General features: G+C 71.6%; 45 protein-coding genes, 1 tRNA gene and 1 riboswitch. Of the genes, 28 read left to right on the top strand and 18 right to left on the bottom strand.

Annotation, left to right across the window (positions count from 1 at the left end; translation table 11 throughout):
• The 3 genes from ACMA1D_RS28075 to ACMA1D_RS28085 form a co-directional block, all read left to right on the top strand.
• The coding region (locus ACMA1D_RS28075; RefSeq protein ID WP_414726793.1) for an RDD family protein at positions 1-686 on the top strand (686 nt) is incomplete at its 5' end.
• 113 nt (positions 687-799) lie between these two features.
• A complete protein-coding gene (locus tag ACMA1D_RS28080; RefSeq protein ID WP_414726794.1) occupies positions 800-1,552 on the top strand; it encodes an RDD family protein in 753 nt (250 codons plus the stop codon).
• A gap of 260 nt (positions 1,553-1,812) precedes the next feature.
• Positions 1,813-2,298, top strand: coding sequence for an RDD family protein (locus tag ACMA1D_RS28085; protein ID WP_414726795.1), 486 nt, complete (start codon positions 1,813-1,815; stop codon positions 2,296-2,298).
• Positions 2,299-2,429: 131 nt separating this feature from the next.
• Here ACMA1D_RS28085 and ACMA1D_RS28090 read toward each other — a convergent pair whose 3' ends face one another.
• Entirely contained in the window at positions 2,430-2,708 is a 279-nt protein-coding gene (locus ACMA1D_RS28090; protein ID WP_414726796.1) for a hypothetical protein, read from the bottom strand.
• Between the two features lie 722 nt (positions 2,709-3,430).
• On the opposite strand from ACMA1D_RS28090, the gene ACMA1D_RS28095 reads away from it, so the two are divergent.
• Positions 3,431-5,818, top strand: coding sequence for an immune inhibitor A domain-containing protein (locus tag ACMA1D_RS28095; protein ID WP_414726797.1), 2,388 nt, complete (start codon positions 3,431-3,433; stop codon positions 5,816-5,818).
• A 328-nt stretch (positions 5,819-6,146) separates the two neighbouring features.
• Positions 6,147-6,434, top strand: coding sequence for a hypothetical protein (locus ACMA1D_RS28100; RefSeq protein ID WP_349990016.1), 288 nt, complete (start codon positions 6,147-6,149; stop codon positions 6,432-6,434).
• Between the two features lie 142 nt (positions 6,435-6,576).
• On the opposite strand, the gene ACMA1D_RS28105 is transcribed toward ACMA1D_RS28100, so the two are convergent.
• Together ACMA1D_RS28105 and ACMA1D_RS28110 are read right to left on the bottom strand one after the other, a co-directional pair.
• Complete coding sequence (locus tag ACMA1D_RS28105) at positions 6,577-7,170, bottom strand: isochorismatase family protein (protein ID WP_414726798.1); 594 nt, start codon at positions 7,168-7,170, stop codon at positions 6,577-6,579.
• A gap of 493 nt (positions 7,171-7,663) precedes the next feature.
• Positions 7,664-9,037 (bottom strand): nicotinate phosphoribosyltransferase, encoded by a 1,374-nt coding sequence (locus tag ACMA1D_RS28110; RefSeq protein WP_414726827.1) that lies wholly within the window; start codon positions 9,035-9,037, stop codon positions 7,664-7,666.
• 217 nt (positions 9,038-9,254) lie between these two features.
• Here ACMA1D_RS28110 and clpS point away from each other — a divergent pair, with 217 nt between their 5' ends.
• The 8 genes from clpS to ACMA1D_RS28150 all read left to right on the top strand — a co-directional run bounded on the left by clpS (position 9,255) and on the right by ACMA1D_RS28150 (position 16,123).
• Complete coding sequence (gene clpS, locus ACMA1D_RS28115; protein WP_414726828.1) at positions 9,255-9,560, top strand: ATP-dependent Clp protease adapter ClpS; 306 nt, start codon at positions 9,255-9,257, stop codon at positions 9,558-9,560.
• On the top strand, positions 9,560-10,150 hold the full coding sequence (locus ACMA1D_RS28120; protein ID WP_414726799.1) for a DUF2017 domain-containing protein: 591 nt from the start codon (positions 9,560-9,562) through the stop codon (positions 10,148-10,150). Before clpS ends, ACMA1D_RS28120 begins: the two co-directional genes overlap by 1 nt.
• A gap of 841 nt (positions 10,151-10,991) precedes the next feature.
• The gene (locus tag ACMA1D_RS28125) at positions 10,992-12,644 is read left to right on the top strand and encodes an amino acid permease (protein WP_414726800.1); all 1,653 of its coding nucleotides are present in this window, start codon (positions 10,992-10,994) and stop codon (positions 12,642-12,644) included.
• Between the two features lie 173 nt (positions 12,645-12,817).
• A complete protein-coding gene (locus tag ACMA1D_RS28130) occupies positions 12,818-13,240 on the top strand; it encodes a Mov34/MPN/PAD-1 family protein (protein ID WP_414726801.1) in 423 nt (140 codons plus the stop codon).
• Positions 13,241-13,363: 123 nt separating this feature from the next.
• The gene (locus ACMA1D_RS28135) at positions 13,364-13,513 is read left to right on the top strand and encodes a putative leader peptide (protein ID WP_414726802.1); all 150 of its coding nucleotides are present in this window, start codon (positions 13,364-13,366) and stop codon (positions 13,511-13,513) included.
• A 104-nt stretch (positions 13,514-13,617) separates the two neighbouring features.
• Complete coding sequence (locus tag ACMA1D_RS28140; RefSeq protein ID WP_414726803.1) at positions 13,618-13,914, top strand: MoaD/ThiS family protein; 297 nt, start codon at positions 13,618-13,620, stop codon at positions 13,912-13,914.
• Entirely contained in the window at positions 13,914-14,864 is a 951-nt protein-coding gene (locus tag ACMA1D_RS28145) for a cysteine synthase (protein ID WP_349997332.1), read from the top strand. The genes ACMA1D_RS28140 and ACMA1D_RS28145 overlap by 1 nt, the downstream gene beginning before the upstream one ends.
• A gap of 506 nt (positions 14,865-15,370) precedes the next feature.
• Positions 15,371-16,123: an MBL fold metallo-hydrolase gene (locus ACMA1D_RS28150; RefSeq protein ID WP_414726804.1), complete on the top strand. Its 753-nt coding sequence runs from the start codon at positions 15,371-15,373 to the stop codon at positions 16,121-16,123.
• Positions 16,124-16,322: 199 nt separating this feature from the next.
• Here ACMA1D_RS28150 and ACMA1D_RS28155 read toward each other — a convergent pair whose 3' ends face one another.
• Together ACMA1D_RS28155 and ACMA1D_RS28160 are read right to left on the bottom strand one after the other, a co-directional pair.
• A complete protein-coding gene (locus ACMA1D_RS28155) occupies positions 16,323-17,684 on the bottom strand; it encodes a PTS transporter subunit EIIC (protein ID WP_414726805.1) in 1,362 nt (453 codons plus the stop codon).
• Positions 17,685-18,428: 744 nt separating this feature from the next.
• On the bottom strand, positions 18,429-19,655 hold the full coding sequence (locus ACMA1D_RS28160; RefSeq protein ID WP_414726806.1) for a PTS transporter subunit EIIC: 1,227 nt from the start codon (positions 19,653-19,655) through the stop codon (positions 18,429-18,431).
• A gap of 160 nt (positions 19,656-19,815) precedes the next feature.
• Between ACMA1D_RS28160 and ACMA1D_RS28165 the strand changes: the two genes are divergently transcribed.
• The 4 genes from ACMA1D_RS28165 (at position 19,816) to rdgB (ending at position 22,820) form a co-directional block, all read left to right on the top strand.
• Positions 19,816-20,100, top strand: coding sequence for a PTS glucose/sucrose transporter subunit IIB (locus tag ACMA1D_RS28165; RefSeq protein ID WP_349994996.1), 285 nt, complete (start codon positions 19,816-19,818; stop codon positions 20,098-20,100).
• Positions 20,101-20,360: 260 nt separating this feature from the next.
• Positions 20,361-21,101: a ribonuclease PH gene (gene rph, locus ACMA1D_RS28170; RefSeq protein WP_414726807.1), complete on the top strand. Its 741-nt coding sequence runs from the start codon at positions 20,361-20,363 to the stop codon at positions 21,099-21,101.
• A gap of 582 nt (positions 21,102-21,683) precedes the next feature.
• The gene (locus tag ACMA1D_RS28175; RefSeq protein WP_414726808.1) at positions 21,684-22,097 is read left to right on the top strand and encodes a hypothetical protein; all 414 of its coding nucleotides are present in this window, start codon (positions 21,684-21,686) and stop codon (positions 22,095-22,097) included.
• A 120-nt stretch (positions 22,098-22,217) separates the two neighbouring features.
• Positions 22,218-22,820, top strand: a complete 603-nt coding sequence (rdgB, locus tag ACMA1D_RS28180) for an RdgB/HAM1 family non-canonical purine NTP pyrophosphatase (protein WP_414726809.1) — start codon at positions 22,218-22,220, stop codon at positions 22,818-22,820.
• A gap of 109 nt (positions 22,821-22,929) precedes the next feature.
• On the opposite strand, the gene ACMA1D_RS28185 is transcribed toward rdgB, so the two are convergent.
• The 3 genes from ACMA1D_RS28185 to bcp form a co-directional block, all read right to left on the bottom strand.
• Positions 22,930-23,013, bottom strand: a tRNA-Leu gene (locus ACMA1D_RS28185).
• A 60-nt stretch (positions 23,014-23,073) separates the two neighbouring features.
• Positions 23,074-24,072, bottom strand: coding sequence for an HNH endonuclease (locus ACMA1D_RS28190; RefSeq protein ID WP_414726810.1), 999 nt, complete (start codon positions 24,070-24,072; stop codon positions 23,074-23,076).
• A 320-nt stretch (positions 24,073-24,392) separates the two neighbouring features.
• Positions 24,393-24,860 carry a thioredoxin-dependent thiol peroxidase gene (gene bcp, locus ACMA1D_RS28195; protein ID WP_414726811.1) on the bottom strand — a complete coding sequence of 156 codons (468 nt, stop codon included), beginning with the start codon at positions 24,858-24,860 and terminating at the stop codon, positions 24,393-24,395.
• 133 nt (positions 24,861-24,993) lie between these two features.
• On the opposite strand from bcp, the gene ACMA1D_RS28200 reads away from it, so the two are divergent.
• From ACMA1D_RS28200 to ACMA1D_RS28210, 3 genes are all read left to right on the top strand, one after another.
• On the top strand, positions 24,994-25,311 hold the full coding sequence (locus ACMA1D_RS28200) for a DUF3618 domain-containing protein (RefSeq protein WP_349996860.1): 318 nt from the start codon (positions 24,994-24,996) through the stop codon (positions 25,309-25,311).
• A gap of 212 nt (positions 25,312-25,523) precedes the next feature.
• Entirely contained in the window at positions 25,524-25,826 is a 303-nt protein-coding gene (locus ACMA1D_RS28205) for a GroES family chaperonin (protein ID WP_055473105.1), read from the top strand.
• 92 nt (positions 25,827-25,918) lie between these two features.
• Positions 25,919-25,989, top strand: a riboswitch (guanidine-III (ykkC-III) riboswitch).
• 34 nt (positions 25,990-26,023) lie between these two features.
• Positions 26,024-26,344 carry a multidrug efflux SMR transporter gene (locus ACMA1D_RS28210; RefSeq protein WP_349996862.1) on the top strand — a complete coding sequence of 107 codons (321 nt, stop codon included), beginning with the start codon at positions 26,024-26,026 and terminating at the stop codon, positions 26,342-26,344.
• 129 nt (positions 26,345-26,473) lie between these two features.
• Here the strand turns inward: ACMA1D_RS28210 and ACMA1D_RS28215 are convergent, their stop codons facing one another.
• Positions 26,474-27,838 carry an MFS transporter gene (locus tag ACMA1D_RS28215; RefSeq protein WP_414726812.1) on the bottom strand — a complete coding sequence of 455 codons (1,365 nt, stop codon included), beginning with the start codon at positions 27,836-27,838 and terminating at the stop codon, positions 26,474-26,476.
• 64 nt (positions 27,839-27,902) lie between these two features.
• Here ACMA1D_RS28215 and ACMA1D_RS28220 point away from each other — a divergent pair, with 64 nt between their 5' ends.
• On the top strand, positions 27,903-28,289 hold the full coding sequence (locus ACMA1D_RS28220) for a MerR family transcriptional regulator (RefSeq protein ID WP_414726813.1): 387 nt from the start codon (positions 27,903-27,905) through the stop codon (positions 28,287-28,289).
• Positions 28,290-28,471: 182 nt separating this feature from the next.
• Here ACMA1D_RS28220 and helR read toward each other — a convergent pair whose 3' ends face one another.
• Both helR and ACMA1D_RS28230 read right to left on the bottom strand, forming a co-directional pair.
• Positions 28,472-30,619 carry an RNA polymerase recycling motor ATPase HelR gene (helR, locus tag ACMA1D_RS28225; protein ID WP_414726814.1) on the bottom strand — a complete coding sequence of 716 codons (2,148 nt, stop codon included), beginning with the start codon at positions 30,617-30,619 and terminating at the stop codon, positions 28,472-28,474.
• An 824-nt stretch (positions 30,620-31,443) separates the two neighbouring features.
• The gene (locus ACMA1D_RS28230; protein WP_414726815.1) at positions 31,444-34,131 is read right to left on the bottom strand and encodes a transglycosylase domain-containing protein; all 2,688 of its coding nucleotides are present in this window, start codon (positions 34,129-34,131) and stop codon (positions 31,444-31,446) included.
• Between the two features lie 1,824 nt (positions 34,132-35,955).
• Between ACMA1D_RS28230 and ACMA1D_RS28235 the strand changes: the two genes are divergently transcribed.
• The 6 genes from ACMA1D_RS28235 (at position 35,956) to ACMA1D_RS28260 (ending at position 42,522) form a co-directional block, all read left to right on the top strand.
• The gene (locus ACMA1D_RS28235; RefSeq protein ID WP_414726816.1) at positions 35,956-36,756 is read left to right on the top strand and encodes an ABC transporter permease; all 801 of its coding nucleotides are present in this window, start codon (positions 35,956-35,958) and stop codon (positions 36,754-36,756) included.
• Between the two features lie 46 nt (positions 36,757-36,802).
• Positions 36,803-37,567: an ABC transporter permease gene (locus ACMA1D_RS28240; protein WP_414726829.1), complete on the top strand. Its 765-nt coding sequence runs from the start codon at positions 36,803-36,805 to the stop codon at positions 37,565-37,567.
• A 267-nt stretch (positions 37,568-37,834) separates the two neighbouring features.
• The gene (locus ACMA1D_RS28245) at positions 37,835-38,809 is read left to right on the top strand and encodes an ABC transporter ATP-binding protein (protein ID WP_414726817.1); all 975 of its coding nucleotides are present in this window, start codon (positions 37,835-37,837) and stop codon (positions 38,807-38,809) included.
• A 609-nt stretch (positions 38,810-39,418) separates the two neighbouring features.
• Positions 39,419-40,084, top strand: a complete 666-nt coding sequence (locus tag ACMA1D_RS28250; protein WP_414726818.1) for a class I SAM-dependent methyltransferase — start codon at positions 39,419-39,421, stop codon at positions 40,082-40,084.
• Between the two features lie 84 nt (positions 40,085-40,168).
• Positions 40,169-41,527: a glycosyltransferase family 4 protein gene (locus ACMA1D_RS28255; RefSeq protein WP_414726819.1), complete on the top strand. Its 1,359-nt coding sequence runs from the start codon at positions 40,169-40,171 to the stop codon at positions 41,525-41,527.
• Positions 41,528-41,670: 143 nt separating this feature from the next.
• On the top strand, positions 41,671-42,522 hold the full coding sequence (locus ACMA1D_RS28260; protein ID WP_414726820.1) for a DUF1707 SHOCT-like domain-containing protein: 852 nt from the start codon (positions 41,671-41,673) through the stop codon (positions 42,520-42,522).
• A gap of 61 nt (positions 42,523-42,583) precedes the next feature.
• Here the strand turns inward: ACMA1D_RS28260 and ACMA1D_RS28265 are convergent, their stop codons facing one another.
• The 5 genes from ACMA1D_RS28265 to ACMA1D_RS28285 form a co-directional block, all read right to left on the bottom strand.
• Positions 42,584-42,895, bottom strand: coding sequence for a hypothetical protein (locus ACMA1D_RS28265; RefSeq protein ID WP_414726821.1), 312 nt, complete (start codon positions 42,893-42,895; stop codon positions 42,584-42,586).
• A gap of 244 nt (positions 42,896-43,139) precedes the next feature.
• On the bottom strand, positions 43,140-43,364 hold the full coding sequence (locus tag ACMA1D_RS28270) for a DUF397 domain-containing protein (RefSeq protein ID WP_414726822.1): 225 nt from the start codon (positions 43,362-43,364) through the stop codon (positions 43,140-43,142).
• Between the two features lie 137 nt (positions 43,365-43,501).
• On the bottom strand, positions 43,502-44,353 hold the full coding sequence (locus tag ACMA1D_RS28275) for a helix-turn-helix domain-containing protein (RefSeq protein WP_414726823.1): 852 nt from the start codon (positions 44,351-44,353) through the stop codon (positions 43,502-43,504).
• Between the two features lie 32 nt (positions 44,354-44,385).
• Positions 44,386-44,919: a DUF6879 family protein gene (locus ACMA1D_RS28280; protein ID WP_414726824.1), complete on the bottom strand. Its 534-nt coding sequence runs from the start codon at positions 44,917-44,919 to the stop codon at positions 44,386-44,388.
• Positions 44,885-45,142 carry a hypothetical protein gene (locus ACMA1D_RS28285; protein WP_414726825.1) on the bottom strand — a complete coding sequence of 86 codons (258 nt, stop codon included), beginning with the start codon at positions 45,140-45,142 and terminating at the stop codon, positions 44,885-44,887. Before ACMA1D_RS28285 ends, ACMA1D_RS28280 begins: the two co-directional genes overlap by 35 nt.
• 209 nt (positions 45,143-45,351) lie before the next feature.
• Here ACMA1D_RS28285 and ACMA1D_RS28290 point away from each other — a divergent pair, with 209 nt between their 5' ends.
• Complete coding sequence (locus tag ACMA1D_RS28290; protein WP_414726826.1) at positions 45,352-47,808, top strand: 5'-nucleotidase C-terminal domain-containing protein; 2,457 nt, start codon at positions 45,352-45,354, stop codon at positions 47,806-47,808.
• A gap of 135 nt (positions 47,809-47,943) precedes the next feature.
• Here ACMA1D_RS28290 and ACMA1D_RS28295 read toward each other — a convergent pair whose 3' ends face one another.
• Together ACMA1D_RS28295 and ACMA1D_RS28300 are read right to left on the bottom strand one after the other, a co-directional pair.
• The gene (locus ACMA1D_RS28295) at positions 47,944-48,930 is read right to left on the bottom strand and encodes a glycoside hydrolase family 6 protein (RefSeq protein WP_414726830.1); all 987 of its coding nucleotides are present in this window, start codon (positions 48,928-48,930) and stop codon (positions 47,944-47,946) included.
• Positions 48,931-49,350: 420 nt separating this feature from the next.
• Positions 49,351-50,082, bottom strand: a complete 732-nt coding sequence (locus ACMA1D_RS28300; protein ID WP_414726831.1) for a class F sortase — start codon at positions 50,080-50,082, stop codon at positions 49,351-49,353.
• Positions 50,083-50,127: the final 45 nt, after the last annotated feature.

The raw sequence follows: 50,127 nt of genomic DNA on the forward strand, positions 1-50,127 counted from the left end.
CCGCGGCCCAGCCCGGCGCGCCCGTCGGGCAGCCGGCGCCCGGGACGCCGGGCGCCGCCGGGCCGGGCGACTGGGCGCAGCGGGTCCACGACCTGGCCCAGCCGTCGGCCGCCGGCCCGCCGCCGGCCGGGATCGACGACCTGATCCCGTGGAAGCCGCCGGTGGACAACCCGTTCCTCAGCGCGGCGCAGGCCGAGGGCCGGCCGGCGGGGCTCGGCAGGCGGCTGGCCGCCCGGCTGATCGACACGGTGGTCCTCGGCGGGCTCGTCGGCGCGGTCGCCTTCCCGCTGTGGACCAAGGCGAAGGACCATGTCGACGAGAAGGTGGAGGCCGCCAAGCAGACCGGCGAGACCGTCACCGTCTACCTCCTGGACGGCACCACCGGCCTCTACCTGGGCCTGGTGGTGGCGGCCCTGCTGCTGCTCGGCGTGGTCTACGAGGCGCTGCCCACCGCCCGGTGGGGCCGCACCCTGGGCAAGCTCCTGTGCGGCGTACGCGTCCTGGACATCGAGGACCACGACCACCCGACCTTCCTCGCCGCGCTGCGCCGCTGGCTGGTGTACGGCCTGCTGGGACTGCTGGTGATCGGCGTGGTCAACGTGGTGTGGTGCCTCTTCGACCGTCCCTGGCGGCAGTGCTGGCACGACAAGGCGGCCCGTACGTTCGTGGCCTCGAAGCCGGGGTGACCGGGCGGTAGCGGCGCCGGCGGCCTCCGGTGGACGCCGGCACGGCTACCGCCAGGTCACCCGAACGGCGCCCGCCGGATGCGGCGGGGCGGGCCGCGGGTTCGACTCGGGCCATGAGCACCGACCAGCCACCGCCCGGCTCCGGCGAGCCCCCGCGCGAAGATCCGCTGCGCAAACCGCCGCAGCAGCCCCCGTCCGAGGGGCACCCCGGCACCGGACCACCGACCGGCGGCGGCCCGTACAACGGCTCGCCGGGCAGCGGCTCCCCGTACGGCGGCCCGCCCGGCGGCGCCCCCGGCGGTCCGTACGGCGACCAGCCCGGCGGCGGCTTCGGCGGGGGAGGCTTCGGTGGGCAGCCGCCGTACGGGGGCGACCCGTACGGCGGTGATCCCTACGGTGGCGCGGCCGATCCGCTCGCCGGGATGCCGCCGCTCGGCGGGCTCGGGCGGCGGCTGGTGGCGCGGATCGTGGACGCGCTCATCGTGGCGATCCCGGTCAGCGTGATCATGCTGCTGTCGTTCGGCGGCTACGACCCGACCGACCCGGACGACACGGCCAAGTCGTCGGCGACCTCGGTCGTCTTCGCCCTCATCTACTTCGTCTACGAGGGGCTGATGCTGACCAGCCGCGGCCAGACGGTCGGCAAGAAGCTGATGAAGCTTCGGGTGGCGATGCTCAGCGACGGCGCGAACCCGGTCGGCCAGCCGGGCTGGTACCGGGCCGGCACCTACGCGCTGCCGCAGATCGTGCCGTGCTGCGGCTTCGTCTTCTGGTTGGTCAACGTGCTGTGGTGCACCTGGGACCGGCCCTACCGGCAGTGCCTGCACGACAAGGCGGGCAAGACCGTGGTCGTCTCGACCGAGTAGCGCCCGCTGCTGCCTGTCCGTCAACAGCCACCCGTCGCCCGGCACCCGCCCGCCCCGCCCCGTCGCGCGCCTGCGTGCCGGTACCGGCACCCGGAGTGATATCGGACGGTTCGTCCGGCGGCGTAGATTTCCGATGGGTAACGACCTCATGGGTATTGCCGGGCCCGATCTGGGCGCCCGCCGCGCGCGCTGATGTAATCGGGGGCATGAGCGCCAACCAGCCGCCGCCCCCGTACGGGGCACCGCACTCTCCGTACCCCATGACGCAGCCCCCCGGCATCCCGGCCGGGATGGCTCCGCTGGCCACCGCAGGCCAGCGGTTCTTGGCCCGGCTGTTGGACACGCTGATCCTCGGCGTCATCTGGACGCTCGCGCTCACGGCCACCGGTGCGCTGAAGTCCGCGATGGACGACCCGAAGGACCCGGACGTCGCCAAGTCGGCCCTCAGCGCGGTCATCACCTTCATCGTCTACTTCGCGTACGAGGGGTTCATGCTCGCCCGCGACGGCCAGACGCTCGGCAAGAAGGCCGCCCGCATCCGGGTGGCGATGCTGGCCGACGGCGACGTCCCGGGCGCCAAGGGCTGGACCAGGGCCGCGGTGTACGCGCTGCCCGGCGTCGCCCAGCCGATCGCGATCGGGCCGCTGTTCTGGCTGCTCAACTCGTTGTGGCTGCTCTGGGACAAGCCCTTCCACCAGTGCCTGCACGACCGGGCGGCCAAGACGGTGGTCGTCGAGGCGCGCTGACCGCCGGGGTGGCCCGGCGACGGCCGAGCCCCAACCCGCACGCGCGGGACCCCGCCCCACACGGCAGAGGCCGGCCCGGGATCGCCCGGGCCGGCCGCTGCCGTGTGGGGATGCGGCAGCGATGGCGTGCGCTAGCTGCGCAGGGTGTGCTCGCCGGACCTGGGCTCGGGGCGGGGCAGCGGGAGCGGGGCGACCGGCGAGGGCCGGCCCGGCTCGTCCTCCGCCGTCGCCGTCGCGGTCCGGTGCATGGGCACGGTCATGGCCACGAGCAGGCCGACCGCGAGGCCGGCCACCGCGATGACCGCCACCCCGGGGCCCGAACGCACCTCGGAGAGCAGCAGCATGGCGAGGGTCGACAGGATGACGGCCACCGAACCGTAGCCGAACTGTGCCGGGGTCGGACGCGGCATGGGAGTAATCCGTCCTCAGGAAGACGACAGGGAAGCGCGGAGAACCGTGGGGGGCTTCGGGGGGTCTCGGAAGGACTGGGGGAGGGCCCGAAGGGCTCGGGCGAGGTCGGCGGAGCCCAGGAGAAACGCAGCGGACGCAGCCGAACGCAGCAGCACCCTACGGATCTCTGGGCAAGGCATCACGGAGTGGTAGCGGCAAAAATCCTACGGTCCTGGATGCCCCGGGGCGGCGCCCGGTAAGCGTGACTTGACGCACGGTGCCGGTGCGCAAGAGGCGCACGGAATCATTCACGCCATCAATACCCGTAGGGCGTGCGCCTGTTGACAGTTCCATAAGGCGCGTGCCGGTCACGCGGTGGGGTGCCGGGGCGCTGGGGTGCCGGCCGCAGCTCGGGGCTGGTCTCGGGGGCACGGCCACGCCCGCATCGCGCGTGCCCCGTGCCCGTACCCCGTACCCCGTGCCGTGCCCCGTACGACTCCCCTCCGTGGCGGCCGTTGTCGGGCTCGCCGGCCTGCCGCCGGTCCGGCGGGTCCCGAACGGGCCGTAACCCACGCAGCTTTCGCTTTCGCTGGCGTTCACCTTGCCGCGTGCGAAAAGCAGAAAAAGTACTCGGCTGGCGTGTTCAAGTCAAGATCTGTCTTTTCTTCATTCACTCCGGTCAAATAGCGACACTCATCTTGACTGGGGAGGCAGTGCACAGGTGAAGAGACAACGGAGGGCGATGAGACCCATCGCCATAGCCACGGTGATCGGCGCGCTCGGTGCGGGCGCGCTGACCGTGGGAGCGGCTCAGGCCAGTGACCGCAACGGCGCTCCTGGTACGGCGGCCGAGACGCAGGTGAACGACCCGGCGGCGCCGGCCAAGCGCGTCGACCACGATCTGGCGGGCCCGTTCAGCAAGCAGCAGGAAGCACAGCGCGAGGACGCGCTGCGGCAGGTCATCTCCGGCGAGGCCAAGGCCGAACGCCGCGGTGGCTCGCAGGTCGTCAAGCTCGGCCGGGGCAAGTACGTGGAGCTCGGCCGCGAGAAGACCGACAAGATCTTTACGATTCTGGTCGAGTTCGGCACCAAGGTGGACAACGAGTCCACCTACGACCCGGACGGCCCGGACGGCCCCAAGCCCCCCGTCAAGAAGTACGGCGGCGACCCGGGCCCCGCGCACAACGAGATAGCCAAGCCGGACCGCAAGAACGACAACAGCACGGCCTGGCAGTCGGATTACAACCGCAAGCACTTCGAGGACCTGTACTTCTCGACGGCGAAGAACAAGGAATCGCTGAAGAAGTACTACGAGAGGCAGTCCTCGGGCCGCTACTCGGTCGAGGGCGAGGTCTCCGACTGGGTCAAGGTCGACTACAACGAGGCCCGCTACGGCTCCAACTACTGCGGCAGCAGCAACTGTTCCAACGCCTGGGACCTGATCCGCGACGGCGTGACCCGGTGGGCCGAGGACCAGAAGGCGGCCGGCCGCACCGACGCCCAGATCAAGGCGGACCTGTCCAAGTACGACCAGTGGGACCGGTACGACTTCGACGGCGACGGCAACTTCAACGAGCCCGACGGCTACATCGACCACTTCCAGATCGTGCACGCCGGTGAGGACGAGTCGGCCGGCGGCGGCGTCCAGGGCACCGACGCGCTGTGGGCGCACCGCTGGTACGCGTACGGCACGGACAACGGCAAGACCGGCCCGGCGGACAACAAGGCCGGTGGCGCGCAGATCGGCAACTCCGGCATCTGGGTCGGCGACTACACGATGCAGCCGGAGAACGGCGGCCTCGGCGTCTTCGCCCACGAGTACGGGCACGACCTCGGCCTGCCGGACGAGTACGACACCACCAACCAGGGCGAATCCTCCGTCGCCTTCTGGTCGTTGATGTCGGCCGGCTCCTGGCTCGGCACCGGCAAGGACTCCATCGGTGACCTGCCCGGCGACATGAACGCCTGGGACAAGCTGAAGCTGGGCTGGCTCAACTACGCCCAGGCCAAGGCCGCCACGCGGTCCACCCACAAGCTGGGCGTCGCCGAGTACAACACCCGCGACAAGCAGGCGCTCGTGGTCGAGCTGCCCTCCAAGACCAGCACCACCAAGGTCGTCACGCCCGCCGCCGGCAGCAAGCAGTGGTGGAGCGGCATGGGCAACGACCTCAAGAACACGCTGTCGCGCCCGGTCGACCTGACGGGCAAGTCCAAGGCGTCCCTCGACCTCCAGGGCTGGTGGGACATCGAGGAGAACTACGACTACCTGTACGCCGAGGTCTCCACGGACGGCACCAACTGGACGCCCGTGGACGGCACCGCCGACGGCAAGCAGATCCCGCGCGACGGCGGCGACAAGCCGGCGCTGACCGGCGTCTCGAAGACGTACAAGAAGCTCTCCTTCTCGCTGGACGCCTACGCGGGCAAGAAGATCGACGTGCGCTTCCGCTACCAGACCGACGGCGGCGCCGCCCAACTCGGCTTCACGGCCGACGAGATCAGCGTCACCGCCGACGGCAAGCCGCTCTTCACGGACGGCGCCGAGGGCGACGACAACGGCTGGACGAGCAAGGGCTTCTCGCGCATCGGTGACTCGCTCACCAAGGAGTACCCGCAGTACTACATCGCGGAGAACCGCCAGTACGTCAGCTACGACAAGACCCTCAAGGTCGGCCCGTACAACTTCGGTTGGGCCACCTCGCGCCCGGGCTGGGTCGAGCACTACCCGTACCAGAACGGCCTGTTGATCTGGCTGTGGGACACCTCGCAGCCCGACAACAACGTGAGCGTGCACCCGGGCAAGGGCCAGATCCTGCCGATCGACGCCCACGCCAAGCCCGAGAAGTGGGCGGACGGCACCCTGATGCGCAACCGCTTCCAGGCGTACGACTCCACCTTCAGTCACTTCCGCACCGACGGCTACACCCTCCACAAGGACGGGAAGGCCGCGAAGGTCAAGTCGAAGCGCGGCGTGCCGGTCTTCGACGACCGCAAGGGCACCTACTGGTACGACACCAACCCGACCGGTGGCGTTCAGGTTCCTGACACCAACACCCGGATCAGCATCCTGCACGAGGCCTGGGACGGCTCGACGATGATCGTCCACGTCGGCCCCTCCGGCAAGAAGTGACATAGTCGCAGGTCAGAGCGGTATCGGCCGTCGCCCCTAGCGGGCGGCGGCCGATTCGCGTTTAGATGCCCCTACGAGTTTTCTTGCTGACACGACGTCTCAGGGGGCGATCGAGAGCATGGCAGGCGGTGGATTCACCAAGCTTCCGGGCGGCGATGTGGTCGTGGCGGTCTCGCTGCCCAGCCCGTTCGGCCAGGCGCCGGGCGCGGGGTCGGGCGGCACGCTGCGTCACGGAGCCGGCACACCGGGCGGCGGGGGTGGCGGCCGTCCCCTCGGGGTCGGTGTGGCCTCTGGGGGGCCTGTGGCGGCTGGGACAGAAAGCGCATTCATGCGCACCGGAGCGCTGAGCGGGGCCGCGGCGATGGGCCCGCGGGTGCGCATCCTGGTGCACGCGGCCAACCGGCAGCGCGCCCTGACCCGGCTCAGGAACCTGGGGCTGCGCGCCGTCTACCTGCGCGGCAACGCCGAACCCCCGACGCCGGACGAGGTCACGGCCGTCCTGCACCACCCCGACGGGCTGGTCTGGCGCGCCGCCCCGGACGACGACACCGAGTCCTGGCACCCCATCCGGGCCCTGCTGCGCACGGCCCTGCGCTCCCCGGCGGCCCCGGCCTGACCCGTACGCCATCGGGGCCGCAGCGGGGCCGGCGTGGGAGCGATCCCATGACGCGCTGGCCCGGGACCGGCACGGGCCGTGGTCGCCGGGGCTGCCGGGCGGGGGCCGGCGGGCGGATGGTGCTGGGCGGATGGTCCCGGCGTCAGGCCGAGCGGAGCACCGGGGTGCCGGTCAGGCGGATCGAGGCCGCCCGCATCTCCTTCAGGGCCCGCTCGGTGGTGTGCTCGGCGACGCCGGCGGTCAGGTCGAGCAGGACGTGCGTCTCCAGGCCGGCGCGCCGGGCGTCGATGGCCGTGGCCCGGACGCAGTGGTCGGTGGCGATGCCCACCAGGTCCACCTCGGTGACCTGGCGCTCGGCCAGCCAGCGGGCCAGCGGCGTGCCGTTCTCGTCGGCGCCCTCGAAGCCGCTGTACGCCGCCGAGTGGGCGCCCTTGTCGAAGACCGTGTCCAGCGAACCGGCCGCGACCGCCGGCGCGAAGTTCGGGTGGAAGCCGCTGCCCTCGGTGCCGGCCAGGCAGTGCACCGGCCAGGAGTGCTCGAAGTCGGGCTGGTCGGAGAAGTGGTCGCCGGGGTCTATGTGGTAGTCGCGGGTGGCGACGATGTGCCGGTAGCCGGGACCTGCCTCGCCGATCAGGTCCGTGATGGCGGCGGCGACGTCGGCGCCGCCCTGGACGGCGAGGCTGCCGCCTTCGCAGAAGTCGTTCTGTACATCGATGACGATCAGTGCCCGGTACATGGCGCGTGCCTTCCGGAGGGGGACGGGGAGGAAACAGTGTGCACGTCGGTCCGGTGTCGGCGAGGGAGGACGCCGGGCGCGTCGCACGGGAGTACGGGTGCCGTGAGGCGGTCGGTGGGCGCGCCCCTGGTCTTCCCGGGTGCACCGCTCGTCACACGTGGGCGCGGCGCCCGTCCTCCGCACGAGCGGTTGTTCGCATAGCGGATACGGGGCCCGGCCAGCGGTATGGCACCTCCGGGGCCTCCGGCGCACAAGCCGGCGCTCGCGCCCCGTACCGCCCCCTGGCCGCCCCGTACGCGTGCCGCCCCAGGCGCACCCCCCGCCGCACCGTGCCAAGGCCCCGCGCGCGCGTCACGCGCGCATGGGGCCCCACGGGGCCTGGTGCGAGCCGTACGCGGGTTCCGCGCGGGGCCGCGCGCGAGGGCCGTGTGCACGACCCAAGCGCGGCCTCGCGCGGACCTCGCGCGGACCTCACGCGCGCCTCGCACGGCCCCTACACGTGCTCCGTCGGCAGCACCGGCTCGCCGCGCGAGAGCTGCGTCGCGGACAGCGGCAGGCCGGCGCGGGCCTCGATGTGCCGGTCGCGCACCGCGTCCAGCGGCTCGCGGCCGACGACCTCGCCGCCGCGGACCAGCTCCACCTGGAGCTGCCGGTCGGCGAGCTCCGGCGGCACCGGGCCCGAGCCGACCACCTCGGCCTCGGCCACGCCGTCGGCGTCCAGCCGGCGCGCGGCCCACTTGCGCCCGCCGATGGACGTCTTGCCGCCCATCGACTTCTTCGCGACCGGCACCAGCGGCGCCGCCGGGTCGTCCGAGCCGGCGCGGGCGACCAGCTTGTACACCATCGAACACGTGGGGTGGCCGCTGCCGGTGACCAACTGGGTGCCCACCCCGTACGCGTCCACCGGCGCCGCGGCCAGCGAGGCGATCGCGTACTCGTCCAGGTCGCTGGTCACCACGATCTTGGTCGCCGTCGCGCCCAGGTCGTCGAGCTGCTGGCGCACCCGGTGCGCGAGCAGCAGCAGGTCCCCGGAGTCGATCCGGACGGCGCCGAGGTCCGGGCCGGCGATCTCCACCGCGGTGCGCACCGCCTCGGCCACGTCGAAGGTGTCCACCAGCAGCGTGGTGCCGCTGCCCAGCGCGGCGACCTGCGCCGTGAACGCGTCCCGCTCGGTGTCGTGCAGCAGCGTGAAGGCGTGCGCGCTGGTGCCCACCGTCGGGATGTTGTAGCGGAACCCGGCGGCCAGGTCCGAGGTGGTCGAGAAGCCGCCGACGTACGCGGCGCGGGCCGCGGCGACCGCCGAGAGCTCGTGGGTGCGCCGGGCGCCCATCTCGATCAGCGGCCGGCCGCCGGCGGCGACGGCCATCCGGGAGGCGGCTGCGGCCACCGCCGAGTCGTGGTTGAGGATCGACAGGATCACCGTCTCCAACAGCACCGCCTCGCCGAAGCTGCCCTCGACGCGCATCACCGGCGAACCGGGGAAGTACACCTCGCCCTCGGGGTAGCCGTGGATGTCGCCGGAGAAGCGGTAGTCGGCCAGCCAGTCCAGCGTGGTGTCGTCCACGATCCGCTGGTCGGCGAGGAAGCCGAGGACGTCGCTGTCGAAGCGGAAGTTCTCCACGGCGTCCAGCACCCGCCCGGTGCCCGCGAGCACCCCGTACCTGCGGCCCTCGGGCAGCCGTCGGGTGAAGACCTCGAAGACCGAGCGGCGGCCCGCGGTGCCGCCGCGCAGCGCCGCCTGCAACATGGTGAACTCGTACCGGTCGGTGAAGAGCGCGGTCGACGGCACGGCGACCGGCAGCCCGAGGTCCGCGGCGTTCGGGGCGGTCGTGGCACGCCCCGCCGCGGGGGCGTCGTCGGTGTTCACGTCTTGGCCGGTGTTTCCGGCGGTCACGGCATTCCCAGCGTTCACGGGGGCGTACCTCGCATCTCGGTGGAGCGGTTGGCAGGGATGCTACCCCCGTTATTCGTCAGAGTGACGATTTCTAGGGCCGTTTGTGCGCCAGGCCACGCCGGGTGGCAGCATGGGGCAGGTGAGCGCCCAACCCCGTCCACCCGTCGCCGTACGCACCGTGCCGCATCCGGTGCTCAGCGTGGCCCCCACCGAGATCGAACGCCCCGAGCTGAGCGACGCACCGGTCGAGGTCCCCGAGCCGGACGTGCCGTGGGTGACCGTGGTCCACAACGACCCGGTGAACCTCATGAGTTACGTGACGTACGTCTTCCAGAGCTATTTCGGTTACCCCAAGGACAAGGCGCATCGGTTGATGTTGGACGTGCACCACAAGGGGCGGGCGATCGTCTCCAGCGGCAGTCGCGAGGAGATGGAGCGCGACGTGCAGGCCATGCACGGGTACGGCCTGTGGGCGACCCTCCAGCAGGACCGCTGATGGCCGGGCACTTCGAGGCGCTGCCCGGCGGCGGCGCGGCCGTGGCGCTGGACGAGGTCGAGGTCTCCATCCTGCGCAGCCTCGCCGTCCAGTTGCTCGAACTGATCGGGCCCGGCGAGGCCGCCGCCGACGAGGACCCGCTGGCCGCGCTCTTCGCCGAGGGGCCCAGCACCCCGCCGACCGATCCGGCGCTCGCCCGGCTCTTCCCCGACGCCTACGGCGGCCCCGGCGCGGTCGCCGACGAGCCGACGCGGGCCGCCGCCGCCGAGTTCCGCCGCTTCACGGAGAACGACCTGCGGGCCCGCAAGCGCGAGGACGCGCTGGCGATGGTGCGGAGCCTGGACGGGCTCGGCGCCGACGCCGCGGAAGGCGCCGTCCTTGAGCTGAATCCGGCCACCTCCCGGCAGTGGCTCGGCGCCCTGAACGACCTGCGGCTCGCGATCGGGGCCCGGCTTGAGGTCTCCGACGACGATGACGGTACGGGCGAGCTCTACCACCTGCCGGACTCCGACCCGCGCAAGCCGATGGTGATGGCGTACCTGTGGCTGGGCGGCATGCAGGAGTCGCTCATCGACACGCTGATGGCCTAGCGCGGCACCGGACGGCCGGCGGGGCGGGGGCCTTGAGCGGTCCCCGCCCCGCCGTGCGCCGCCCCCGCCCGCTGTTCCCCGCTCCCCGTACCCCGTCCGCCGCGCACCGCGCCCCGACGCCCGTACGGCCCCCGGCCCGGCCCGGGTCGCCCGGTCGCCGCACCCGACAGTGGCCCCGGCCCGTACGCGCCCCGCAGGGGCCAGCAGCCGGATTGCGGGGACGAATTCGCCCACTCCCGCGTTGTGCGGTCGAGTGCGCCTTTCGCCCGGTCGTCCCCGGGCCTCCCGTGAATGCGTTCCACGACTCCCGTGGAGCCGCTCCATTTGGCGGAATTATTGCCTCCAGCGCCGGATGTGGAGTGGCCGAAAGCGAGGGCCGGACCAAAGCGGCCGGCACTCCGGCCGATTCCCGGCTTGACCTTCACTGTCGGAAGGAAAGCTTCCGGCGGTGCGACGGCTTAGTCGTGACCGCTGTTCGAATCGGGAAGTTCGGCGTACGGGAGTCAGCCCGGCGAGCTGGGCGGCGGGTATGTCGGGATACGGCGGGATTTGCTGTTCGCTCAACGAAGGCTCAAATCCGCATAACGATCCCATTACCGCGCCGGTGGGTATCGAACACTGTCCTGCTTTTTGTCCTACTTTTCTCGTGACGCGAGTCGCACACGTATCTACTGATCAGGTCGTGGCTCATGGTAAATCTTCACGACCTGCCGTCCGCGACGCCACCCCTGTCGCGGCGGGAGCGCTGTGCCGGCCGACCGTCGGCGTGCAGGACTCCATCCGGGGGGATCGGGACCCGATCCGGACGATCCGGGTCGGTATGGAGAAAGGCGCACCACCTATGACCTCAGCGCAGGTCGACACGCGGAACGATGACGGTAGCGAGACCGCTGGGGTCACGGCCGACGAGGGTTACCAACGTGGTCTAGGGGCCCGGCAGATCCAAATGATCGCCATTGGTGGCGCCATCGGCACGGGGCTCTTCCTCGGCGCCGGAAAGGCCATCACCAAGGCGGGCCCCAGTCTGATACTGGCCTACGCCATCGCCGGCGTGGTCATCTTCTTCATCATGCGCGCACTGGGCGAACTCCTCATGTACCGCCCAGTGTCAGGAAGTTTCTCCGAGTACGCCCGAGAATTCCTCGGCCCGTATTTCGGGTTCGTCACCGGCTGGACCTACTGGATCTTCTGGGTCGTCACCGGCATGACGGAAGTCACCGCCGCAGCCAAGTACGTGCAGTACTGGCAGGAGGACATCCCGCAATGGGTGTCAGCCCTGGCCTTCACCATAGTGCTGTTCGGCGCCAACCTGATCTCCGTCAAGCTCTTCGGCGAGCTGGAGTTCTGGTTCTCCATGATCAAGGTCACCGCCATTCTCGGCATGATCCTGATCGGCTTCGGCGTCATCACCATAGGTTTCTCCGACGCCGGTGACACCGCCTCGTTCAGCCATCTCTGGTCGGACGGCGGCTTCTTCCCCAAGGGCATCGACGGCACGTTGATGACCCTTCAGATCGTGATGTTCGCCTTCTTGGCCGTCGAACTCGTCGGCGTCACGGCGGGCGAATCGGTCAACCCGCGGAAGACCCTGCCACGCGCGATCAACACGGTGCCGTGGCGCATCGCCGTCTTCTACCTCGGCGCCCTCATCATCATTCTCTCGGTGGTGAGCTGGACCGAATTCGTCCCGGACACCAGTCCGTTCGTGGCGGCCTTCGCCAAGATCGGACTGCCCGCCGGCGCGGGCATCGTGAACTTCGTGGTGCTCACCGCCGCGCTCTCCTCCTGTAACTCCGGCATGTACTCCACCGGCCGGATGCTGCGCGACCTGTCCCTGAACGGCCAGGGCCCGAAGTACTTCACCAAGCTCACCAAGAACGGCCTGCCGCTCTACGGCACCAGCGTCTCCGCCGCGCTGATGATGGTCGGCGTCTGGATCAACTACGAATGGCCGTCCAAGGCGTTCGACTACGTGGTCTCCTTCGCCACCATCTCCGGCATGTGGGCCTGGATCATGATCCTGATGTCCCAGCTCAAGTACCGGGCCAAGGCCAACCGGGGCGAACTGCCGCAGTCCGAGTTCCGGGCCCCCGGCGCCCCGTACACCAGCGTCTTCGCGCTCTGCTTCCTCTTCATGGTCATCGTGCTGATGGGCTTCGACGAGGACTCCCGGGTCTCGCTGTACGCGGCGCCGATCTGGGCCATCATCCTCACCGTCGGCTACTACGTGATCAAGCTGCGCAACCCGGAGGCGCTCGCGCGCAAGGACTACTCGATGGCCGCGGCCACGGCCGACTGGGGCGATGACGAGCCGGCCGCGCAGGCCACCGCGACGTCCGCGTCGACCGGGAAGGCCGCGGGCAAGTCGGCCGACGGCGGGACCGACGCCGCCGCGGACCCGGCGGCCACCGAGCCGACCGGCTCCACCGGCGACGGCCCCGCGGCTGACGGCGGCTCCGCGGCTGACGGCGGCGCGTCGAGCAGCAGCGGCTGACCGCACGCACACGCAGGTAGGCGCGTCAGACCGGGCCCGGCCCGTACCCCACAGCGGGTACGGGCCGGGCCCGGCGGCGCGTCCGCACCCGCCCCGCCCCGGTCCGCGCCGGCCCCGCACCCGCCCCGAGCGGGCCCGTACCACCGCCGGGACCGTCTCCTTATGCTGTCGCCATGCTGACCATCACCCAGGCCCTGCACGACCAGATCGTCGCCCACGCCCGCGCCGACCACCCCGACGAGGCATGCGGCGTGCTCGCCGGTCCGGAGGGCAGCGACCGTCCCGAGCGGTTCGTCCCGATGCTCAACGCGGCCCGCTCGCCCACGTTCTACGAGTTCGACTCGGGCGACCTGCTGCGGCTCTACCGCGACCTCGACGACCGCGACGAGGTCCCGGTGGTCATCTACCACTCGCACACCGCGACCGAGGCGTACCCCTCGCGCACCGACATCTCGTACGCGAACGAGCCGAACGCGCACTACGTCCTGGTCTCCACCGCCGACACCGACGACGCCGGGCCCTTCCAGTTCCGTTCGTTCCGCATCGTGGACGGTGTGGTCACAGAGGAAGAAGTACGGGTCGTCGAGGCGTACTGAGCGGGCCCCTGGGGGCTGCGGGGTGGGGCGCGGGACGGATCTCATCTCACATGGCGTGATGCAACGTTTCGCCATGCGAGACGGGCTATCCGATGCCCGAGCGGGAATCGATACGATGAGCGCATGGTTGTCCATGACGTGAACGCCGCGAACCGCCGGGGGGTGACCCGCGCGCAGCCAGTCGCAGCCCCGGGCCCGCTGCTCGTGGCGCGGTTGCACGTCGACCTGTGCCGCCTCGCCAGCGCCATCTGTCAGCCGCGCGCAGCCGCCTGATCCTCGCGGCCCGCTCGTCCGCACCCCCGCGCCGTACGTCCACGCGCAGCCGCGTGCCGTTCAGTCGACATCCCGCCCCCGCACTCCGACAGGAGCACCCCGCCATGGCCATCGAGGTCCGCATCCCGACCATCCTCCGCACCTACACCGAAGACCAGAAGAAGGTCGACGGCAGCGGAGCCACCATCAAGGAACTCTTCGCCGACCTCGAAACCCGGCACCCGGGCATCCTCGACCGCCTGGTGGACGGCGGTGAGCTGCGCCGCTTCGTCAACGTCTACCTCAACGACGAGGACGTGCGCTTCCTCGGCGGCATCGACACCGAGCTGACCGACGGCGACAGCGTCACCATCCTGCCCGCCGTCGCCGGCGGCGCACCGGACCCGACCGACGCCGCCTGATGCGGTACGACAGCCCGCTGGACGCCGTCGGCAACACGCCGCTGGTCCGGCTGCCCCGGCTCTCGCCGTCCGACCAGGTGCGGGTCTGGGCCAAGCTTGAGGACCGCAACCCGACCGGTTCGATCAAGGACCGCCCCGCGCTCCACATGATCGAACAGGCCGAGAAGAACGGCCTGTTGACCCCGGGGTGCACGATCCTGGAGCCCACGTCGGGCAACACCGGCATCGCGCTCGCCATGGCCGCCAAGCTCAAGGGCTACCGCATCGTCTGCGTCATGCCCGAGAACACCAGCGACGAGCGGCGCCAACTGCTGGCCATGTGGGGCGCGGAGATCATCTCCTCGCCGGCCGCCGGCGGCTCCAACACGGCCGTACGGGTCGCCAAGGAGCTCGCCGCCGAACACCCCGACTGGATCATGCTCTACCAGTACGGGAACCCGGACAACGCGGGCGCCCACTACACCACCACGGGCCCCGAGATCCTCGCCGACCTCCCCTCGATCACCCACTTCGTGGCGGGGCTCGGCACCACCGGCACCCTGATGGGCGCCGGCCGCTTCCTGCGCGAGCAGGTCCCCGGCATCCAGATCGTCGCCGCCGAACCGCGCTACGACGACCTGGTCTACGGGCTCCGCAACCTCGACGAGGGCTTCGTACCGGAGCTCTACGACGAGTCCGTGCTCACCACCCGGTTCTCGGTGGGCAGCGCGGACGCGGTGCGCCGCACCAGGGAACTCCTCGCCGAGGAGGGGATCTTCGCGGGCGTCTCCACCGGCGCGGCCCTGCACGCCGCGCTCGGCGTCGCCGCCAAGGCACAGCGCGCGGGCGAGAGCGCGGACGTGGTCTTCGTGGTCGCCGACGGCGGCTGGAAGTACCTGTCCACCGGCGTGTACACGGCGGCCACCACCGAAGAGGCCATCGCCACGCTGCAAGGACAGCTCTGGGCGTAACCGCCCCACCACCACCAGCGACCAACAACCAGCACGGCAGACGACGGCGGCGGCCGGGGGACCCACCCCGGCCGCCGCCGTCGTCTGCCGCGTACCGGGCGGGGCCCGGTGGCGGGGGTGGCGGTGCCGGGGCGGAGTGGTTGCCGGGGCGGCGGGCGGTGCTGGAGTGGGCGGTGGCGGGGGAGCCGGGCACCGGCCGTGCGGGGTGGGCGGGGGATGAGGTGCGCCCTCTTCCCCGAAAGCGGACGGGCCGGGGCGGCACCCGACTCGTTCCCCTCCCTCGAACGCGGCGGGGCGGGGCGGCGCCCGAGTCGTGCCCCCTTCTCGAACGCCCGCGCCCTTACCGGTGACATCGCACACAACGCGTGTGGGTGGAGGAGCGACCGGCCCTTTCGCGCCTTACGCTCGTGGGCACCGCATGACCCCCCGGTCTCCGCCCCCTGGGGTTCCCCATGCCGAGGGCTGGGAACTTCGGCGCGGCGCACCCCCAAGGAGGTTCCTGCTTCATGAAGCTCACCGTCGTCGGATGCTCGGGGTCGTTCCCCTCCGCGGAATCGGCCTGTTCGAGTTATCTCGTCGAGGCCGACGGCTACCGGCTGCTGCTCGACATGGGCAACGGCGCCCTCGGCGAGCTCCAGCGCCACTGCGGTCTTTACGACCTCGACGCCGTCGTGCTCTCCCATCTGCACGCCGACCACTGGGTCGACATGTGCGGCTATTTCGTGGCGCGCTACTACCGGTACGACGGTGGGCGGGCGGGCGCCATCCCCGTGTACGGGCCGGAGGGCACCGAGCGACGACTGATCGCCGCGTACGACGACGTGCCGGACGAGAAGTGCATGCGCGAGGTCTTCGACTTCCACACGCTGGGCACCGGCACCTTCAGGCTCGGGCCGTTCACCGTGCACGCCGCCCGGGTCTGCCACCCGGTGGAGGCGTTCGGCTTCCGCATCGAGTACGGCGGCAGGTCACTGGTCTACTCCGGTGACACCGGCCCCTGCGACGCGCTCCACGAGCTCGCCCTCGGCTGTGACCTCTTCCTGTGCGAGGCCGCGTTCACGCACGGCAAGGAGGACATCCCCAAGCTGCATCTCAACGGCCGCCAGGCCGGGGTGCACGCGGAGCGCGCCGGCGTCGGACGGCTGCTGCTCACGCACATCCCGCCGTGGACCGACCCGCAGGTCAACCTGCGGGACGCGCAGGCCGCGTTCGACGGCCCGGTGGAGCTGGCCAAGGCGGGCGCGACGTACGAGCTGTGAGCACGGCGCACGGGGCGGGGCCACCCGCACTGCCGCGTACGCCGTGCCGACAGGCCCGTCCCGCCCGCGCGGCCGGCCCCGTACCGGCCCGTCTCGTACGGCTCACCGCACAAAGCGAAGGTCCCCGAACCGCGGACGGTTCGGGGACCTTCGGGGTGCTGGACCGGGGGGTGGACCAGCGCCTTGGGGATGGACGTCGTTACGTGGCGCTCTTGCCGTCGCTACCGGTCTTGGTGTCGGTATCGCCGGCCGCGGCCTGCGCTGGCACCTCAGCGGCACGCTCGGCCTTGGCCGCCTTCCGCGCCTGCTTGCGCTCCTCGGCCGCGGCCTCCGCGGCGGCCTCGGCGGCGGCGTCGTCGAGGGAGTCCTCAGGCTCGCGACCCGGGGTCGGGATGTTGAACTTGAGGATCGCGAAGCGGAAGACGGTGTAGTAGATCGCCGCGAACACCAGGCCGATCGGGATGATCAACCAGGCCTTCTCGCTGTGCGAGTAGCCGAGCAGGTAGTCGAAGAGGCCACCGGAGAAGGTGAAGCCGCTGCGGATGCCGAGCGCCCAGGTCAGCGCCATGGAGACACCGGTGAGGACGGCGTGGATGCCGTACAGGACCGGGGCGAGGAACATGAAGGAGAACTCAAGCGGCTCGGTGACGCCGGTGACGAAGGCGGTCAGCGAGATGGAGATCATCATGCCCATCACGGCCTTGCGGCGCTCGGGGCGGGCGCAGTGCGCGATGGCCAGACCGGCGGCCGGCAGGGCGAACATCATGATCGGGAAGAAGCCGGTCATGAACATTCCGGCCGACGGGTCGTCGTGGAAGTAGCGCGCGATGTCGCCGTTGTAGGTGGTGCCGTCCTTCGCGGTGTAGTCACCGAACTGGAACCAGGCGAAGGAGTTCAGCAGCATGTGCATGCCGACCGGGATGAGCAGTCGGTTGACCAGGCCGAATATGCCGGAGCCGATCGAGCCGTTGCCCGAGAGCCACTCGGCGAAGTTGTTCAGGCCGTCGCCGATCGGGGCCCACGCGTAGCCGAACGCCACACCGTAGATCAGGCCCGCGAAGGACATCAGGATCGGGATGAAGCGGCGACCGCTGAAGAAGCCGAGCCAGTCGGGCAGCCGGGTGCGGTGGTACTTCTCCCACAGCACGGCCGCGGTGATGCCGACCACGATGCCGCCGAGCACGCCCGGGTCCTGCGGCTTGCCGGTGACGTCGCTGACGAAGCCGGTCAGCACGTTCTTGTAGACGAGGAAACCGACGAGGGCGGCGAACGCCGTGGTGCCGTCGGCCTTCTTCGCGAAACCGATCGCGACACCCACACAGAACAGCAGCGCGAGGTTGTCGAAGAGCGAGTTGCCGGCGTGGGCGAAGATCTCGGCGAGCTTGTTCCAGCCGAGCCCGTCCTTGCCGAAGACGTCGTCCTGGCCGAGCCGGTTCAGGATGCCGGCGGCGGGCAAGGCGGCCACCGGAAGCTGAAGGCTTCGGCCGATCTTCTGCATGCCCTGGATGGCGCCTGCGCCCCGCTTCTTTGCGGGGCCCGCCGTGGCGGTGGCCGTACTCATGGGATTCCTCCTGGTGAGGCGGGCTCTCAGGGGGAATGCCCGCTTCCTGGCTTATCCACCTAAGTGGTTTAGACCATTTTTAGCACGGGCCTACCAGGGAAAGGAATCACCAATTTTCAGTGGACTGGACCACCCAGAGTGACTAGGAGCGATCACTGGTCCGGCCGTGTGGGCATGCCCGTGAGACCCCTTGTCGGGGCCGTGTGCGAAGGCCCGCGAAGGGCGGGTCCAAGGGGCGCACGGACACCCGGAAAGGTGTCGTCTTCGCTGCGATGTACGGGTCGAGCAAGGCATCCGGCCGCCCTACGCGAGCGCGCGGCGCCATGGCGTACGGGCGTGGGGCCCGACCGTCGCGGTGAGCGTACGGTATGCGCGGCATAAGGTCGACGGGCGGCGCAGCGGCCCCCGGTCACCCGACGGGGCCCGCCCCGGGCGGCCGACGGGGTATCGACACCGCCCGCACCCCGGAGGAACCGGCTCCGGTGGGCACAGGCCCACCAAATCGGGCACGTATCCGGCCCCCGCGCACCGGTTGAGCGGCCACATAACGACCGGGTGTCAGTGTGGTATCGGAACGCGCGGGCCGCCTCCGGCGGGGATTCTTCGGGTCTCGCGGGGCGGAATTCGCCGCCCATGCCCCTCCGGTCTGCGCGTGCCGCTCGCGGTCGCCCGTGCCGCTCCCGTCCGCGCGCTGCGCGCCCCGCCCGACGCGCAGCCGCGCACCCCTTCCCGCGCGTTCTCCCCTTACTTCACGTTCTCCTTCTCCAACTCCTCCGCATCCGGCTCCCGGCCCGGCGTCTGGAGGTCGAAGCGGATGATCAGGAAGCGGAAGAGGACGTAGTAGACGACCGCGAAGCACAGCCCGATCGGGATGATCAGCCACGGTTTCGTGGCCAGCCCCCAGTTGATGAGGTAGTCGATCAGGCCGGCCGAGAAGCTGAACCCGTCGTGCACGCCGAGCGCCCACGTCACCGCCATCGACACGCCCGTCAGCACCGCGTGCACCGCGTACAGCGCCGGCGCCACAAAGAGGAAGGAGTACTCGATGGGCTCCGTGATGCCGGTGACCAGCGACGTCAGGCCGACCGACAGCATCATGCCGCTGACCTCCTTGCGCCGCTCGGGCCGCGCGCAGTGCGCGATCGCCAGGGCCGCCGCCGGCAGCGCGAACATCATGATCGGGAAGAACCCGGAGGTGAAGATGCCGGCGCTGGGGTCGCCGTTGAGGAAGCGGTTGATGTCGCCCTGGTAGGTCTTGCCGTCCGGCGCCGTGTACTCCCCGTACTGGAACCACACGAAGGTATTGAGGAACTGGTGCAGGCCCACCGTCAGCAACGCCCGGTTGGCCACCCCGAACAGCCCCGAGCCCCACGAGCCGAGCCCGGTCAGCCAGTCGCTGAAGTTCACCAGCGCATCGCCGACCGGCGGCCAGATCCACAGGCACAGCACCGCGAAGAGCAGCCCGCCGAACGACATTAGGATCGGCACCAGCCGTCGGCCGTTGAAGAAGCCCAGCCAGTCCACCAGCTTGGTGCGGTGGTAGCGCTGCCACACGTACGCGCTCACGATGCCGAGCACGATGCCGCCGAAGACCCCCGGGTTCTGCGGCTCGCCGTCGTCCGGGAACTGCGCCAGTACGTTGTGGTAGACGAGGAAGCCGGCGACCGCGGCGAGCGCGGTGGAGCCGTCCGACTTCTTCGCCATGCCGATCGCCACGCCCACGCAGAACAGCAGCGGCAGCCCGATCGACGGGTCGAGCAGCGCGCCGCCCGCGCCCGCGAAGACCTTGGCCACGTTCTCCCAGCCCAGGCCGTCCGAGCCGAAGACGTCTTTCTGGCCGAGCCGATTGAGGATGCCCGCCGCGGGCAGTACCGCAATGGGGAGTTGGAGACTGCGGCCGAGCTTCTGCAAGCTCTGGAAGAAGGACGAGGTCCAGCTCTTCCGCGGGGCCGCCGCGCTACTGACGCTCATGACCGTCCTCCCGGCGGCAGTTGGCACCGGCCGTTGCCGCATACTGGTGTAGACCACATGTCGTCGCGGCATGGGTACGCCCGCACCGCGCCGATGATCGCCATCCTTCGCTAAGTAACGGACATATGCCCGCGAAGTTGGTCTGAACGTGCGTTACGGTATGAAAAACGCTCGGCGGGACCGCCGAAGGGCCGAGAAATCAGGAGTGGACATGGCCAGCAAGGCTGAGAAGATCGTCGCCGGGCTCGGTGGCCTCGACAACATCGAAGAGGTGGAGGGCTGCATCACCCGCCTCCGCACCGAGGTCAGCGACGCTTCCCTGGTCGACGAGGCCGCCCTCAAGGCCGCCGGCGCGCACGGCGTCGTCAAGATGGGCACCGCCATCCAGGTCGTCATCGGCACCGACGCGGACCCCATCGCCGCCGAGATCGAAGACATGATGTGAGCCACGCCCCCACCGGCGTACGCTCCCCGGCCCACCCCGGCCACTGACCGACGACCCCACCCCGGCGCACCCCACCGGCACCCGTCCGACCGACCCCAGGTCCGACCGGCAGCCGGCGCGACCGGCAGCACCGGCCCCCGCGACCGGCACGGGCGGCGGACACCACCCGGCGGGCCCACGGCGGGCCTCGTACCAGCGGCACCCAGCACGGGAACGCCGCACGGAACGAGGCCCGCCGCATTGCCGATAGGGTCGGCCCCATGTCTCGCATCGACGGCCGCACGCCCGAACAGCTCCGCCCCGTAACCATCGAACGCTCCTGGAGCAAGCACGCCGAAGGCTCCGTCCTCGTCTCCTTCGGCGACACCCGCGTGCTGTGCACCGCGAGCTTCACCGAAGGCGTGCCGCGCTGGCGCAAGGGCAGCGGCGAAGGCTGGGTCACCGCCGAGTACGCGATGCTGCCGCGCGCCACCAACACCCGCGGCGACCGCGAATCCGTCCGCGGCAAGATCGGCGGCCGGACCCACGAGATCTCCCGCCTCATCGGCCGCTCGCTGCGCGCCGTCATCGACTACAAGGCGCTCGGCGAGAACACCATCGTCCTGGACTGCGACGTCCTCCAGGCCGACGGCGGCACCCGCACCGCCGCCATCACCGGCGCCTACGTCGCCCTCGCCGACGCCATCGCCTGGGCCCATGGCAAGAAGCTCATCCGCCCCAGCCGCCAGCCGCTGACCGGCACCGTCGCCGCCGTCAGCGTCGGCATCGTGGACGGCGTCCCGCTGCTCGACCTCGCGTACGAGGAGGACGTACGGGCCGAGACCGACATGAACGTGGTCTGCACCGGCGACGGCCGCTTCGTCGAGGTCCAGGGCACCGCCGAGGGCGAGCCCTTCGCCCGCACCGAACTCAACGGCCTCCTCGACCTGGCCGCAGCCGGCTGCGCCGAACTCGACACCATCCAGCGCGCGGCGCTCGCCGAAACGGGCGAGGGGGCGTAGGGCTCGTAGGGGGGGCGGCGGGGCGGGCTGCGCCGCCCGTGCCGCCCGCGCCGTTCGGGTTGCTTGGGTTGGCCCGGCGGTTGGGTTGGCCCGGCGGTTGGGTTGGTCCCGGCGTTGGGGTTGGCTGGCTTGACTGGGTTGGTCCCGGTGGTCGGGCTGGTTGGGTTGACTGGGGCCGCCCCCGTCGGCCGAGCTGTTTGTGGTGCTTGTGGTGTTTGTGCCGCCCGGGCGGCAGGCCGCCCGCCGTCCGCACCGCCCGGCACGCGGATCGGGTGGCGGAACGGGTGGCGGATCCCGGCCCGCCGTCCCCGGCCCCCCGTCCTGGGGGCGTCCCGGTCTGCGGCCCTCGGTCGGGCCCGTCGTCCCCGGCCCCTCGTCCCGGGGCCGGCCCGGTGCGGGACCCGAGGCGGACGCTCGGCACGGGCCCGGGGGTGGGCCCCGACGCAGGCCCCGGATCGCGCCGTTGGCCGGTCCTCGCCCATCGAGCAACCCTCGCCGTACGCAGTGGCGTTTAGTGGGGTGTCAGGTACGGGAACCCGCAGCGTCGGCCCCGTGCACACCCGCTGGGGAGGGGCCCGTCCCATGGCCATGCGCCGCCGCATCACCACCGCCATCACCGCCGTAGCCGCCGTCTCGCTGGCCGTGCCGCTGATGGTGGGCTGCGACAAGGACGACGTCGAGAAGGCCGTCGACTGCGCGGAGCTCGCGGTCGACATATCCGACAACATCGACGACCTCCAGCAGGCGCTGCTCAAGCGCGCCGTCATGGAGGGCACGGGCAACGAGAAGAAGTCCGACGAGGCCCTGGACGAGATCAACAAGAACATCGACGAACTCGACAAGAAGACCGACAACCCCGACATCGACAAGGCCCTGGACCACCTCGACCAGGCCGTCGACAACGTCGCCAAGGCCGCCAAGAACGGCGAGAAGCCCGACTTCTCCCCCGTCGCCGACGCCGGCAGAGAACTCACCGGCGCCTGCAAGCCGGGCTGACCCGGGGGAGGGGCCTGGGGCCCGGCTGACGGGGCGGGGATCGGCACGGGCGGGCGGGCCGGGTGCGCCGTACGCACCGCGCGCGTCGGGCGGTGCGTGGTGGGCCCGATAATCGGAGGCATGACACGCCTGATCATCGCCACCCGCAACGCCCACAAGGTCGCCGAACTGCACGCGATCCTGAACGCCGCCGGCCTCGACGTCGAACTCGTCGGGGCCGACGCCTATCCGGAGATCCCGGACGTCAAGGAGACCGGCGTCACCTTCGCCGAGAACGCCCTGCTCAAGGCGCACACGCTGGCCCGGGCCACCGGGCTGCCCGCGGTCGCCGACGACTCGGGGCTGTGCGTGGACGTCCTCGGCGGCGCACCGGGCATCTTCTCCGCCCGATGGGCCGGCCGGCACGGCGACGACCAGGCCAACCTCGACCTCCTGCTGGCCCAACTCGGCGACATCGACGCCCCGCACCGCGCCGCCCACTTCGCCTGCGCGGCGGCCCTCGCCCTGCCCGACGGCACCGAACGCGTGGTCGAAGGCCGCCTGGAGGGCACCCTGCGCCACGAGCCCGCCGGCACCGGCGGCTTCGGCTACGACCCGATCCTCCAGCCCCTCGGCGAGACCCGCACCTGCGCCGAACTCACCCCCGCCGAAAAGAACGCGATCAGCCACCGCGGCAAGGCGTTCCGCGAGCTGGTGCCGGTGGTGCGGGAGCTGCTGGGCTGAGGTGAGGGTGATGCGGTCAGTCGGCGGCGGGGGAGCCCGGTGGCGCGCGGCTCGGCCGGGAACGCCGTGAGGGGCTGCCCTGATCGGGGCAGCCCCTCACGGGAAGCTGTGCGGCCGGAGGGACTCGAACCCTCAAGGGATTTCTCCCACAGCATCCTAAGTGCTGCGCGTAGGCCAATTCCGCCACGGCCGCTAGCCGCCAGCCATGGTAGCGGGCGGGGCGGGTGCTGGGCAGTCTGACCTCCTCGGGAGGTCACCGCGGCCCGTCGGGGCCGGCCCCGTAGCTCCCCTTGCGGCACCAGGTGTCGGTGGTCGCATGGCAATTGGGGCAGAGGTAGCGCAGGTTCTGGGGGCGGTTGTCGCACCAGTCGCCGTTGACGTGGTCGATCTGCAAGGTGATCCGCCGCCCGCGCCACTCGCCGGTGTTGCCGCAGAAGGCGCACCGGGCGGGCACGCCGATGTCGGTCAGCGCCCGGTGCAACCGCTCCCGCCGCACGCGGGGCGAGCCGGCCGGCCGCACCGTGAGGACGTCGCGGGCCCGAGCGCCCCGGCCGGGACGGCGGGGCTGGGTGTGGGTGCGTCTAGAGGTGCGGGTGAAGTGTGCGGTGTCCAGGCCGAGTTCCGCCACCCAGCGCTGCACGCGGCGGGTGCTCGTGTCGTGGGGCGGTAGGCCGAGCGCCCTGACGACCGCGGCGTAACTCGTCGCCCCGGCCACCGCCGCGGTGAGCTCCCGGTCCGGCCGGGACCTGCGGGCGTGCCGGAAGTGGCTGACGTCGACGGCCTGGCGTGCCAGCAGTCTGCGCAGGGCGGACCGGGAACGCGTGTCCTGCGGTATGCCGAGCGCCTGCGCCACCTCGCGCAGGCTGCCCGCCGCCGCGGCGGCCCGTACGAGCTCGGCACGGTCGTACGACAGCTCGGGGGCGCGGCGGTGCAGGGCCCGGAAGTGGCGGGTGTCGAGGGACGCTGCGGCGATGCGTCTGCCGAGGTGCGAGAGGGTGCCGGGGGCCGGCTTCGCACCGAGGTGGTGGGCCACCTCGCGCAGGGTCGTGGACATGGCGACGGCCCGGCGCAGGTCCGCGTCCGAGTAGGTCTGCCGGGCCCCTCGGGAGGTCAGGTGGGCGGCGTCGATGCCGTGCTCCGCGACGAACCGTTGCAGGGAACGGCGGCGGCCACTGCTGGGCCGCACGCCGAGCTGCCGCAGCACCGCCGCCCATGACGTGCAACGAGCCACGGCGCTGGCGACGTCCGCCACCCCCGGCGAGCTCCCGCCCGGCCCCGCGGCGCCCGCCCCATCCCAAGCCCCCACCCCGGCCCCCTCCTCGACCGCCCCACCTCACCCCGCCGGTGCGTGATCACGCCCGGAAGGGATGGGCGACCTCTGTCCGTCGCGTCCCCCATCGAACTGGTAAACGATTCCCGGCCGGCAGCGTCACGCCCAGATCGCAAGGAAATGCTGACTGGCTGGAATTCGGCCGTGGGTCGGGGCAGTGGAGGCGAGGCCCGGATGGGATGGGCCCCCGGGGTGAGGGCGGGGTGGCGGGTGGGGTGGGGCCCCGAGGGCACGGGGTCGGGTTAGAGGCCCAGGTCCTTGATGATCTTTGCTACGTGGCCGGTCGCCTTGACGTTGTAGAGGGCGCGTTCGACCTTGCCCTGTTCGTCCACGATGATCGTGGAGCGGATGACGCCGGTCACGGTCTTGCCGTAGAGCTTCTTCTCGCCGTAGGCGCCGTACGCCTCCAGGACGGCCTTCTCCGGGTCGCCGAGGAGGGTGACCTTCAGCTCTTCCTTCTCGCGGAACTTGGCCAGCTTCTCCGGCTTGTCGGGCGAGATGCCGATCACGTCGTAGCCGTGGCCGGCCAGGAAGTCGAGATTGTCGGTGAAGTCACACGCCTGCTTGGTGCAGCCGGGGGTGAGGGCCGCCGGGTAGAAGTAGACGATGACCTTGCGGCCGGCATGGTCGGCGAGGGACACCTGCTTCCCGTCCGCGTCGGGGAGGGTGAAGGGCGGCGCGGTGTCGCCGGGCTGAAGTCGCTCGCTCATGGCTCTCCTTAGAGGGGTGTTTCCGCTGCCCTGACAGTAGCCAGGTCCACGATGGGGGATTCCGTGGGGCATGAATCCGGCCGACCTGACAGACTGTCCACTACGACCATCGAGAATTGACGGAGGCAGCGAGGTGTCGGAAGCCAGGACCCCTGCGCAGATCGAGGCTGATATCGCCCGCAGGCGGCAAGCGCTCGCTGTGACGCTCGATGAGATCGGCATCCGGGTGCACCCGAAGACGATCATCGGTGACGCCAAGGCGAAGGTGGCCGGGGCGGTGGACCGTACGGCCGGGCAGGCGTACGTGGCCGCGAACCGGGCGGTGACCGATCTGCGCTCGCAGTTCGTGACCGAGGACGGCGCGCCGCGCATCGAGCGCATCGTGCCGGTCGCGCTCATCGCGGTGGCGGTGGTCGGGCTGCTGACGGCCTCGCGGCGCAGCAAGGACTGACCTGCGGCGGCCCGGCGCCCCGCTGGGCCAGGGCCCACCGGGCGGCGTCCGCGCCCGCCCCGCGCCCGCCCCGCGCCCGGGCCGTGTCGCGCCCGGGTGCCCGCGGCGGGCCGGGTGGCCAGTGGGCGGACCCGTCGGCGTGCGGGGGCGGCCGGGGCAGGTACCTTCATGGCGTGAGTGCCAAGACGTCCCACGACAAGTTGCCCATCCGGATGTTGCATGACCGGGTGCTGGTTCGTACCGACATTCCGGAGGGCGAGCGCCGTTCCAGCGGCGGCATCGTGATTCCGGCCACCGCCGCGGTCGGTCGGCGGCTCGCCTGGGCCGAGGTGGTCGCGGTCGGGCAGAACGTACGGACCGTGGAGCCGGGGGACCGGGTGTTGTACGACCCCGAGGACCGGGCCGAGGTGGAGGTGCGGGGCGTCGCGTACGTGCTGATGCGCGAGCGGGACCTGCACGCGGTGGCGGCGGAGCGCCTGGAGGGGTCGGAGGACTCCACGGGGCTCTACCTGTAGTCGTCGGCCGCAGCCCCGCAGCCCCGCAGCCCCGCAGCCCCGCAGGACCCGTACGGCCTGGCTGGCGGGTGGTCTCCGTCACCACCCGGCGCGGCGTGACTTGCTAGGGTCGAAGACATCCCGACGAGACGCGCCGTACCGGGTCAAGCAAAGACGACGCACCCCTGTTGAAGTTCGTGATTCACGGAGGTGCCGTCATGGCCTGGGTCCTGTTGATCGTCGCCGGTCTGTTGGAGGTCGGCTGGTCGATCGGGATGAAGTACACCGAGGGGTTCACGCGGCTGTGGCCGAGCGTGTTCACCGGTGCGGGGATCGTCGCGAGCATGATGCTGTTGGCGCAGGCCGCGAAGACGCTGCCGATCGGGACCGCGTACGGCGTGTGGGTCGGCATCGGCGCCGCCGGGGCCGCGGTGCTCGGCATGGTGGTGCTGAACGAGCCCGCCACCGCCGCCCGGATCTTCTTCGTGGTGTTGCTGCTGGTCGCGGTCGTGGGCCTGAAGGCCACTTCGGGGCACTGAGCGGGCCGCTGGACGAGCCGCGCACCAAGCCACTGAACGAGCCACTGAACGAGCCGCTGATCGGGCGGGGTACGGGCCGGCGCCCGTGCCCCGCCCGTCGCGTTCTGCTCCTTCTCCGTACCCCGTGGATCAGGTGGTGCGGGCCTGGCGGCGGCTCGGGAAGCCGTGCGTGCGGGCCGCGACGACCACGGCGAGGACCGGGGCGAGCAGGGCGAGCACGGTCCACGGGAAGGCCGTGGTGCCGACCAGGCCGAGCAGGACGCCGCCGAGGACGCCGCCGCCGGCCATGGCCGCGTTCCACAGCGTCACGAGCATGGCCTGGGCGGCGTCCGCGGCCTCGCCGCCCGCCTCGCCGACGGCGGTCTGGAGCAGCGTGGGGGCGCCGCCCCAGCCGAGCCCCCAGAGCGTGACGGCCGCGTAGACCGGGACGGTGTGGTCGGAGAGCGCCGCGAGTACGGTGGCCGCCGCCGCGAAGAGCAGGGTGCTGGCGATGGTCAGGGCCCGTAGGTGGCGGGAGATGAGGCTGCCCACGATCCAGATGCTGAGCAGCGAGGCGCCGCCGAAGACCAGCAGCACCACGTCGGTGGAGCCGCCGAGGCCGAGGTGGTCGAGGTAGCTGGCGATGTAGGTGTAGAGCACGGTGTGGGCCAGGACGAAGACCAGGGTGACGAAGAGGACCGGGGCGACGCCGGGTACGGCCAGCGCCCGCAGCATGGGGGCGCGGGCCCCGGGGCGTTGGCCTTCCTGGTCGGGTACGGCGGTGGCGATCCAGCCGAGCAGCGCGAGCGTGAGCGCGGTCATCAGCCCGAACGTGGCCCGCCAGCCGATCGTGGAGCCGAGGAACGCGCCGGCGGGCACGCCGAGCGAGAGGGCCAGCGGGATGCCGGTCATGACCAGGGCGATGGCCTTGCCGCCGAGGTGGGCCGGGACCAGTCGCCTGGCGTAGCCGGCGAGCAGCGCCCAGGCGAGGCCGGCGGCCACCCCGGCGAGGAACCTGGCGGCCATGGTGAGCAGGTAGTCCGTGGACAGTGCGGTGACGGTGTTGGCGGCGGCGAACCCGGCCATCGCGGTCAGCAGCAGCCGCTTGCGGCGCCAGCCCGCGGTGGCGGCGGAGAGCGGGAGCGCGGTGAGGGCGGTGCCGATGGCGTAGATGGTGATCGACTGGCCCATCGCGGATTCGCTGACGCCGAGGCTGCCGCTCATGGCGGGCAGCACGCCGGCCGGCAGGGTCTCGGTGAGGCTGGTGATGAAGACGGCCGTGGCCAGCGCGAGCAGGGCGGCGTACGGGAGTCTGGTGGTGGGGGTGGTTGGGGGCTGGTCGTTCGGCGGCCGGTGGTTCTGTGTGTGGTCGTCCCGGGCCTGGTCGTGTTGCGTCTTGCCGTTCAGGGCCTGGTCGTCCCGTGCCCGGTCGGTCGGCTGCGGGGCCGTGTGGGCGGTGGCGGGGGTCTGGTCGGGGGTGGGGTCGGGTGTGCTGTGCGGGGTGTGGGTGCGCATGCTCGGTATGCTCAAACCATCACATTGATGTGAAGGTCAAGTCGGGTCGTGCGGGGGTGGGCGGATGCGCATCGGAGAGTTGGCGGAACGTACCGGTACGCCGCGGCGGCTGCTGCGCTACTACGAGGAACAGGGCCTGATCGTCCCGTACCGCTGCGCGAACGGCTACCGGGCGTACGACGAGCGCTTCGTGGACCGGGTGTTGCAGATCAGGGGGCTGCTCGACGCGGGGCTGCCGACGCGGATCATCAAGCAGATCCTGCCCTGCCTGGACAAGCCGCGCACGATCCACTTCCCGGACGCCACGCCGGAGATGCTGGCCACGTTGGAGGGCGAACTCGCCCGGATGACCTCCCGCATCGACTGTCTGACCCGCAACCGGGACGCCATCGCGGAGTACTTGGCCGTGGTGCGGACCACGGCCGCGGAGGCCGGGAGCGCGGCGGGGTGACGGCGGGGCGGCAGCGGTTGCCCCGCGGTGGGGTGCCCCTGCCGCGTCCCGCGCCGCCCGCGGCGTGGCCGTCGCGCACCCTGCCGGCGTACCTGCCGCCGCGTACCCGCGCGTCCGCTGCCGGGCCCACTGCCTCCCGTCCCGCCCCTCCCGTACGCGCGCCCGCGCGGGGGCGCGCGGGGTCACGTGCTCGTGAGGACGACCAGTTGGCGGGTGGCCCGGGTCATCGCGACGTAGCGGTCGACGGCGCCTTCGACGCCCTCGCCGTACGCCTGTGGGTCGACCACCACGACCAGGTCGAACTCCAGGCCCTTGGTCAACTCCGGGGGCAGTGAGCGGACGCGGGGGGTGGCCGGGAAGGTGGGGGCGCCGATGACGCAGCCGGTGCCGTCGGGGTGGGTGGCGAGCCAGTCGGCGACGATCGCGTCGAGTTCGGCGGTCGAACCGTGGTGGACGGGGGCGCCGTCGGTGCGGATGGAGGTCGGCACGTTGGCGTCCGGCAGGGCGCTGCGGATGACGCGTTCGGCCTCGGCCATCACCGGTTCGGGAGTGCGGTAGTTGATGCTGAGCGAGGCGACCGTGACCCGGTCGAGCCCGACCCGTTCCAGGCGCTGTTGCCACGACTCGGTGAAGCCGTGCCTGGCCTGGGCGCGGTCGCCGACGATGGTGAAGCTGCGAGAGGGGCAGCGCAGCAGCAGCATCTGCCATTCGGCGTCGGTGAGCTCCTGCGCCTCGTCCACGACGATGTGCGCGAACGGGCCGGCCAGCGGCTCCCGTTCGAGCCCGGCCAGCGCGTCGTGGTCGATCAGGCCGTCTTGGAGGTCGCGGCCGTGCAGCATGGTCACGGCGCCCTCGCCGTCGTCGTCGGCGGCCAGCAGCCCGTCGATGACGTCGGCCCGGCGGGCCCGTTCGGCGGCGACGGCCGCTTCCTGGCGGCGCTTGCGTACGGAAGCTTGCGGGTCGCCGAGGCGTTGCCGGGCCGCGTCGAGTAGCGGCAGGTCGGCGACGGTCCAGCCGTGGTCGGCCGGTCGGTGGAGCGCGCGGACGTCCGCCGGGCTCAGCCAGGGGGCGCATCTGCGCAGGTAGGCGGGGACGGACCAGAGGTCGGAGAGCAGGTCGCCGGGTTCGATGAGCGGCCAGGCGCGGTGCAGGGCCCGGGTCAGTTCGGGGTGGTTGAGCAGTGCGCGGCGCAGGAGTTCGGGGGTGGCGTCGCTGTCGTCCTGCTCGATGAGCGCGGCGATGAGTGCTTCGCGGATCTGGTCGTGCGCCTCGTTGTGCGGGGTGCCGGGTTCGACGGCGGCGAACGCGGCGGCCCAGTCGTCGGGCCCGATCCACAGGTCGGCCCAGTGGGTGCTGATCTCGGTGGCTTCGGTGGGTGGCTCCTCGTAGAGTGCGACGGCCGGTTCGACGGCCCGTACGAGGTCGGCGGTGGACTTGAGCGCGGCCACCTGCGGGTCGCGTTCCTCGGTGGCCGCCGCGCCCTCGGGGAGCAGGTCGCGCAGGGTGCAGGTGCGGACGCCCTCTTCGCCGAGGCTGGGCAGGACGTCGGCGACGTACGACAGGTAGGGCTGGTGCGGGCCGACGAACAGCACGCCGCCGCGGCGGTGGCGAAGGCGCGGGTCGGCGTAGAGCAGGTGGGCGGCGCGGTGCAGGGCGACGACGGTCTTGCCGGTGCCGGGGCCGCCGTCGACGACGAGCGCGCCGCGCGAGCCGGCCCTGATGATGGCGTCCTGGTCGGCCTGGATGGTGGCGAGCACGTCGCGCATCCGGTCCGACCGGTCGCCGCCCAGGCTGGCGATGAACGCGGACTGGTCGTCGAGCGCGGCGTGCCCGGCCAGGCCGTCGGTGGTGAACACCTCGTCCCAGTAGTCGCTGACCCGGCCGGCGGTCCAGCGGTAGCGGCGGCGGCTCGCCAGGCCCATCGGGTGGGCGTGGGTGGCGGCGAAGAAGGGTTCGGCCGCCGGCGAGCGCCAGTCGAGCAGCAGCCGGTTGCCGGTGTCGTCGGTGAGGCCGAGGCGACCGACGTACACCGGCGCCCCGCCGTCGGCGGGGACCATGTGTCCCAGGCACAGGTCGAGCCCGAAGCGGCGCAACGTGCGGAGCCTGGCGGTGAGTTGGTGGATCTCGACGTCCCGGTCCAGGGCCGCGCGGCCGATGCCGCCCGGTGCCTTGCGGGTCGCGTCGAGCCGCCCTTCGAGTTCGGCGATCGAGGTTTCGAGGCAGTGGGCGATGGCGGCGAACTGCTGCTCGTCGCCGCCGATCAGCGCCGGGGTGGCCTTGCCCGCGAGCCGGTCGGGGAGCTGGAAGGCGCTGGTGGTCAGGGGGTTCATGGCATCAGCTCCGGTGCGGGGTCGGCGCCGCGACGGTCCGTGGTGCGGCTGTGGGCTCGGCGCCGGTGTGCGCCCGTACGGGGTGGGGAGCCGGGGTCTGGCAGCCGGCATACGGCTCGATGACGGACAACAGCCAATGCACTTCGCGTATCTCGCAATTCTGTGGGTTCCGCTCTCGGTCCGCGGATTCTGCCCCACCGGAGGGGCCTTGCCGCAAGGCCCCCCGTGCGCTATACGTTGAGAGTGGCGAGAGGTGGGAACTCCCTCTCGCGGGCGGCGTCGACGCCGCGACCTTTCTCTCTGTGGCGGTGCGCTAGCCGCTCTGGGTGTGTTCCGGGTGTGCCCTGGGTGTGTCGGGCCTGCTGCTCCCACGTGTGACTCCGCGGCCCCGCGATGTGGCAGCCCCGGCAGCCTTGCGGTTCGGTGGCCCGGTGGATTTCCTGTGCCCGGTGAGTCGTACGAATCGGGTTGTGCGGTGACCTGTCCTGGCGGTAACTCCCTTGGTCCGCAAGGGTGTTGGCGTTCGCTGTCTGGGTGGCCAGGTGGCTGACTGGCTGTGGGGTTGGTGTCTTGGTTGTCTCGGGTGTCTTGGGTGTCTTCGGTGTCTCGGGTTGGTCAGGCGGGCGGGCCACCTTCGTGGGCGGGGGTGGGAGATGGGTGGGTGGGTGCGGGATGGCTGTGGGAAGCGGCGACAGCCCCCGTACGGGAAGCGGCGACAGCCACCCGTGGTGATCGGCGGCAGCCACCCACCCGCGGGGCGAACGCCGACAGCCGCCCCCCGGGTAGGGAGCGGCTGTCGCATGGGTGGGTGGTGGCTGGCTGGGTCAGCCGGTGCCGGTGGTGGCGTTCGTGCCGGGGTCCGTGCCCGCGGCGTCGCCGCCGCCGGGGCTGCCCTCGCCGCCCGGGCCCGCGGGCCCGCCCGCACCGCCGGGGGCGCCACCCGCGCCGCCCGGAGTGCCCGTTTCGCCGCCTGGGTCCCCGCCGGGGCCACCACCCGCCCCGCCGGGGGTGCCTATCGGGCCGCCCGGGTCACCGGAGACGCCGCCGCCGGGGAGGCCGCCGGTGGGTGGGGTGAAGGTGGGCGTGGTCGGCACCTCGGGGGTGGACGTCGTGGGGTCGTCGGACGGGGTGTCCGTCGGGGCGCTGGGCTCGTCGCTCTCGGGGGCCGAGGGCTCGTCCGTCGGCTCCGTCTCGCTGTCGGTCGGGGTGTCGGCCGGGGCCGACGGGGGCAGCGACGTGTCGTCGGCGCCCTCCTCCAGCTTGAGGTCGAACTCGACCGGCTCCTTCCCGGCCAGCGCCTTCTTGGTGTACGCGGCCCAGATCTCGGCCGGGTAGCCGCCGCCGTTGATGCGCCGGAGCCCGGTCGCCCCGTACAGCGGCTTCTGCGCGCCGGTGTTGGAGTCCTGGCCCATCACCGCGACCACGGTGGCCAGGTCGGGCGTGTAGCCGGCGAACCAGGCCGCCTTGTCCTCCTCGGCGGTGCCGGTCTTGCCGGCGGCCGGGCGGTCGGCGGCGAGCGCCGCGGTGCCGGTGCCGCCCTGCACCACGCTCTGGAGGATCGCGGTGGTGGTGTCGGCCGCGTCGCGGGCCACGCCCTGCTCGGGGGTGCGGTCCGGCAGTTCGACCTTGCCGCCGTCCTTGGTGATCTCCACGACCAGGCCGTACGGGGCGTGCTTGCCGTGGTTGGCGAGCGTGGCGTACGCGCCGGTCATGTCGAGGACGCTGGCGTTGGCGGGGCCGAGTGCGATGGACGGGCTGGCGGTGAGGTCCGGGGTCTGCTCGGGGATGCCGAGGTTGACCGCGGTCTTCTTGACCTTGTCCGGGCCGACGTCCACGGCCATCTGGGCGTAGACGGAGTTGACGGACTTGTCGGTGGCGCCGGTGACGTTGATCTGCCCGTACGAGTAGTCGTCCTCGTTGGCCGGCGCGTAGCTGGTGCCGTCGCCGGCGCCGACGACGGGGCGCTTGTTGGTGCCGTCGTAGACCGTGTTCGGGGTGATCCGCTGGCCGCTCTGGGTCACCGAGTCGTTCTCCACGGCCGAGGTGAAGACGAACGGCTTGAAGGTCGATCCGACCTGGTAGTCGCGTCGGGTGGCGTTGTTGACGTACTGCTTGGTGTAGTCGATGCCGCCGTACAGCGCGACCACGTTGCCGGTGGCCGGGTCGATGGAGGCGCCGCCGACGCGTACGTACTTGTCGACCTTGTTGGACTTGCTGAGCTTGCGCATCAGCTTCTTGTCGACCGACTCGACGAACGCGTCCTGCTTCTTCTTGTCGATGGTGGTGGTGATCCGGTAGCCGCCGGCCGCCAGGTCCTTCTCGTCGATGATCTTGTTGCTGGTGATGTAGTCCTTGACCGCCTCGACCAGGTAGCCGCGCTGCCCGGACATGCTGGAGGTGGGCTTGGCGGGGTCGGGGGTGGGGAACTTGATGGTCTTGCGCTCGGCCTCGTCCAGCCAGCCCTTCTCGACCATGCCGCCCAGCACGTACTCCCAGCGGGCGACCGCGCGCTCCTTGTTCTCCGGGTGCACCACGACGTCGTACGCGCTCGGCGCGTTCAGCAGGGTGGCCAGGTACGCGCTCTCGCCGGTGGTCAGCTCGTCGGTGTCCTTGCCGTAGTACGCCTGCGCGGCCGACTGGATGCCGTACGCGTTGCGGCCGAAGTAGCTGGTGTTGAGGTAGCCCTCAAGGATGTCCTTCTTGCTCACCTCCCGGTCCAGCTTGATCGCGATGAAGAACTCCTTGGCCTTGCGGGTGACCGTCTGGTCCTGGTCCAGGTAGTAGTTCTTCACGTACTGCTGGGTGATGGTCGAGCCGGACTGCTTGCCCTTGCCGGTCGCGGTGTTCCAGGCGGCGCGCAGCATGGCCGCCGGGTTGACCGCGGACTCCGAGTAGAAGTCGCGGTCCTCGGCGGCGAGCACGGCGTTCTGGGTGGTCTTGGGCACGCTGCTGAGCGGCACGTTCTCGCGGTTCACGGCGCCCTCGCGGGCCAACTGCGAGCCGTCGGAGTACAGGTAGACGTTGCTCTGCGCGATGGCCGCCTTGTTCGCAGCCGGGATGTCCACCAGCAGGTAGCCGGTGACCAGCGTGCCGCCGATCAGGACCAGCAGGAACAGGAACGCGCCGAGCACCATCCGCCAGGTGGGCAGCGCCCGGCGCCAGCCGGTGCGCTTGCGCCGCTGCTTCTTGGCCTTCTTGGCGTTCTTGCCGCCCTTGCCGACGGTCGTTATGTCGTTGTCCGGGCGGTCGGGCCAGCCGTCCGCGGCGTGGCCGCCTCCGGTGCTCGGTGGCTCGCCGCCGCCGAACCCGCCGGAGCCGGCACCGCCGGCGCCCGCGCCGGAACCGGCACCTGCGCCCGCTCCCGCCCCGGCCCCGGCTGCCCCGGAGGGGCCGGTTCCGGCGCGTCCTGCCGGGCCGCTGCGGCCGGCGCCGCCCTTGCCGGGGCCGCCGCCGGGCCGACCCGCGCCGGAACCACTGCTCCGGCCCGGCCCACCCGTGCCACCCGCGGCCATCGCGGCGGCCGAACCGCCGACTGCACCAGCCGCACCGGCCGCACCGGCCGCACCTCCGGCTGCCGCGCCGGTGGATGCGCCGCGCCCGGCGGCTTTCGCGCCACCGGCCGCTGCCGCGCTGCCCGCGACGGCCGCACCACCTGCGACGGCCGCACCGCGTCCTGACCTGCCGCGGCGCGTCCCGGCGGGGCCGTCCGACGTCGGGCGCAGTACCGCAGTCTCCTCGCTGGGCGTCGCCCGGCCGCCGCGCCCGGGGGCGGCGGGGTCGGGACCGCCCGGCGTGGGGCGCAGCAGGGCGGTCCGGTCGTCACTAGCGCCGGCACCGGGGCCGGCACCGGGACGACCCGTACCGGTACTGCGGGTACCGGGACCACGGGTACCGGGAGCGCCGGTACTGGTACCGCGAGTGCTGGTACCGCGAGTGCTGGGACCACCCGTACCGGGGCCACCCGCGCCAGGAGCGCCCGTGCTGGTGCCGCGGGTACCGGCATCGCTTGTACCCGTACCGCGGGTACCGGCATCACCCGTACCCGTGCTGCGGGTACCGGCATCACCCGTACCCGTACTGCGGGTACCGGGACCACCCGTACCCGTACCGCCAGCACCAGCACCGCCGTTACGCGGCTTGCGGGGCTCGAAGAAGCTGCCGCCCGAGTCGCTCGTGCTGGGGCTGCTCGTGCCGGGGCCAGCCGTGCTGGTACCGCCCGCACCCGTGCTGCGGGTACCGGGACCACCCGTACCAGCACTGCCCGTACCCGTAGCGCCCGTACCCGCAGCGCCCGTACTGGTACCGCGAGTACCGGGACCGCCCGTACCAGAGCCACCCGTACCCGCAGCGCCCGTACCGGTACCGCCAACACCCGCACCGCCGGCACCCGCACCGCGAGTGCCGGGACGGCCCGTACCGGTACCGCCAGCACCAGCACCAGCACCGCCACCGCCAGCACCGCCGTTACGCGGCTTGCGGGGCTCGAAGAGGCTGCCGCCGGAGGTGCCCGGTCCGGAGCCGGCAGTGACCGAGCCCGAGCTCGATCCTGCGCGCGGGCCCGGCAGTCGGCCGGTGTCCCCGCTCGCCGCGGCTGCGGTGCCGGCGGGCCCGCCCTCGCCCTTGCGCGGCGCGGGCGGTCGGCCGGCCGGGCGGCGGGGCAGCGTGCCGGTGGCCTCCTCGCGTCCCGGCGCGTCCGTGGAGCGCTGGCCGAGACCGTCGCCGAGGGTCGTGGGGCCCTTGGCGCGGGGTGCCGGGCCGGTGTCGGGGCCGGTCGGGGTGGAGCCGCGCGGGGGGCGCGGCGGGGTGCCGTGGGGGGAGGAGTGGCCCGCGCCGGTCCGGGATGAGCCGGAGCGCTGGCTGTCGGTGTCTTGGCTGTCGGCGCTGCGCTGGCCGGCGCCCTGTGGGGGAGCGCCCGTTCCGCCTGGTCGAGGCCGGTCGGCGGCGGGGCCGCCGGCGGGCTTGGTGCCGCTACCGCTGCCCTGGGCGCCGGGGTCGCTCCCCGCGGCGGCGGCGTTGCCGTCGCCCTTGGCGCTCTGTTGCTGAGGCTCGTCGGTCATGTGTGTAGGGACTCCTCGGCCGCCGCCCACGGTTCTGCCGTGGGGGATATGCCACGGCGTAAATCCTGTCAAGTAGGGCGATTCGCGTCGTACGCCCCACGTGCCACTGTCGCATCATGCGATCCGCGCGGCGGAGGCGGCGCGCATCCGTGACAGCTCTGTGATCGGCCGACTGGCCTGGGCGACTCACCCCACAGGGTGAATAATGCCTGGCTCGCCTGCTCTATGTCGCTCTAGGCTCGTGGACTTTGGTGCCGACAGCCGGGGGAGGGGCGGAAAGTGCGGCTGTACTTGGCCGTGGTGGTGAGCGGATTTCGGCGTTATGCCACCTATCGTGCGGCCACCGTCGCCGGAGTGTTCACCAACTGCGTCTTCGGATTCATCGTCGCCTACACCTATATGGCCCTCTGGGAGCAGCGCCCGCAGCTCGGCGGGTACGACCTGGCGCAGGCCCTGACCTACGTCTGGGTGGCCCAGGGCGTGCTGGCCGCGTCCGCGCTGATCGGCGGCGGGTTCCACGAGGAGTTGCAGGAACGCATCCGCAGCGGGGACGTCGCCGTCGACCTGTACCGGCCGGTCGACCTCCAACTGTGGTGGCTCGCAGCCGACGTCGGCCGGGCCACCTTCCAACTCCTGGGCCGCGGCGTGCTGCCCATCCTGGCCGGCGCGCTCGCCTTCGACCTCGCGCTGCCCACCTCGCCGCTGACCTGGCTGTGCTTCCTGCTGGCGCTGGGGCTCGGGGTGCTGGTGAGCTTCGCGGTGCGCTATTTGCTGGCGCTCAGCGCGTTCTGGCTGCTCGACGGGTCCGGGATCAACATGATCGGGCTCGTCCTGTCGCTGTTCTTCTCGGGCATGATCCTGCCGCTCAACGTCTTCCCCGGGGCGCTCGGCGACGTCGCCGAGGCCCTGCCGTGGGCGGCGATCCTCCAGGTGCCGGTCGACGCGCTGCTCGGCAGGCACCAGGGCACCGGCCTCCTCGCCGCCTTCGCCTTCCAACTCGGCTGGGCGCTCGCGCTGCTGGCCGTCGGGCGCGCGGTGCAGTCGGTGGCGACGCGGAAGGTGGTGGTCCAAGGTGGTTGAGTCACGGGCCTACCAGGGCGTCCGGGCGTACTTCCTGATCGTGGGCATGTGGGTGCGCTCGACGATGGCGTACCGCACCTCCTTCCTCATCATGACGCTCGGCAACATCGCCGTCACCGCACTGGACTTCGTGGTCATCGGCCTGATGTTCACGCACGTCGACGCGCTCGGCGGGTTCGACCTGGCCGAAATGGCCTTCCTGTACGGCACCAGCAGCGTCGCCTTCGGCCTCACCGACCTGTTCTTCGGCAGCACCGAACGCATCGGTCGGCGGGTGCGCGACGGCACGATGGACACCCTGCTGGTGCGGCCGGTGCCGGTGCTGGCGCAGGTGGCCGCCGACCGGTTCGCGCTGCGCCGGATCGGGCGGGTGCTCCAGGGGCTGGCCCTGCTCGGCTGGGCGCTGACCGAGGTGGAGGTGGACTGGACCTGGGACCGGGTGGTGTTGCTGCCGTTGATGCTGGTCAGCGGGGCGGCCATCTTCACGTCGGTGTTCGTGGCCGGCGCCGCCTTCCAGTTCTGGGCCAGCGACGCGGCCGAGGTGCAGAACTCGTTCACGTACGGCGGTACGACGCTGCTCCAGTACCCGCCCACGATCTTCACCACCGACCTGGTGCGGGCGGTGACCTTCGTCCTGCCGCTGGCCTTCGTCAACTGGTTCCCGGCGCTGTACGTGCTCGGCCGTGAGCAGCCGATCGGCCTGCCGGACTGGATCGGCTTCGGCGCCCCGCTGGTCGCCGCCGCCTGCTGCGCGCTCGCCGGGCTGGCCTGGCGGGCGGGGCTGCGCAGCTACCGCAGTACGGGGAGCTGACCTGGCGCCCCATCGGGCCGCGGCCCCCGCGGGGGCCGATCGGGCCGGCCCGCGATGACGCGCGTGCGGGCCCGCCCGCGCGGACGCCCCGCACCCCGACACGAGGCCCGGGAGGGAATGCGTGGCGGGAACGCGTGGCGGGAACGCGCGACGGAACGCGTGGCGGGAACGCGTGAACGTGTGGCGGGAACACGCGGCGAGCCACCGAAGAAGACGGCGAAGAAGACACCGAAGAAGAGACGCAGAGCAAGAGAGGGGCAGAGGACGATGACGGCGGACGATGCCGCGTTCATCGACGTCGACGGGGTGGAGAAGGTGTTCACCGTGCGGCGCAAGACGGGCTTCATGCGGCGCGAGCGGCGCGAGGTGCGGGCCGTGGACGGGATCAGCTTCCGGGTGCCGCGCGGCGAGATGGTCGGCTACATCGGGCCGAACGGCGCCGGCAAGTCCACCACCATCAAGATGCTGACCGGCATCCTGGTGCCCAGCGGCGGGCGGCTGCGGGTGGCGGGCATCGACCCGTCCCGGGACCGCTCCCGGCTGGCCCGCCGGATGGGCGTGGTCTTCGGGCAGCGCACCACGCTCTGGTGGGACCTGCCGCTGCGCGACTCGTACGCGCTGGTGCGGCGGATGTACCGGATCCCCGACGACCGGTACCGCGCCAACCTGGAGCGGTGCGTGGAACTGCTCGACCTCGGCGCCCTGTTGGAGGTGCCGGTGCGGCAGCTCTCGCTGGGCCAGCGGATGCGCGGCGACATCGCGGCGGCCCTGCTGCACGACCCGGACGTGCTCTACCTGGACGAACCCACCATCGGCCTCGACGTGATCAGCAAGGTGAAGGTGCGGGACTTCCTGCGCGAGGTCAACGCCGAGCAGGGCACCACCGTGCTGCTGACCACGCACGACCTGACCGACATCGAGCAGTTGTGCCGGCGGGTGATGGTGATCGACCACGGGCGGGTGATGTACGACGGCGGGCTTGAGGGGCTGCACGCGGTGGGGGAGAGCGAGCGCACCCTCGTGGTCGACCTGGAGCGGGAGGCACCGCCCATCGACGGGGTGCCCGGCGCGCGCACGGTGCGGGTCGAAGGGGCCAGGCAGTGGCTGGCGTTCCCGGCCACCGCGAGCGCCGCGCCGATCGTGGCGGCGGTGGCCGCCGCGTACCCGCTGGTGGACCTGTCGGTGCGGGAACCGGACATCGAGGACGTCATCGCCAAGATGTACGCGGAGCGGGCGCAGTAGCGGGCGGGTTCGGGCCCGACGCCACGGCCGGCCCACCCGTCGCCCGCGGCGGGCCCCGTCACCCACATCACCCCCACCGGCCTCACCCGTCCCCTCCCCGGCGGCCACCAGATGTGGTGCGGTCGGCCGGCAGGTGTGGTCAGGGTGAGCGGCAGCGGACGGCCGGGCGCGACTGGTCTGGACCTCAGTCGGTACGACTCGGGCACGTTCGGCGCCGAAACGGGCAGCGCGGCGCGTCCGGCCTGCCCGCTGCGGGCCGCTCGCCTGCACGGACGGTGGTGGCCCGACCACAATTGCGGGCCGCCGACGGGCGGAAACGGGCCCGCTCGGGCGCCTGCGGAACGGCTTCCGGCAATTGCCGAGTAGACATGTACCGGTCCTGTGCAAGAATTATTGCCGCGCATCAGTGAGCGGACGTCTACGACGATTCACAGACCCCCTGGGCTCAACGGTGAACCAGGGGATCGGCAATACTTCCCGGCCGGTTGCACCGTCTCCCCGGCTCTCAGGTGAAGGGTTGTTATGAGCGACATGCGCCGCAAGCCTTCCGATACCGGCGTTCGGCACTCCCGTGTCATTCCACCCGGCCATGACCCGGCGGATCGCACCATGCAGGGAATTTTCGGCGAACTCTACGAAAGTGAATCCTGGAGACTCTTTCCCGGGGGTGACGGAAAGGGTGAGAACCCGTCACGTTCGGGCAGCGGATCGGACCTCGTACAGACCGAGGCGCTCCGTCGTGAACTGCCGGCGCTGCTGACCAGGATCGGCGCCCGCAGCATTCTGGACATCCCGTGCGGTGATTTCTACTGGATGTCCAGGGTGGACCTCGGAGTGGACTCCTACCTCGGTGCCGACGTCGTCCCCGAGGTCATCGAGCGGAACCGGCAGAACTTTGCCGATCAGGGCCGTACCTTCCACGTCCTCGACATCACCCGCAGCAGGCTCCCGCAGGTCGACGTGGTCTTCTCGCGCGACTGCCTGGTGCACTTCTGCAACGCGGACGTGCAAGCCGCCATCGACAACGTCAAGCGCAGCGGCTCGGGCTACCTCGCCACCACCACCTTCACCGGCCGGACCAGCAACGCAGCCGATGTCGAGACCGGTGGCTGGCGCTCCCTGAACCTCTGCCGCGCGCCGTTCTCGCTGCCCGCCCCCGCCTACGTCATCGACGAGAACTGCACCGAGAGCTATGTGTCCGACGAAGCGGGCGCCGCCGTCGAGCACCGATTCGCCGACAAGTCGATCGGCATCTGGCGGATCGCCGACCTGTAGCGCAGGTGCACTCCGTCTCGACACGTCACGACGTCAAACCACTAAGACCCGGAGTTCGTGAAAGTGGCTTCAAGTGATTCGCGTATGGCCGGCATACTCGTCGTCAACGAGAGATATTTCCCGGACAGTGAAACAGAAGCGGCGCAGGTGGGCGCCACTTCCTTCACCCGATCCGTACTGCGTTGTCTGCAAAAAGCAGGACTCGCCGCCGGCGTCATCCTCTACAAGCGGGACGAGTCCTGCGAGGAACCGCAACTCGAATTCGTCCAGCGGTCCGGCGTGGGCTGCGCCTTGCTCCGCTTCAATTTCGAGATGAGCACGGACGCGGTGAGCCAGGCCATCGCCACGGCCGCGGCCCAGCTCTGTGCCGACCACGGTTTCCGCGGCCAGGCAGGACAGGCCATGCTCTATTACCAGACGGACGCCCTGCTCGGCTTCCACCCGCAAGAGCTGGCCTGCTGCGTGACCCATCACGGGCCTTTCGTACACGACTTCGTCGAAATGTTCTCGGCCCGGGACACGGCGCGGGCGTTCGGCGATGCGGACAAGGCGCTGCACCTCTTCAAGCACCAGGAACTCGGCCTGAACCGGGTGCGGGCGAACGGGCGCATGTTTGTGCTCCAGCACTCTTGGCTCCAGCGCGAGTACCTGCTCGGCCGGGGTGTCGATGAGCAACGCATACGGGCGGTCCGGCCGCCGATAACGGCACCCGAGGTGCCCGAACCGCTGCACGACCAGCGGCTTGCGGCCTTCGTCGACGGCGCCGAACTCCTCGTCTTCACGGCCGTCGCCAGGCTCGACTACTTCAAGAACGTCGAGCTCCTCGTCAGCGGCGCCGTCCAGGCCCGCAAGCGGGGCGTGCCGCTGCGCATCCTGGTCGTCGGCGACCGCCCCGACGACCACGGCGCGCGCGAGGTGCTGCGCGCCCGCGTCCCCGACGAGCACCGTTCGGAGTTCCTCGCCGTCGGCAAGCTGCCGGGCCCGCAACTGCACGCCCTGTTCCAGCAGGCGCGGCCGAACGGCGTCTTCGTCTGCCCCTCGCGCTACGAGACGCTGGGCATCACCCCGCTGGAGGCGGCGCTGTCGGGCGTGTGCACGTTGATGGTCGACTCGCCGGCGGTCGAGGCGCGCCGGTTCTTCCCCGCCGCGCACCGGTTCCTGCCCAGTGCGGACGGGCTGGCCGAGGCGCTCGGGCAGGTGTACGCGGACCCCGCCGGCGTCGAACAGCTCGGCAAGGAACTCCGCGAGACCATCGCCGCCGAGGTCTCCGAGGAGAACTTCGAACGCGACACGCTCAGCGCCTGGCAGGACTTCTCCCGGGCCGCGCAGAGCCGCACCCCGCGGGTCGCCGTGCGCCAGCCCGCGCGGCCCCCTGCGCGGCTCCCCGCGCAGGGCACCCGCCCCACCGACCAGGGCTCGACCCCCACCCCGGCCCGCACCTGACCCCCACCCGACCCCATTCCACCCCACTTCCCAGCATCTGACGCCCCACCAAATCGACGCAGGCCCCGGCCGCCCGGCGGCCCGCTGGCCAGCCGCCCGCAGTGGCCGAACGGGCCGCCGGGGGCCCGCGTAGGCTGTTCGATATGAGCGGTGATTTCCCCGAGATGCGGGCCTCGGACGCCGAGCGCGAACGGGTGGCCGAGGCGTTGCGCGAGGCGGTCGCCGAGGGGCGGCTGACGATGGAGGAGTTCGACGAGCGGCTGGAGGCGGCGTACACGGCCCGTACGCACGCCGACCTTGAGCCGCTGGTGCGTGACCTGCCGGTGCCCGCGGCGCTGGCCCACCACGCCGCCCGCCCGGCCGCAGCCGGCGAGGGCGCCGATCCGACCTGGCCGGAGCGGATCGGCGCCCCCGCCACGTCGCGCTGGGGCGTCGGCGTACTCGGCGGCTTCCAGCGCGCCGGCCGCTGGGTCATGCCGCGTGCCTTCACCTCGGTCGTCGTCATGGGCGGCGGCGAGATCGACCTGCGCGAGGCGCGGTTCGAGGACCGGGACGTGGTCGTACGGTGCTTCGCGCTGATGGGCGGCGTCTCCGTGCTCGTACCGCCCGACATCGAAGTCAACGTGACCGGCATCGGCATCATGGGCGGCTTCGACCAGAAGGCAACCGGCGACGGCGCGCCGGGCGCACCGCGGGTGACCGTCACGGGCCTGGCGATCTGGGGCGGCGTGGGCGTGGAACGCAAGCGCCGCAAGGTGGACATCCAACGCGAGAAGGAGGCCCGCCGCGAGGCGAAGGCGGAGCGCAAGCGCCTCCGCAAGGAGCGCGAGGCGGGCCACCTGGAGCCCGGCTCCCCGGCGGCTGGCCTCCCGGGGGCTGACCATCCGGCGTCTGGCCTTCCGGCGTCTGGCCATCCGGCCCTGGACCGCGGCGACTTGGACCGTACGGAGCGGGAGCGGCGCGTCGAGCGCGAGCGGGGCGAGGGGGTGGAGTAGGTGGAGTAGTACGGGTGGGCCGCCGGCGGGTGGGTGCGCGGTCGGGGGCCAAGTCGGCGGTCTACCGCAGGGGGCAGGGGAGTTCTGGTTTGGTGCGGTTGGGGGTGCAGGTCACGAGGGCCACTGACAGGAACAGGGCGCCGCGTAGGTAGAAGCCGAGAGAGACGTCGCTCCCTCGTGTGAGTTGTTCGGTGGTGGACGTGTTGAGGGCGGCTAGCCATCTGGTGTGGCTGTCATGTGGTGAGGCGAACCGGGGTGCATGCGCGGTGAGTTGCTGCCCGAGCCAGTTGGCTGCCTCCTGGGGGTGGGGGCAGGTGCTGCGGATCAGCCTGGGTGGCTTGAGTAGCCACAGGGCTGTCTCAATCGGGGGCACGTCTGTGGTCTTCCATTCGGTCACGGCTTCTCGGTAGCGCTGTTGTACCTCGTCGGGGCTGGTGGTGGTCGGGGGCAAGGTGGGGGGTGGGCGGCGGACGCTTTCCTTGTCGAACGTCGCCTTTTCGCCGGTCCAGAGGTACCCGTGGACGTGCATCTGATGTTTCCGTCCGGAGGAAGGGGAAGGCGGCCCCGTCCTTCGTGGAGAGGGCCGCCGGTGCCTGCGTTGTTGGTGGGGGTGGGGGTCAGGCCGCGAGGTTGAACCGTGTCGGGTCGATACCGGCCGCGTGCAACTCCGCCGTGGTGAACCTCAAGGGTTCGGCGTCAGGCCGCTTGCTGTCACCCATGGCCCAGGCGCCGTCGCCGATGCGGGCGAGCGTCACGCAGGATTCGCCGTCGGGGTGGGTGTTGCCGCCACACGCCTTGGCGAACTGGGCACCGTCGAGAGTGAGGTCGTACAGGTCGGACATGGTGGGCCTTCCTGATGGGTTGGTTCGGACACCGAGGCAGCGGCTTGCTGTGCGGCTGCCTCGGTGTCCGTGGTCATGGGGAGACGGTAGGGAGAGGCCGATGCCCGGTGCGAGAAAGTTGCGGCGAGTTGCAGATCTCAGCCGAGGGCTTGGATCGCGGAAGCGATCAGCGACCGGGCCTGCCGGCCGTACACGGCTTGTCTTTGCAGCTCAGCGAAGGTCTTGAGGTAGTCACGGACCTCGCTCGGTGCGGTCACGGTGACCTTGGCAGTGAGCAACTCGACGGTCACCTGTTCGTCGTCGTAGACGTTGAACGTCTCCACGGGCCAAATGGGACGCTGCCCCTTGACCGGGATGACACCCAAGCTCACTGAGGGCAGAGACATCGCGGACGACAGGTGCCTGAGCTGTTGGGCCATGGTGTTGGCGTCGCCCATCTGGTGTCGAAGGACGTCTTCTTCGATGAGCATGACGAATCGGTGATCGCCCTCACGGAGTACCCGGGCCCGCGCTAGCCGGGCCGCTACCGCCTGGGGGATGTCGTCCGGGAGGTCTCTGAGCCAGACGACCGACTGAAGGACCGCTGTCGCGTACCCCTCGGTTTGAAGGAACCCGGGGACGACATCGGAACTGTACGTACGGAACAGCCTGGTGCGCTCGTGCAGGGCCACGCGGCCCTCTTGGATGTGCCGAAGCGACTTGCTTCTGTGGAGCCGTCTCCACTGCACGTACATGGTCTCGACAGCACGGTTGGCAGCGATGAGGTCGGCGGCTTGGTCCGGTACGCCGCAGGCGGCACACCACGCGCTGATATCGGCGTCCGAGGGCGTCGTCCTGGCGTTCTCTATCCGCGATGACTTCGCCTTGTGCCAGCCACAGCGAGCAGCCAGATCACCCCCGGTGAGCCCCGCGTCCCGCCTTATCTCCTTGAGCCGGCCGGCCAAGGCTTCGCGAGCGGCTTGAGCGTTGGACGAAGGAATAACAGACATGATCTGGCTGCCCGGTAATGCCGTGGGTTGGGTTAGACCTCGTACTCCTGGTGGGGGACGCCCCGCTCCCACACTGCTTCGAAGGCATGCCGACACAGCCGGATGACCTCGGGGTCTTCTACATGCTCGACACCTGCGTCGTCCCCGTCACCACTGAAGTGGTTGAAGCGCACGAGGTGGTCATCGAAAACCCAGAAGTCGTTTCCGGGTAGTGCGATGCCGGACACCTGCCGCCGCGGGAGCCACTTGACCTCTTCGCCGGCAGCGATGTTCTTGAAGGTGCCGCTGTGCAAGAAGCGGGTGTACTCACTCACCGGCTCGGACACGACGCGAGCCCGGCGGACCGCGACGCCGCGTGCCGTGGTGCGGGCGATGAGGTCGAGCCACGGAGTCCACCAGGACTGACGGTCCTCAGGGCGGAGCCGCCGGCCGTCCTTCCAAGCCGCGAACCCGGACTTCTCGTAGTCCACCGCGTACGAGTCCCGCATCTCAAGGTGCGCCGCGCAGCGCGTCGCCGAGTCGAGTAGCTCCTCAAAGGTCACCAACTGCTGCTTGCTCTGCGGCATCGCATGCCTTCCTGATGATGTCGATCATCCGGTACGGCATCCGAATGACCGCCTCGTCGTCGGGGTGGTGGCTGTTCTTCCGGCACTCGGCCTGAGTCTCCTCGTCGGCCAGCCAACCTTGGAAGATGATGTCCGGCTCGCCCTTCATCTCGGTGTCCACCCAAGCTGCCGGGCACTTGTCCTCTTCGCTGTGGGGGTCGATCCCGATGAACAGTAGTGCCATGACTGCCTCCCGTGTCGAGACGGTTGCGCTCAGTTGCGTGTGACCATCAGTCCTTCGCTCGGTCCGGGTCAAGGGGCGCGCAGGGGCTGCCAGAAGCGCGCGACCGGCGCCCGCATCGAGTGTTCACGCACCGGTTCTGCCTGGTTCCGCTGGAGCCGCTTTCCTGCCCCGGACACACTCCGTTGACCAGGGAAGGCCGAGGCCACTCCATGTTTGCTCGACTGAGATCCCGCCGAAAACGACCGCTCGGCATCGCGGTGGCGCTCGGCGTCGCCGTGGCCCTCGCGGCTCCTGCCGCCGCCGTCGCGCCCGCCGCCGCGGATGAGGCCGCCGCCTCGGGCGGCGGCGACGCCGTCCCCGTACAGCTTCTTTCGATCACCGACCTGCACGGGTACTTCGCCGACAACAAGCAGTCCGTCCCCGGGGCCCACGCGGGGCAGCCTGGGCAGACGGTCGGCGGCGGCGCCTACCTCGCCGCGCACCTCAAGCGGTTGCGCGAAGAGGCCGGGCTGCCCGCGAAGAACTCGATCCTCTTCGCCAACGGCGACGACTACTCGGGCTGGCCGAACGAGGCCGCGCTGTTCTGGAACGAGTCGACGATCGAGTTCGAGAACTACCTCGGCGTCCAGTTCTCCACCATCGGCAACCACGAGCTGGACCGCGGCCTCAACTTCTTCCGGCACATGGAAGACGGCACCTGCCCGCCCAAGCTGCTCGGCGGCGACCTGTGCTTCACCGACTCGACGGGCAAGAAGTTCCGCGGCTCGGACGCCAAGCACTACTCCGCCAACGTCTTCGACGGCCGCGGCGCCCTCATCTCCAAGCCGTACCACGTCGAGCAGGTCGATGACGGGCGCGGTGGGACGATCCCCGTCGGGTTCATCCACACCACCACCGAGACCGCCATCGAGCAGGGGCTCTCCTACTACGCCCCGAACCAGTTGCGCGTGACGTCGGAGACCGCCGCGATCAACAAGTACGCGGCCCGGCTCCAGGCGCAGGGCGTCCGCTCGATCGTCGCCGTCATGCACGAGGGCTTCACCCAGCGCGGTGGCTACGACGAGTGCACCGACCCGTCCGGGCCGGTCGTCGACATGAACAAGGAGATCAGCCCGGCCGTCGACGCCATCGTCACCGGCCACTGGCACGCCACCACCAACTGCTCGCTCCCCGACCCGGCCGGCAACCCGCGCCCGATCGTGGAAGCCGCCAACCACGGCCGGCTGATCAGCGAGATCAACCTCCAGATCGACCGCGCGACCGGTGACGTACTGCGCGACCGCACGGTGGCCAGGAACGTCCCCAACACCAAGGACATCGCCCCCGACCCGGGCGCCCAGAAGATCGCCAAGTACTGGCAGGACAAGGTCCCGGCGCGCCGGGCCGAGACCATCGGGCAGATCACGGGCGACCTGACGCGGGCGACCAAGGACCCCGAGGGCGAATCCAGCATGGGCACCGTGCTGGCCGACTCCTTCCGCTGGGCCGGGCAGCGCGACGCCGAGCAGCGCGACGCCGGGCAGCGGCGGCCCGGCCACCGCGCCCCCGCCGCCATCGGCATCGCCTCCCCGAACCAGATGCTCCGCGACATCAGCCACGCCCCGGCCGGTGCCGACGACGCGCCCGGCGAGGTCAAGTTCAGCGACGTCTACCTGGGGATCTACAACGACCGCGGCGGTCTCGGCCCCGGCGTCTTCAGCAGCGAACTGACCGGCCGCGAGGTCCGCGACCTGCTCCAGTGCCAGTGGCGCCCCGACCTGTCCTGGTCCGACGGCAGCGTCGAAGCCGACCTGACCATCGACACCGGCGGCGCCCTCGGCCTCGTCTTCCGCCAGCAGGACGCGAAGAACTACTACATGTGGCAGATCAACGGCACGACCACCCCCGGCCGTGTCCTGCTCAGGCCGCACGCCTACGTCAACGGCGCGTGGAAGGTGCTGCCCGCGACCGACATCACGTCCGTCATCCCGGCCGGCGAGCTGGGCGACCGGCACCACGTGAAGGTCCGGGCCCAGGGCAGCACGATCACCACCTGGGTCGACGGCGTACGGGTCGACTCGCGCACCGACACGCAGTTCGCCCGCGGCGGGATCGGCGTGCGCACCAGCGGCGGCGAGAGCGGGCGGGTGGACAACCTCGCGGTCCGCGACCTCGCGGGGCGCACGCTGTACTCCAGCACCTTCTCCACCGCCCCCGACCCGGTGTTCGGGGCCACCGCGACCCTCAGCGACGACGGTCAGCTCCTGGCCCGCGACAACACCACGCAGTTCGCGACGGGCTCGTGCGAGGCGCGCTTCCCCCGGCTGCCGGAGACCTTCCAGCCGCTGGCGCTGTCCAGCAACGTCACGTACAAGTACCAGCCGAAGGCGCCGCGCGACAGCCGCATCCCGTACGGGCAGATCCGGGTGGACGGCAAGCCGCTCAAGCCGAACGCCACGTACCGCATCAACACCACGTCGGCCGAGTTCACCACCACCGGCACCCAGGAGGGCTTCACCCCGCTGGCCCACACCCGCAACCGGCACCGCACCGACTTCACCACGCCGGACGCGGTGACCGGCTACCTGAAGGCGACCGGGCCGCTCGCGCCGCCGGCGCCGGATCGGGTTCGGCCGCTGCACGGTTGGCCCTGGGGCGCGCCGGCGGCGGTCCGCACGCTGCCGTGACGTGACCCGGGGGGACGGCTCGCTCCGCGCGTTCCGTTCCGGTCGCGGATGACCGAGCGCCGGCCGGCCCTTCGGGGCTGGCCGGCGCGTCAGGGGTGTTTCGTACTCGCCAGGGGCGGTACCCGTGCGACGGGTTCAGTCCGCCGTCGCGTTGCGGGCCAGGTCCAGGGCGTAGTCGGGCCACCAGGCGCCGGCCTGCGGGCCGCCCTTGCAGGGGCCGTCGGACTCGCCGGGGGGCTTGATCCACAGGTAGGCGTCGACCCGTTCGTCGGCGGTGCGCGTGGTGGGGGGCTCGCCGAGGGCCCGCTCGCCGGGGTTGCACCACGCCTGAGGGTCGTCGCCGCCGCGCGCCGGACCGCGCCCGTTGCGGCTGGTGTCGATCACGAAGTGCTTGCCGCCGAGCAGGTCGGACAGCCGCTTCCCGTACGCCGTGTTCTCGCGCGTCGTCTGGTAGTTGGAGATGTTCAGTGCGAACCCGTCGGCCTCCTCGATGCCCGCGCGGCGCAGCGGGTCGGCCATTCGCTCGACGTCGGTGATCCAGTGCGGATTGCCGGCGTCCAGGTAGACCTTGGTGTGCGGCAGCGCGCGCAGTCGGTGGACGGCCGCGGCGAGCAGCGCGAACCGCTCCCGGTGGAACCGCTCGGGCGTGCAACCGTCCTCCACGTGCGGCAGCGCGTCCGGCTCCAGGACCACCGTCGCCCGGCGGTCCCCGATGCCGGCGGCGACCTGCTCCACCCAGTGCCGGTAGGCCCGACCGTCGCGCGCGCCGCCCTTGGAGTACTGGCCGCAGTCCCGGTGCGGAATGTTGTAGAGCACCAGCAGCCCTTCCCGGCCGGCGGCCTCCGCGGCCCCGGTGAACCGGCGGGCCCGCCCCTCCGGGTCGTCAGCACCGATCCACTCCGCGATCGGCTGCCGGGCGATCTGCGCCATGAGCTCGGCTTCGGTGCTGCGCCCCGCCGCCCGGTACGCGGCGAGTTGCCTGGCCGCGTTGGTCTGCGGATTGACCCAGTACGGGACGGTGGACACGGGCCGCTGCCCGACCGGCCCCATCGGCGCGCCCTCCGCCCGCCGCTCGTCCCCTCCGCCGCACCCGGCCAGCACCAGCACCGCCACCGCGGCGATTGCCCCGACCCAGGTGGCCGTACGGGCGAGGCGCTGGCGTCTCGGGGTGGTGCGGTACGGGCCGGGGCGCCGGCCGGGGCACGGATGGCGGTTTGAGCCGTGGTTCGGGCTGTTGTGGTGCGGGCCGTTGTGGTGGGGGCCGTTGTGGTGCTGGCCGGGGGTGGGCGGTCTGCGGCGGGCGGCTGTGGGGGCGGGGCGGGCTGCGGTGTCGGCCGGGGTGTCGGCCGTGCCATCGGCCGCGGCGTCCGCTGCGGGCTCGGCGTCGGGCGTGTCGTACGGGGCGGCGCCGCTCTCCCCACGGGGCACGTTCGGTCGATCCACAGCTTCCACACCGTCCCTGCGCGCACGTGTAGGTAGGCACCCTGTTGTACCGCGCGCGGGCCCCGCGAACCCGCGGCGACATGGCGGCTCGCCCGCCCCTCACCCCCGTACCGCGTCCCGTACCCCCGTCAGATAGGCGAAGACGACGACGTTGGCGGTGTACGTGCGCGTGGCGCGGTCGAAGGTGCCGCCGCAGGTGATGAGGCGGAGTTCGGCGCGGCCGGGGCGGGCCTGGCCGTAGACGCGGTGGGCGTCGAAGCGGGCGCGGGGGACGACGGCGACCTCCTCCACCGCGAACTCGGCCACCGTGCCGTCCGCCCGGGTGACCCGGACCGCGGCGCCGGGCCGCAGGGTGCCGAGGTCGTGGAAGACGGCCGGTCCCGACTCCGTGTCGACGTGCCCGACCAGGACGGCGACGCCAGCGGCGCCCGGCGGCGGGCCGGCCCGGTACCAGCCGACGTCGCCAGGCCGCCGGTACGGGGGCGGCTCGACCGCGCCCGCCGCGTCGAGGCCGCGGGCGACGACGGGCGCGTGGCGCACGCCCGCGCCGGCGATGTCCAGCACCCGGGGCGCGGCGCCGCGCGAGGTGGTGGGGCCGTGTGGAGTGGGGCGGTGCGAGGCGGTGGACCTGTGTGGCGTGGGCCCGTGTGGTGAGGGCAGGGCGTGGGCGTCGGGGCGGCCGACCGCGGCCACGTCGCCGGTGGTCGGTGTCGCGCCGGCGCCGGGGTCGTTGCCCTTGCCCCACAGCCAGAGCGCCACCAGCACCAACGCCCAGGCCAGACCGACCGTCAGCCGCCCCCGGCCGCCCGCGGCGGCGGGTGCCTCGGCCATCCGCCGGGCCCCGCGCCGCTCAGCCGGCGGAGCGGCCGGCCCGGC

The organism is Streptomyces sp. 796.1 (assembly GCF_047525675.1).
In the GTDB taxonomy this organism is placed as follows: domain Bacteria; phylum Actinomycetota; class Actinomycetes; order Streptomycetales; family Streptomycetaceae; genus Streptomyces.

Excerpts from the sequence above, each read along its gene's own strand:
- ACMA1D_RS28080 (WP_414726794.1), top strand. The coding sequence starts at position 800 with ATGAGCACCGACCAGCCACCGCCCGGCTCCGGCGAGCCCCCGCGCGAA.
- ACMA1D_RS28085 (WP_414726795.1), top strand. The coding sequence starts at position 1,813 with ATGACGCAGCCCCCCGGCATCCCGGCCGGGATGGCTCCGCTGGCCACC.
- ACMA1D_RS28090 (WP_414726796.1), bottom strand. The coding sequence starts at position 2,708 with ATGCCGCGTCCGACCCCGGCACAGTTCGGCTACGGTTCGGTGGCCGTC.
- ACMA1D_RS28095 (WP_414726797.1), top strand. The coding sequence starts at position 3,431 with ATGAGACCCATCGCCATAGCCACGGTGATCGGCGCGCTCGGTGCGGGC.
- ACMA1D_RS28100 (WP_349990016.1), top strand. The coding sequence starts at position 6,147 with ATGCGCACCGGAGCGCTGAGCGGGGCCGCGGCGATGGGCCCGCGGGTG.
- ACMA1D_RS28105 (WP_414726798.1), bottom strand. The coding sequence starts at position 7,170 with ATGTACCGGGCACTGATCGTCATCGATGTACAGAACGACTTCTGCGAA.
- ACMA1D_RS28120 (WP_414726799.1), top strand. The coding sequence starts at position 9,560 with ATGGCCGGGCACTTCGAGGCGCTGCCCGGCGGCGGCGCGGCCGTGGCG.
- ACMA1D_RS28125 (WP_414726800.1), top strand. The coding sequence starts at position 10,992 with ATGACCTCAGCGCAGGTCGACACGCGGAACGATGACGGTAGCGAGACC.
- ACMA1D_RS28130 (WP_414726801.1), top strand. The coding sequence starts at position 12,818 with ATGCTGACCATCACCCAGGCCCTGCACGACCAGATCGTCGCCCACGCC.
- ACMA1D_RS28135 (WP_414726802.1), top strand. The coding sequence starts at position 13,364 with ATGGTTGTCCATGACGTGAACGCCGCGAACCGCCGGGGGGTGACCCGC.
- ACMA1D_RS28140 (WP_414726803.1), top strand. The coding sequence starts at position 13,618 with ATGGCCATCGAGGTCCGCATCCCGACCATCCTCCGCACCTACACCGAA.
- ACMA1D_RS28145 (WP_349997332.1), top strand. The coding sequence starts at position 13,914 with ATGCGGTACGACAGCCCGCTGGACGCCGTCGGCAACACGCCGCTGGTC.
- ACMA1D_RS28150 (WP_414726804.1), top strand. The coding sequence starts at position 15,371 with ATGAAGCTCACCGTCGTCGGATGCTCGGGGTCGTTCCCCTCCGCGGAA.
- ACMA1D_RS28155 (WP_414726805.1), bottom strand. The coding sequence starts at position 17,684 with ATGAGTACGGCCACCGCCACGGCGGGCCCCGCAAAGAAGCGGGGCGCA.
- ACMA1D_RS28160 (WP_414726806.1), bottom strand. The coding sequence starts at position 19,655 with ATGAGCGTCAGTAGCGCGGCGGCCCCGCGGAAGAGCTGGACCTCGTCC.
- ACMA1D_RS28165 (WP_349994996.1), top strand. The coding sequence starts at position 19,816 with ATGAAAAACGCTCGGCGGGACCGCCGAAGGGCCGAGAAATCAGGAGTG.
- rph (WP_414726807.1), top strand. The coding sequence starts at position 20,361 with ATGTCTCGCATCGACGGCCGCACGCCCGAACAGCTCCGCCCCGTAACC.
- ACMA1D_RS28175 (WP_414726808.1), top strand. The coding sequence starts at position 21,684 with ATGGCCATGCGCCGCCGCATCACCACCGCCATCACCGCCGTAGCCGCC.
- rdgB (WP_414726809.1), top strand. The coding sequence starts at position 22,218 with ATGACACGCCTGATCATCGCCACCCGCAACGCCCACAAGGTCGCCGAA.
- bcp (WP_414726811.1), bottom strand. The coding sequence starts at position 24,860 with ATGAGCGAGCGACTTCAGCCCGGCGACACCGCGCCGCCCTTCACCCTC.
- ACMA1D_RS28205 (WP_055473105.1), top strand. The coding sequence starts at position 25,524 with ATGTTGCATGACCGGGTGCTGGTTCGTACCGACATTCCGGAGGGCGAG.
- ACMA1D_RS28210 (WP_349996862.1), top strand. The coding sequence starts at position 26,024 with ATGGCCTGGGTCCTGTTGATCGTCGCCGGTCTGTTGGAGGTCGGCTGG.
- ACMA1D_RS28215 (WP_414726812.1), bottom strand. The coding sequence starts at position 27,838 with ATGCGCACCCACACCCCGCACAGCACACCCGACCCCACCCCCGACCAG.
- ACMA1D_RS28220 (WP_414726813.1), top strand. The coding sequence starts at position 27,903 with ATGCGCATCGGAGAGTTGGCGGAACGTACCGGTACGCCGCGGCGGCTG.
- helR (WP_414726814.1), bottom strand. The coding sequence starts at position 30,619 with ATGAACCCCCTGACCACCAGCGCCTTCCAGCTCCCCGACCGGCTCGCG.
- ACMA1D_RS28230 (WP_414726815.1), bottom strand. The coding sequence starts at position 34,131 with ATGGCCGCGGGTGGCACGGGTGGGCCGGGCCGGAGCAGTGGTTCCGGC.
- ACMA1D_RS28240 (WP_414726829.1), top strand. The coding sequence starts at position 36,803 with ATGTGGGTGCGCTCGACGATGGCGTACCGCACCTCCTTCCTCATCATG.
- ACMA1D_RS28245 (WP_414726817.1), top strand. The coding sequence starts at position 37,835 with ATGACGGCGGACGATGCCGCGTTCATCGACGTCGACGGGGTGGAGAAG.
- ACMA1D_RS28250 (WP_414726818.1), top strand. The coding sequence starts at position 39,419 with ATGCAGGGAATTTTCGGCGAACTCTACGAAAGTGAATCCTGGAGACTC.
- ACMA1D_RS28255 (WP_414726819.1), top strand. The coding sequence starts at position 40,169 with ATGGCCGGCATACTCGTCGTCAACGAGAGATATTTCCCGGACAGTGAA.
- ACMA1D_RS28260 (WP_414726820.1), top strand. The coding sequence starts at position 41,671 with ATGAGCGGTGATTTCCCCGAGATGCGGGCCTCGGACGCCGAGCGCGAA.
- ACMA1D_RS28270 (WP_414726822.1), bottom strand. The coding sequence starts at position 43,364 with ATGTCCGACCTGTACGACCTCACTCTCGACGGTGCCCAGTTCGCCAAG.
- ACMA1D_RS28275 (WP_414726823.1), bottom strand. The coding sequence starts at position 44,353 with ATGTCTGTTATTCCTTCGTCCAACGCTCAAGCCGCTCGCGAAGCCTTG.
- ACMA1D_RS28280 (WP_414726824.1), bottom strand. The coding sequence starts at position 44,919 with ATGCCGCAGAGCAAGCAGCAGTTGGTGACCTTTGAGGAGCTACTCGAC.
- ACMA1D_RS28285 (WP_414726825.1), bottom strand. The coding sequence starts at position 45,142 with ATGGCACTACTGTTCATCGGGATCGACCCCCACAGCGAAGAGGACAAG.
- ACMA1D_RS28290 (WP_414726826.1), top strand. The coding sequence starts at position 45,352 with ATGTTTGCTCGACTGAGATCCCGCCGAAAACGACCGCTCGGCATCGCG.
- ACMA1D_RS28300 (WP_414726831.1), bottom strand. The coding sequence starts at position 50,082 with ATGGCCGAGGCACCCGCCGCCGCGGGCGGCCGGGGGCGGCTGACGGTC.